The organism is Phyllobacterium ifriqiyense, from assembly GCF_030817885.1.
Classification (GTDB): Bacteria; Pseudomonadota; Alphaproteobacteria; order Rhizobiales; family Rhizobiaceae; genus Phyllobacterium; species Phyllobacterium ifriqiyense.
This window is the reverse complement of record NZ_JAUSZT010000003.1, coordinates 3,154,923-3,208,459: the sequence shown is the minus strand read 5'-3', so window position 1 is coordinate 3,208,459 and position 53,537 is coordinate 3,154,923. Positions and strand designations below refer to the sequence as shown.

The window sequence follows — 53,537 nt, the reverse complement described above, 5'->3', positions numbered from 1 at the left end:
TCAAAGACATAATCCTTTTCGATTTTTACCCAAGGCAGCGCGCGTTTTTCCGCACTCATGCGCTCTTGCGCTTTGGTAAAGGCTTTTTCTTTTTCGAGCAGTGCAGTGCGCGCTTCGAGCCATTGTTCTCGTGATACGATCTGGTGTTGCATGATCATCTCCTGTTGCTGTTGCTTCGTCGCTGCTGATTTCAGGCGAGCAGTTCTTCCAGCCTGTCGAAGGCGCTGTTCCAACCCTGCCGGTGGCCTTCACAATTTTCCACTGTGTCGAACTCGGACTGTTGAAACTGCATTTTGGTCTTGCCGGCCAAGTCTTCGAAATCGATTTTGACAAGCGTTTCCCTGCCTGCTTTTCCGTCTTCCTGATCCCATGCAAATGTGAAGACGAGCCGTTCGTCTGGTACGACCTCATGATAGATTCCGCCGTGCCAAAGTTCCTCGCCATTTGCCGCCGAGTCCAGGCATGCCCGCCATTTGCCACCGGGGCGAACATCCGCTTCCACGAAACTTGCGGGATAGTCCCGGGGCCCAAGCCATTGCAGCATTCGTTTTGGGTCGGTGAACGCCTTGAAAACTACGGAACGTGGGGCATTGAAAACCCGATTGATAGTCAGGACGCGCCCGGCAACAGTGTTTGCTATTTCGGCACTATTGTTCTGAATCATTTTTCTTGTCCTCCACCTGTAGCTCTTCCAGATATTCTTCCAACCGGTCGAAGCTGTTTTCCCAGAAGCGTTTATAATGTTCGATCCAGGTCTCGACTTCCTTTAGCGGTGCAGCATTGAGGCTGCATGGCCGCCACTGCGCTTCCCGGCCACGAATGACCAGGCCTGCGCGTTCCAAAACCTTCAGATGTTTTGAAATAGCGGGGCCTGACATTTCGAAAGGTTCTGCCAGTTCCGTTACCGAAGTTGTTCCGAGTGAAAGCCGCGCAAGAATCGCACGGCGGGTAGGGTCGGCCAGCGCAGAAAAAATATTGTCGAGGCGGTCAGTTTGCATTGCTGTAGAACCATTCGGTTATTTAACTTAATGGTTATATACGCCTGACAAACGCGATCGTCAAGCAGGACTTTGCAAGCGCAAAGGCAGCAGGAGGTCACAACGCAGAAATGCGAAGGAGTGTTTTAAAGATTTTGAAGGAGAGGAAGTGGAGGTTTCTGTTGCCAGGTACCTCCGAACCCCGCCTAGAAGTGCGAACCCCTAGGACTTGATTTGAAGCTATAGCACTGCATTAAGCAGCGATACGTGCTTCCGCATAGTTGTCGTTTGCAACTACTGAGTTAGCCCGATAACGGTGGTACAATGCCGGGCAAAAGTTCGATCTTTACACCCTTGTCGATCCTATTTCGCCCCCGCCACAAGGCAGCGTTGTTCTGCTGCATTGTGGTGGAGGCGCCGGGTACCGCCCCCGGGTCCAATGGGCTTATTTCATCGTCCGTTTATCACCATAGCTGGCCGAAGCCAGCGGAACGTATATAGGTGTGCCGCATAATTAAATCAACGCGCAAATCATTGATTTTCCGGTTGATGCAAGTGTAGCGGCGACTGCTCGGTTCCCTTATAAGCAGAGCCAACAGTCACCAGAAAGCGGTCAGATCATGCAGACGTTGAAAATATCCACGCTTACAATATGCGGTATCGATGAACTTCCCGGCCAAAGGGAGCGCGGCGTCAGCCATGTGCTTTCAATCGTTGATCCCGACTGGCCAGAGCTGGAAGCGTTTCAGTCCTATGGTGTCCATGACCGCACAATCCTGCAATTTCACGACATTATCGACCCTGCGCCAGATCGTGTTCTACCTCAGCAACATCATGTGACGGAAATACTCAACTTCGGCTCTCGCCTTCTTCAATCGGCAGAAGATCGCGTTGAGGGCCACCTGCTTGTGCATTGCCATATGGGCGTTTCACGCTCGACTGCCGCTATGCTGACGCTTATGGCGCAAGCCAGTCCGGATGAGGCTGAAGATCGGCTTTTCGAGAGACTGCGAACAATCCGGCCTCAGGCCTGGCCGAACTCATTGATGGTTGGCTATGCCGATGAACAATTGGGCCGTAAAGGCAGGCTGGTTTCCGAATTGCACCGCCACTATGCAGTCCAGCTGAAGCGCGATGCAATGTTCGAAGAGTTGATGACACGCATTGGTCGCACGCGTGAATTGGAAATGGGCAGATCGGCGGCCTGATAGCTCTGCACGCTTACTCAGGGACAAGGCCGTCAAAGACTTCCAGCATAGCATCGGCAATGGCCTTGCCCAGCGCTGCTCCGGACTCTTTCAACCCGGCCTCATCCATATCGCGCGCGGCGAGGGCAAGAGCGGACCCTTCGGATCGCACTATCTCCTGCGCGCGCTCAATCGCCCACATGGCAAAATCGCTGCGCGTCGTAATTTCCACAGTATCCATGGCGGTGCCTTCCTGTCATTTGATGCCGCTGTACTATCCTTTGGCGGACGATTTCGAAAGCGGTTTCGCGATAAAGCCTGACATCGGCCGAGCCAAAGAGTGATTGACTTGGGGGTATTGCTGAGGAATGTTCCTTTTGTCTAGCGTGGACATTGGCCAGCCTGTTTTCCGCAACGCGCCATGTCTTCATTGTCAGGGGAGGTTGCAATGCAGCGCATTGGGCCTAGCAATCAGGAGATTTTTACATGAGTGACTATCTAACCGATGTCCGTCATTACGATGCTGCGGCTGATGAAGCTGTCGTTGCAAAGATCGTCAAACATCTCGGCATTGCTCTACGCAACCGGGATTCATCACTGGTATCCTGTTCTGATCCTGAAGAATTGGCGCGCGTTCGCACCAATTGGGTGGAAAAGAAGCTTGGCTTGACAGATGTGGCCAAAGCCGATGCCGCAATCGAGTCCGTATGCGCAACAATGAAGGACGACCGCACCAAGAGCCGCGTTACATTTTACTATCTGACCGCTAAGGCTCTTGGAGCGTTGGGTAGCATCTGATCTTTCCGCCTCAAAAGAGAAAGCCTTGTGGGAATCCGCAGGGCTTTTCTGTTTGCAGTGCTGTGGATCACGTACAAGTTTTACTATTTAGTCAGTCGAATCTGCTAAAGAGAAACGATGCGCACTTATCTTGATCTTCTACAGCACGTCCTTGACAACGGTGCCGACCGTGGTGATCGCACGGGCACGGGCACGCGTTCGGTTTTCGGCTATCAAATGCGATTTGATCTGGCCGCAGGATTTCCCGTTCTCACCACGAAGAAACTGCATCTCAAGTCGATTATCCACGAGTTGTTGTGGTTCCTGAAAGGCGACACCAACATTGCCTATCTGCGTGATAATGGCGTAACGATTTGGGACGAATGGGCTGACGAAAACGGCGATCTCGGCCCCGTCTATGGCTATCAATGGCGCTCATGGCCGACACCGGATGGCGGGCATATTGACCAGATGGCCGGGCTACTGAGTGCCATACGGAACAACCCCAATTCACGGCGTCTGATCGTTTCGGCATGGAATCCCGCGCTTGTAGACGAGATGGCGCTGCCGCCATGCCACTGCCTGTTCCAGTTTTATGTGTCTGATGGCAAACTGTCCTGCCAGCTTTACCAACGATCCGCCGATATTTTTCTGGGCGTTCCGTTCAACATCGCCTCTTATGCGCTGTTGACGATGATGATTGCTCAGGTGACAGGTTTGAAACCGGGTGATTTTGTTCACACGCTTGGCGATGCGCATCTTTATGCAAACCATTTCGAGCAGGCGCGATTACAACTTGCGCGCAAGCCGGGTCCATTGCCTATTATGCAGATCAATCCTGATGTGACTGATCTCTTTGCTTTTAAATATGATGATTTCCGTCTCGTTGATTACGTCGCTGAGCCGGCCATTAAGGCGCCCATCGCCGTCTAGAGCGATTCATGACATCGTTTTAGTTGAAAATGCTCTGGACCATCTTCGCGGAGAGTGAAAATGACTGTCAGATTGTCTCTCGTCGCTCTTCAGACATTGCTGCTTCTGGTTTCATCGCCAGGTCTGGCTAATGATACAACCGCATCGGTAGGAACTGGCGGTCTGATCTACACGCGCAATTCAATCATTTCCATGGAACAGGAAGACCTGTTCATTTCGGAAAACGAGATACGCGTCGATTATGTGTTCAGAAACAATTCGGATGGCGATGTGGAGAACATTATTGCTTTCCCCATGCCTGATCTCGAACCCCGTTACGAATCCGATATTGCCATTCCGGATATGGGCTCGGACAATTTTCTGGACTTTACAGTCGCCATTGATGGCAAGCCGATCAAGCCCGAGCTGCAACAGCGTGGCTTGGCCGGCGGTCTTGATGTTACTGACGCCCTCATTTCGAGTGCAATTCCAGTGTCACCGCAAAATGCTTCGGTCCAAGCGGCGATTGACAAGTTGGATGCCCCCACAAAACAGGATTGGCTGAAACGCGGTATTCTCCAAAATAGTGATGATTCTGAATTTGCACCGGGCTGGTTGCTCAAGTCGACCTATTGGTGGGTGGGCCATTTTCCGGCAGGAAAGGATGTGCGTGTATCCCATCGCTACAAGCCCAGTGTCGGCGGAACAGTAAGCCTGAATTTTGATCCCGATGATAACAGTACCCATGGCCCCAATTTTGACCACGCGCAGAAGTATTGCCGTGACAAGAGCTTCAATCAAAGCGTTGCAAAAATCGTCAAGAAGGCTGGGCCCGAGCGAACCGTGCTCTATGAAAATTGGATATCATATATCCTTACCACAGGTGGTAATTGGGCAGGCCCCATCAAGAAGTTCAAACTTACGATCGATAAGGGCGACACGGAGAATCTGATCAGCTTTTGTGGGCAGAATGTCAGAAAAACCGGTCCCACAACCTTTGAGATGACTGCTGAAGATTTCTGGCCCGAGCGCGATTTGGAAATACTGCTTCTGAAGAGGAATAAGTCTGATTAGATCGGGCGCAACTTTCTTAACCACGATGTTGTTTTTACATTCTTGTTCTGCGTTTCATTTTCTGCGAAATAGCAGACCAGTATTGGTTTGCTGACGAAATCGCATGCAGCAGGTAGGACAATGGAAATAGTGTGAAAAAATCAAGAACTGTTAGGATGCCCTCTGCAACTTCAGTAGTTGCCCGAAGCCATCCAGATCACATCATAGGCATTGAAAACGAGCTTCCATGGCGTTTAAAAACAGACCTCCGTCGGTTCAAGCAGCTTACCGAAGGCAATGCAATAATTATGGGCAGGAAGACCTATGAGTCGATCGGTCGACCACTTCCTAACCGCATTAACATAGTGCTTTCTAGGACGCCGGTCGAGGACACTGCTTCAGTAAAATGGGCTCACAATCCTGAGACCGCTCTTCTGCTGGCCGATTACTATTCCATTCTTTTAGAGAGAAAGGAGTTCTTTCTCATCGGTGGAGAAGAAATATATAAGCTATTTCATAAGTTTATAAACGTAGTTTACCTCACTGAGGTATTCTGCGGAAATATCAATGGTGATGCGAAGTTTGATTTTGAATTCGATAGACGAGAATGGCGATATTATTCAGAAGAAGACTTTCCTAAAAGTGATGATGACGAGTTCGCATTTCGCACAACTTGTCTTGTGAGACGAAAATCTCTTCACAGATTTAGGACTAAAGAGGAATTTATGGGGCGGGATGATACTCTCGAAAAAATATGGGAGCGTTATGCGGCTATGATGGAAAAGCTGGATGACGAAAATCCTGTTAAGCAGGAGCAGTTGGATATATTCGGGAACGATGTCACTCCAGCCCATTAATTTAAATATCGGTGCCTATATTATGAAAATATCGTGATAACTGACGATAATTGTTTGGTTTTTCAGCAAAAGGCTCAGAAAAGTATCGGTGTGCGTTGAAAGCCAACCTCGCCATCCCTATAAACGGGGTATTGGACTTGCGAGGGGTAGCCACAGGGTGGTGATTTTCGTTCAAATTAAGAGGTAGGAATGCCCTGGAGTAATCAGAACGGTGGCGGCGGCCCTTGGGGCGGTGGCGGTAATAATAATGGCGGTGGTGGTGGCCCTTGGGGTCAAAAACCGCAAGGTGGCGGTGGAGGCAAGACTCCTCCGGACCTCGAAGACATTTTCCGCCGCGGTCAAGACCGTCTGCGGCAAGCAATCCCCGGTGGCACCGGCGGTAGTCCAGCTATCTGGGGCCTGATCGGACTTGCCCTTGTGGCTTTCTGGGTGTTCCAGTCTGTTTATACTGTTCAGCCAGACGAACGTGCAGTCGAACTGCGTTTTGGTAAACCGAAGACCGATATTTCCGAGCCTGGCTTGCATTTCCACTTCTGGCCAATCGAATCCTACGAAAAGGTGGAGATTGTTGAAAAGCAGAAGAATATTGGCGGACAAGGTACACGCGGCGCCAAGGAAGGCCTGATGCTTTCGGGTGACCAGAACATCGTCGATGTTCAGTTCTCGGTGCTTTATCGTGTTTCCGATCCGGTTTCCTATCTGTTCAAGGTCGAAAATCCGGAAAATCTGGTACAGCAGGTTTCTGAAAGCGCTATGCGCGAGATCGTTGGCCGCAGTCCAGCTCAGGATATTTTCCGTGATAATCGCGCAGGCATTGCCAACGACGTGCGCAACATTATCCAGAAAACGCTTGATGAATATGGCGCTGGCATTGCTATCAATGCTCTTTCAATTGAAGATGCAGCTCCACCGCGCGAAGTTGCAGACGCCTTCGACGAAGTTCAGCGTGCTGAACAGGACGAAGATCGTTTCGTTGAGGAATCCAATCAATACTCCAACCAGAAGCTTGGTCAGGCTCGCGGTGAGGGCGCGCAGATTCGTGAAGATGCTGCGGCTTATAAAAACCGTATCGTTCAGGAAGCAGCGGGTGAGGCCCAGCGCTTTACCTCAGTCTACGATGAATATGTCAAGGCGCCGGAAGTTACCCGTAAGCGTCTTTTCCTTGAAACCATGGAGCGTGTGCTGAAAGACTCTACCAAGGTCATTGTTGATCAGAACGGGCAGGGCGTTGTTCCCTATCTACCATTGCCGGAACTGAGCAAACAGGCGAAACCCGCGACCGGAGGAGCACAGTGATGAACCAGAATCGTCTCCCGATTTATGTCGGTGTAATCCTCTTCGCTGCGCTTCTTGTTTATGCGTCAATCTTTGTTGTACGCGCCGGTCAGCAGGCCATCGTCCTGCGCTTCGGTGAAATTGTCGATGTGGAATCGGAGCCCGGTATCTATTTCAAAATGCCTTTCGGCTTTCTTGAAGCAGATAATGTTCAGATGATCGAAAATCGTGCTCTCAGCTTTGAACTCGATAATATCCGTGTTCAGGTTTCGGGCGGCAAGTTCTACGAAGTCGATGCCTTCCTCGTCTATCGCATCACCGATCCTCGTAAATTCCGTCAGACCGTTTCGGGCGACGTGACTCTGGCGGAAGCCCGCCTACGCACGCGTCTTGATGCAGCCCTGCGTGGCGTTTACGGCTTGCGCGGCTTTGAAGCTGCTTTGTCGGATGAACGTGCAGGCATGATGCTTGAGGTGCGTGAACAATTGCGTCCTGACTCTGAATCGCTTGGATTGCAGATCACCGATGTACGTATTCGCCGTACGGATCTAACTCAGGAAGTATCCCAGCAGACCTTTGCCCGTATGAGCGCCGAGCGTCTTGCTGAAGCTGAACGTCTGCGTGCGCGTGGCCGTGAAGCTGCACAGCGGATTAAGGCGATTGCCGATCGTCAGGTGGTTGAGATCGTTGCCGAAGCCCGCAAGGAATCGGAAATTATCCGCGGTCAGGGTGAAGGCGAACGCAGCCGTATCTTCGCGGATGTATTCTCGAAAGATCCCGATTTCTTTGCTTTCTATAGGTCAATGTCGGCCTATGGCACTGCACTGGAAAACACCGGAACGACGATGGTACTTTCACCTAACTCCGAGTTTTTCCGTTACTTCCAGGATGCTGGTGGAGCATTGCCGCCAGTTAGCGGTTCCACACCGCCTGCGCCTGCTGCAACAACACCTGCCCCTCAATAGGGGCAGGATCGGCTGATGACTGATTTTTTGGATGCCGTCGGACTGTTCCTTGTTTTTGAAGGATTGCTCTACGGGTGTTTTCCAATCGTAGCCAAACGGGTTGCTCGCGATGTCAGCGAGCAACCCGATGGTTTCCTGCGTGTAGCTGGCGTTGCATCGATTGCAATTGGCGTGGCCGTTGTTTGGCTGGTCCGCGGTTAGAGCTGGATATTGCTGTCGATCTCAATCAGCAAATCTTGAGTTGAACTCCAACCAAATAAACGCTGAAATAGCTAGGGCAGGTTTTGTTTATAGAGAGTCATTCTGCGGGTCAGGCAGTTCGTTCGATGGAACCACATCGACCTCGCTGCCTTCCGCGTGGATTGTCTCGTTATCCGTGAAACAGAATTGGCTCTATATAAATAAAATTTGCTCTGTCCGGCCATACTTTCGACCATAGTGGTGGTTCTGCTGGCCTGAAATATTCCGACCTTATTGAAAAGGCCTGTTGTCATGGTTTCTAGCACTGCCCGCAAAGCACTCCGTTCTGCTACAGCCGCAATTGCATTGACTGCCTTGGCAGCCACCGGATTTCCACCGGCACTCGTCACGGTGGCAAATGCGCAGACGCAGGCGCCAACTGTTCCCAATAGTGCGCAGCCAAGAGCGCAGGGCCCGGCTTCTGTGGCCGATCTTGCCGAGGGTCTCCTGGGCGCTGTGGTGAATATTTCCACATCGCAGACCGTTAAGGGACAGGACGGGGATTCTGGTCCGATCCCGATGCCGAAAGTTCCCGAGGGCTCACCCTTTCAGGAATTCTTCAATGACTATTTCGGTAAGCAACAACCGGGGCAAAACAATCCATCCCGACAGGTGCAGTCATTGGGTTCAGGTTTCGTCGTTGATGCCCAAGAGGGCATTATCGTAACCAATAATCATGTGATCGCTGATGCAGACGAAATCGAGGTCAACTTTAGTGATGGCTCGAAACTGAAAGCCGAATTGGTCGGTAAAGATACCAAGACGGACCTTGCCGTTCTCAAGGTTGATCCGAAGAAGCACAAGCTTGTTGCTGTGAAATTTGGCGATTCTTCGAAAACGCGCATTGGCGATTGGGTTATGGCAATCGGTAATCCCTTTGGTTTCGGTGGCACTGTGACAGTCGGAATTGTTTCTGCACGCAACCGCGATATTAATTCTGGCCCCTATGACAATTTTATCCAGACCGATGCAGCGATCAATCGCGGTAATTCCGGCGGGCCGCTGTTTGATATGTATGGACAGGTCATCGGTATCAATACCGCGATTATCTCGCCTACCGGTGGCTCAATTGGTATCGGCTTTGCCATTCCTGCCGAATTGGCGTCCGGCGTGATTGCCCAATTGCGGGAATTTGGTGAAACTCGTCGCGGCTGGCTGGGTGTGCGTATTCAACCCGTGACGGACGATATTGCGGAAAGTCTGGGGATGACCACCAGCAAGGGTGCATTGGTTGCCGGTATCATTGATGGCGGTCCTGTCGCCAACGGCTCCATCCTTGCAGGTGATGTGATTATTCGCTTCGATGGCAAAGAAGTGGCAACTGTCAAAGATCTGCCGCGCGTTGTTGCTGAAAGCCCCGTAGGCAAGGAAGTGGATGTCGTCGTTGTTCGTAAGGGCAAGGAGCAGACAGTGAAGGTCACGCTTGGTCGTCTGGAAGACAGTGAACAAGCTCCCAAGAAACCTGTTGATTCTGATCAGGATGAAGACGGCGCCATTCAGGGCGTTGATGTCTTGGGGATGACCTTGGGCGTGCTGGACGAAGATACCCGCAAGTCATTCGGGATCTCCAAAGAAGTCGAAGGCGTGCTCGTAACAGAAGTCCAGGATGACTCGGTTGCAGGCAATAAGCGGATACAAGCGGGGGATGTAATTGTCGATATTGCACAGGAGACAGTTTCGACTCCGGAGGATGTTGCAGCACGTATCGAAAAACTGCGCGATGAGGGCCGCAAGAATGCGCTCCTCATGCTCGCATCCAAGACGGGCGAGTTGCGATTTGTAACTTTGCAAATGGACTGAGCACTGGGAAGCGCAATCTGCGAACGAAAGTGCCCTGATCGGTCGAGGTTTTTACCGATACAGGTTCATTTTGAAGCATAATTCCTGAAAGTTGCTGAAAAATGCTCGATTTTTGCTGAAATTTTTCTACCAGAGCGTGAAAAATAGTTGCGGGTAGGCGAGTGCACTTAGATAAGGAAGTCGGACTTTCGGTAGCCTTGAATATAGAGCAGAGCGGTCAAATCCCCGTGGTCGATTCGAATCTTGGCCTGTTCGGCAACTACTGGTTTAGCGTGAAGAGCGACACCAGTTCCTGCAAGTTGCAACATATCAAGATCATTAGCGCCATCGCCCACTGCGATCGCTTCTTCCGGCGCAAAGCCAAAACGCTCGCAAATGCTGCTTAATGCCGCCACCTTCGCAGCGCGGCCAAGAATGGGTTCCTGGACTTTGCCTGTTAGCGTTTCTCCATTGTCTATCAATATGTTAGCGCTATTTTCGTTAAACCCGATCATCTCGGCGATACGTTGTGTGAATACGGTAAAGCCGCCGGAAACGAGAGCGGTGTAGGCGCCGTGTTTCTTCATGGTTCTGACAAGTTCCGGTCCGCCCGGCATCAGTGTAATCCGGCTTGCGATCACTTTATCGATGACCGAATATGACAGGCCCTCCAGTAGGGCAACGCGCTCCCGCAATGCCGGTTCGAACTCGATTTCGCCATTCATGGCTCGCGCGGTGATTGCCGCTACCTCATCGCGCAACCCGGCTTCCTCGGCCAGTTCATCAATACACTCCTGCTGAATCATGGTTGAATCCATGTCTGCAATCAGAATTTTTTTGCGCCTGCTATCCTGATTTTGAATAACAATATCAATTGGTTCACCGTCCAGCGCGCGAGCAAGTAGGCCTCTGGCTTCGTCAAGGTCGCTGGTGTCTTTCAAGGTGATGTCACAGGCAATTCCATCGGCCAGCCAATAAAGACCTGTTGCATTGACTGCAGCCGAGGCTTTAATCCCCAATGATGGTGTAAGATTGGATGCGGCAGGATTTGCAATGAGCGTAGCCATTAGAGGCATGGGGCGATTTCCATTTGGGCAGTGATTTGAACAGACAGATAATCCTGATAGCCGGACCAACGGCCAGCGGCAAGTCAGCGCTCGCGCTTCGTTTAGCCGAAGAATTGAATGGCGTAATCATCAATACGGATTCCATGCAAGTTTACAATGTGCTGGAACAGCTGACCGCGCGTCCGGGCAAAGCTGAGTTGGAGCGAGTGCCTCATTATCTTTATGGACACGTCTCGCCCTCCTTAGCCTATTCGACAGGGCGCTGGTTTTCCGATGTCGAGGGACTTTTGAAGTCTCCGGAACTCTTTGAAAAGACTTTGATTTTTGCTGGCGGTACCGGGCTTTACTTTCGTGCACTCCTCGGCGGTCTTTCAACGATGCCGGCTATCCCAGAGGCTGTCCGCTCTTTTTGGCGCAAGCAGGATGGTGAACTGGGAGCGGAAAAACTCCATGAAATGCTGGTGCTGAAAGACCCTTTGGCTGCCGCATCACTTCGCCCGACGGATAGTCAGCGAATTGTTCGTGCGCTTGAAGTTTTCGATACTTCAGGCCGCTCCATCATTGAATGGCAGAAGGAAACTGGCCGGGCGTTGATTAATGCTGCAACTGCCAGAAAGATCATTATTGAACCGGATCGGCAGTGGCTAGGTTCGCGTATTGCCAAGCGTTTTGAAGCAATGATGGAAGAGGGGGCTATCGAGGAGGTCAAGTCCTTGTTATCGCTTGGACTTTCACAAGAACTGCCAGCCATGCGCGCCATTGGCGTTAAGGAAATAGCAGAAGTATTGGCCGGAAGAATAAGAGCCGAGCAAGCTGCGGAACTTGCGACAATTGCCACGCGGCAATATGCAAAACGGCAAATGACCTGGTTTCGCAATCAACTTGGCGACGATTGGGAAAGAGTGCCATATCCCTGATTTATCAGGTTTTATCGTTGCGGAATGTTCGGATCAGATCGCTTGCACGAAAGCCTTCAACAGTGGGCTGGCTTTGTTCCGTCCGCACGACCGGTTCCGTACTGCGCCATGGAATTTTTTCCGGCTGCGGTTTGGGTGCGGCCAAGGGGGACTCAAATGTTTGAAATGCCGAGTCTGTATCGTCTTTCGCCATGCCGTCAGCGGCATTGAGCTGGCGCATTCGCATTAGCACGCTATCAAGACTCAAGTGCTGACTGTCTGGTTTTGCCAATTCTTGCTTCTTCGTCATATTTGCCGCAGGAAGGTCTTCCGGGGCTATTGTCTCGAATATCATACGCATCGGCGTGGGAACTGCTTCACCAAAGGCAATGGCCTCACGATTTGCGATTGATGACAGAAAGCCGACTGTACTTTGTGAAGCGCCAGTGATTGAGCCACGAATAATTTCCTGATCGCGTTCGTTTCCCAGCCGCATGGCGAAAACAGTACTGCATTGCGATAGAATCGTGGAATCGAGTTCTCCCGGACGTTGCGTGATCACACCTAGATAAACCCCATATTTTCGGCCTTCCTTTGCTATACGGGCGATCGCTTGCCGGGTTGGCAAAAATCCGGCGTCCGGGTTTGCTGGAATGTAGCGATGCGCCTCTTCGCACACGACCAATGTCTGCAGGGTGCCATCGCTTGAAACAGCCAGATCAAAGGCCATTCGGCACAATACGGACGCAACAGAGTTCACGACTTCTGATGGCAATCCGGCCAGCTGAAAAACGCAGATAGGTTTATCATTTGCCGGTATGCGGAAAATATGACTGATGGTCTGCCGCATAGTGTCCATTGTCGTTGGGGCGGTAAACATGAACCGATAACGGGGGTCAGCGATCAATGCCTGAAGACGTTGTTTCAGAGCCTTCATGACTGGCCTATCGGTCTTGCCTTCAAGTTGGCCAATGCGTTCATCAATCAACTTGATTAGGTCAGCTATTCGATAGGGTGCCGGCGTATCAGCCGTCATTGATGTGTAATCCCGGTCTCTTTTTAGGAGTGAAGGAGCTACGGGTTGCTCTGAATTTGCAAATTGTTCCTTGGCCATGGGGATCAAATCCCTCAAGGCATCTACTTCACCGGCGATGACAGGGCGTCCCCGGAATACGGCCTCCGCAAACTCTTCGAGTTTGAACAACCAGTAGGGCATATCAAAAGTATTATGGTCTATTGAGATTGCATTTTTGGGAAATGCGCTGGCAAATTCATTATGTGGATCAAGGATCAGGATTCGAAGTTCTGGGCGCTGCTTGATGATCTTGCGCAAAAGAAGCGAAACTGCGCTCGATTTTCCGACGCCTGTGCTGCCAAGAACGGCAAAGTGGCGGGTAATCAAACTTTCGATGGAAATCAGGGCAGAGATTGATGCGTTCTGCGATAGATGTCCTATTGAAACTGCATTCTTGAGACTTGCGGTATAAATCGTGGCCAGATCAGTCGCGCGAATACGATGCGCTATCGCCCCCATATGAGGATAGTTTGCGATGCCCGACGAAAATGTCAGTTTGTCATTCGTATCCGTGTTGACCTGTCCGACAAGTTCGACGTGCACATGCACATCCTGATCCGAACCTGAAACCCATCGGGTTTCAGGCAAATCAACTTTGAATATCAGCCCGACTATCCGGGCGTTGTCGACTTGAATGGAGATAAGTTGCCCGACGGTCCAGTAATCGTCGGAAGCACCTATTGACGGACCTGTTTGGGCATAAATGACAGCTGTCCGGCCATTGCATTCAATAATGTGGCCATCAGCTCTGTTGCGAACAAATGGCCGCGGTTCTCCGGTAGGCATGGCTTCAGCGCTCATCGGCTGTTTGTCCCAATTAGATTGCCCGTCGGATGACAGAGGCCAGATGGCTATTTTGCATGCAAGGAATTGAAAATACCTTAGCGACCCAATGCTAAATCGCCGTGACCGCAATCACCTGACTTGATTTGCACTTTGCCGGTTGACGGATTGAAATCACTAAATTATCGTCCGCGACCATGAAAACAGTTCTTATTGTCGTGGGACCGCGTATGGGCAGGGTGTTGTAAGCACCCGGCGAAAGCTCCCATGCGCGAAACACAGGCTCCCTCGGGGGCCTTTTTTATTTTCTACATCTCAGTTAAACGAAAGCACCTTCTGAAAGGCTTTGCGCCGCAGAATAGACGGGAAGAGACCGATGACAGCAGATAAACAGGATAGCAGTAAAACTTCGCAACGACGTGAGATGACTGGCGCCGAAATGGTCGTGCAGGCTCTTATCGATCAGGGCGTGACCGATATTTTCGGATATCCCGGTGGTGCTGTGCTTCCGATCTATGATGAACTCTTTCAGCAGGACAAGATCAACCACATTCTCGTTCGCCATGAGCAGGGCGCTGGTCATGCGGCTGAAGGATATGCTCGTTCCACCGGCAAAGTCGGTGTCATGCTGGTTACTTCCGGTCCAGGTGCAACCAACGCCGTTACCCCACTTCAAGATGCGTTGATGGATTCAATTCCGCTTGTTTGCATCAGCGGACAGGTTCCAACCAGCTTGATCGGATCAGATGCTTTTCAAGAATGTGATACCGTTGGAATTACGCGTCCTTGCACCAAACATAACTGGCTGGTGAAGGACGTAAACGATCTCTCCCGTATATTGCACGAAGCGTTTCACATCGCTCGTACCGGACGTCCTGGTCCAGTTCTGGTTGATGTTCCCAAGGACGTTCAGTTCGCTACGGGCATTTATACACCTCCTGAAACCAGTCCGCGGACCAGTTATCGTCCCACCATCCAGGCAGACCTCGAAGCCGTAAAGCAGGCCGTAGCGCTGATGCTGACGGCAAAGCGCCCGGTGATTTATTCGGGTGGTGGCGTCATCAACTCCGGTGATGAAGCAAGCAAATTGTTGCGCGAGTTGGTACAGCTGACGAATTTCCCCATTACGTCGACATTGATGGGGCTTGGTGCTTATCCGGCTTCGGGGAAGAATTGGCTGGGAATGCTCGGCATGCATGGCACGTATGAAGCCAATATGACCATGCATGACTGTGATGTCATGGTGAACATTGGTGCACGTTTTGATGACCGCATTACAGGGCGCCTGAGCGGATTCTCACCAAATTCGAAAAAAATTCACATCGACATCGATCCATCGTCAATCAACAAAGCCGTTCGGGTCGATATTCCAGTGATAGGTGACGTTGCCTCGGTGCTTGAGGATATGATCCGCTTGTTGCGTGCTTCCTCAACCAAACCTGACGCGAAGGCGATTGACGATTGGTGGTTGCAGATTGACAAGTGGCGTAGCCGGAAATCCTTGTCTTATACCCGCAACAAGGACGTTATCATGCCGCAATACGCGCTTGAACGCCTCTATGCTCTGACCAAGGATCGCGACACCTACATTACGACGGAAGTCGGACAACATCAGATGTGGGCGGCGCAGTTCTACGGCTTTGAAAAGCCAAACCGCTGGATGACATCCGGTGGGCTTGGCACGATGGGATATGGTTTGCCGGCAGCGCTGGGGGTGCAGATCGCCCATCCTGACTCGTTGGTTATCGATATTGCTGGCGATGCGTCTGTGCAGATGACCATGCAGGAAATGAGCGCGGCAGTTCAATATGAGGCGCCGATCAAGATCTTCATCTTGAACAACCAATATATGGGTATGGTTCGTCAGTGGCAGCAATTGCTGCACGGCAATCGCTTGTCGCATTCCTACACAGAAGCATTGCCGGACTTTGTCAAATTGGCGGAAGCTTATGGTGGCCATGGTATTCGTTGTGAAAAGCCTGGCGATCTCGACGACGCTATTCAGGAAATGATTGATGTCAAAAAGCCTGTGCTTTTCGATTGCCGCGTTGCCAATCTGGCAAATTGCTTCCCGATGATACCATCAGGCAAAGCCCACAATGAGATGCTTCTGCCTGACGAAGCCACCGATGAAGCCGTTGCAAACGCTATTGATGCCAAGGGCAGACAGCTCGTTTAAGAACCCGGAGAAATAGAATGAACGCTCAAAATCTAGCCTCCGGCTCGGCATATTTCATCGCCAAGGAGACTGAACTACCTGTTACGACTGTCTTGTCCGTCCTTGTGGATAATGAACCTGGTGTACTCGCACGCGTCATCGGTCTCTTTTCCGGACGGGGCTACAATATCGAAAGCCTGACGGTTTCCGAAACGGAGCATGAGCAACATCTGTCACGCATCACCATTGTGACACGAGGGACGCCGCATATTCTTGACCAGATACGCCATCAGCTAGAGCGCATCGTGCCGGTGCACCGTGTTGTGGACCTCTCTGTCCGTGCTGATGAACTCGGCCAAGCAGGGCCAATCCAGCGCGAACTGGCACTGGTCAAGGTTGCTGGGCTTGGCGAGCACCGAAATGAAGCATTACGTCTTGCAGATGCTTTTCATGCAAAAGTTGCTGATGCCACAACCGAGCACTTCATTTTTGAAATCACCGGCAAAGGTTCGAAAATCGATCAGTTTATTGCGATCATGAAGCCGCTTGGTCTTGTTGAAATCTGCCGGACCGGTGTTGCTGCAATGAACCGTGGTCCTTTGGGAATGTGATCTGTCAGAGGATCAATTCTCTTTTTGTCAGGGGTAAATTGTATCCCTGACAAGTTGGATATTGAGCGGTGGCAGGCCAGATCCTAATGTTGGATTTTCATTGACTGGTTCTTAAATGGCGCTCGATGTTTTCCTGACACTACTTCTTTTTGCTTTCGTGACCTCGATAACGCCGGGACCGAACAATTTAATGCTGCTGACCTCAGGCGTTAATTTCGGTTTCAGGCGATCCATTCCGCATATGTTCGGCATTGGCTCTGGCTTCTTCACCCTATTGATTGGTGTCGGCTGCGGGCTTGGCGCACTAATTGAAGCCATGCCTGTGCTTTATACCGTCCTGAAATTCGCAGGCGGAGCCTATCTTCTTTATCTTGCTTATAAAATTGCGATGTCTCGCTCCATAAGCAATGTTGATAGCAGGGCTCGGCCAATGACGTTTGTGGAAGCGGCAGCCTTTCAATGGATCAACCCCAAGGCGTGGGTGATGGCCGTTACAGCCATGGCGACCTATACCTCGCCGGATGCCTATTTCACGACGATGATGATAGTCGGCATAGCCTTTGCTGTCGTCAATATACCATCGGTATCGAGCTGGGCCGCATTTGGCCAGATCATGCGCGGATGGCTTGCCGATCCAGTAAGACTCAAATGGTTCAATATCATTATGGCCGTTCTCTTGGTGGCAAGTCTTTGGCCTATGTTGAAGTGATCTTGCATCTAAGGCTTTAGGTGCATAGGATTTTGCCATGCCACATGATCACGACGACCATCACCATGATAATGAGCTTGACCCCATGGCTGCGCGAGTGCGTGCGCTGGAAACGATCCTGACCGAAAAGGGTTTGATCGATCCCTTGGCGATAGATGCCATAGTCGAGACTTATGAAACCAAGATCGGCCCAAGAAATGGCGCCAAGGTAGTAGCAAAAGCGTGGAGCGATCCTGAATTTTCAGACTGGCTCCAGCGGGACGCTACGGCGGCTATCGCTTCACTTGGATTCACCGGTCGGCAAGGCGAGCATATGCAGGCTGTATTCAATACGGCCGATACACATAATCTTGTCGTTTGCACACTTTGCTCTTGTTATCCGTGGTCAGTGCTTGGATTACCTCCAGTCTGGTACAAATCGCCACCTTATCGATCACAAGCCGTGATCGACCCTCGCGGTGTTCTCGCCGAATTTGATCTGGTTCTGCCTCAAACCACCCAGATACGGGTGTGGGATTCAACCGCTGAGCTGCGCTACTTGGTGGTGCCACTGCGCCCTGAAGGTTCCGATGACCTGAATGATGAGCAGCTGGCCGCCCTCGTTACACGGGATTCAATGATCGGGACCGGACTGCCTTTGACGCCGGGGCATACATGAACGGGCCGCACGATCTTGGCGGGCAGATGGGATTTGGTCCCGTTGCCCCTGAAGTCAACGAGCCATTGTTTCATGCAGAATGGGAAAAAAGGGCGTTAGGCATCACGCTTGCTGCGGGTGGCATGGGGCATTGGAACATTGATGAAAGCCGTCATGCTCGAGAATGCCTGCATCCAGCCGATTATTATTCGTCATCCTACTATGAAATTTGGATCAAGGCTTTGGAAGTTCTCCTGGAGCGACATGGGTTCGTTTCAGATGACGAATTGAGAATGGCGCGGTTTTTAACAAAGGGCGCGACTCCAAAACGTGTCTTATTAGCAGAAAGCGTACCCTCCGTGCTCGCTAAAGGTGGTCCATGCGACAGGGAGATGAAGTCCGAGCCTCGTTTCCAAGCGGGTGATCGAGTGCGAACCCGTAATCTAAATCCTAAGACTCATACGCGCCTACCACGCTATGCGCGGGGCAAGACCGGTATCATCGAAGCTGTTCGCGATGGTTTCGTGTTTCCTGACACGAACGCGCATGGCCAAGGGGAAAACCCTCAATATGTCTATACCGTCGTGTTTCAAGCTTCAGAAATTTGGGGTGTTGCCGCAGATCCTTTGTTGACCATCAGTATTGACGCTTGGGAGGATTATATTGAGCTTGCATGATCTGATCGGTAATTCCGCCGCCCCTGGAGGAGAAACAACGGTTTTTGCGCAACCTTGGCAGGCAGAAGCATTTGCAATGGTGGTCGCGCTACATGAGCGTGGATTATTCAGCTGGGCCGAGTGGGCACAGGCTTTATCGTCCCAACTAAAACAGTCGGACGAGCTGGAAGACCCTAGCGACTATTATCAATGCTGGCTTGCTGCGTTGGAATCGCTCATAACGGAAAAGAAGGTTGCGCCAAAAGCGGATATAGATTTGCTGACGCGTGCCTGGCAACGCGCTGCCTTGGCAACGCCTCATGGGCAGCCTATCAGGCTGGAAAATGATCCTGATCGGGTATGAAAACTATGCTGACAGTATTGCGACGTATTTCTGTTCTTGCTGCCCTTGTTGGAGGACTTGTGGTAACGCAGGCCCTTGCACAGGCAGATATTTGGCCTACGCCTAATGAGGAAGAGCTCCGTAAGATCGTCACAGGGGCAACGCTTACCGGCGAAGTCAAAGCGCAGCCGCCCTTTAATTTCAGCGAATATCTTGGCGCTGACGGCACATCACGCGGCAAGATGATCGAATGCTGCAAGCCCGACGAGCTCGCAACAAAGGGCATGTCATATTCGGGGGAGTGGGCGCTGGACCAAGGTAGCCTATGTTTCACTTATGAAGGTGAGGAAAAGAAAATTTGCTGGAAGTTGCAGGTCAAGGGCGACCGTTTTCGTATGTTAGACCAGCAATTTGGCCTTGCCGGCGAAGGACAGATCCGCTCCGGGAATCCTGATAATCTATAGTTTAATGGCCTTTATCAGCATTTTCCTTGCCCTTTGATTACGAATCCTGTCTCTCAGGATCATGCAACTGTCACCACAACAGGATGAGGCCTTACAGGCCGTCTCAAAATGGCTGAAGGGCGGACGGAGTCCGATTTTCAGGCTGTTTGGCTATGCCGGCACCGGCAAAACAACACTTGCGCGTTATTTTGCGGAACATATCGAAGGCGATGTTCAATTTGCTGCGTTTACGGGCAAAGCTGCGCAGGTTTTGCGTTCCAAGGGCGCCAAGAACGCGCGCACGCTGCATTCGCTTATCTATAGGCCGCGCGGTGAAGAGGCTGTCGAAAACGAAACGACAGGCAAAACCAGCATTGCGCCAACCTTTTCTCTTAACAGGCAAAGTCCCGTAGCAAAGGCAAAATTGATTGTTGTCGACGAATGCTCGATGGTTGATGAGCAGTTGGGACGGGATCTGATGAGTTTCGGAACGCCAATTCTTGTTTTGGGTGATCCGGGACAGTTGCCGCCCATATCCGGCGGTGGCTTTTTCACCGAACATGAGCCTGACTTTCTATTGAGTGAAATTCACCGGCAAGCGCGTGACAATCCAATTTTGCGGTTGGCGCTGGATGTTCGTGAGGGGCGCGAATTTGAATTTGGCGATTATGGTGCCGCCAAGGTGATCTCCAAATCTGAAGTGACGCAGGAATTGGTGTTGGGGGCTGACCAGGTTCTGGTCGGAACTAATCGGACTCGCAAACGATATAATCAGCGCTTGCGAGAGCTCAAGGGATTTTCGGCTGCCTTTCCGCAGGCAGGCGATAAGCTGGTCTGCTTGCGTAACGATCCAGCCAAGGGGCTTCTCAATGGTTCGCTTTGGAAGGTGATGACCTCTTCACGCGAGACAGTAAAACCTGGCATCAACTTGCTGATAGCACCGGAAGATGAAGAGCCTGGACGGGGTGTCGCGAAAATAAAATTGCTGAAAGCGCAGTTTGACGATCCCGATGTGGAGATACCGTGGCAAACAAAGAAGCGTTTCGATGATTTCGATTATGGCTACGCGTTGACTACTCATAAGGCACAGGGTTCACAGTGGAACGAAGTTGTGCTGTTTGACGAGAGCTATGCATTTCGAGACACGCGGGATCGCTGGCTTTATACGGCCATCACCCGTGCAGCCGAGCGCTTGACTGTTGTCCGATAAAATTCAGGCCGTTAAGTCGGGTGCTTGAGGTCTGAGCTGCTGTCGTAAAATAAGCATGTTTAGCGTCTCCAAACTCATGTACAACAAAACCCAAATACACTGCTCCGGATATTTTCATGACCGCATCTTTGTCTGTTAATCTGAACGCAATTGCTATGTTGCGGAACCGCCGTGATCTGCCTTGGCCAAATGTCATCGGTATCGGTCGTATAGCATTGGCTGCGGGGGCTTCCGGATTAACGGTGCATCCCCGGCCCGATGAACGGCATATCCGGTTTGCCGACCTTCCGGAAATTCGTGCCCTCATTGATGATGAGTTTCCTGAAGCAGAGTTCAATATTGAGGGTTATCCAACCAGTGAATTTCTCGAACTGGTTACCAGGAATGAACCAGAACAGGTGACGCTGGTGCCGGATGATCCAGCCCAATCGACGTCCGATCATGGTTGGGACTTGGAGCGCAACGCAGAATTTCTGACGCCTATTATTCGGGATTTGAAAAACCGCGGCATGCGAGTCTCCCTTTTTGTTGATCCGGATCCGGAGACGCCGCTGGCCGCAAAAGAACTTGGCGCTGATCGAATTGAACTTTACACTGGCCCTTATGGCTCAATGTATGATGATCCAAACGGCGCGCTAATTGAACTTGAGAAGCTGGGCGTTACGGCATCTGCAGCAGCGAAAGCGGGTATTGCGGTGAATGCCGGACATGATCTGACGGTAGCAAATTTACCTGCGCTGGTGAAGAAAGTGCCAAAACTTGCCGAAGTTTCCATTGGTCACGGCCTCACAGCGGATGCTTTAATACATGGGATGGCGGGCTCTGTGGAAAGATTTCTCAATGCGCTCAAGGTATAATGCTTTGATTTAGCATGCTAATCTGCTGTCATGCATTTTTGCATAACGCAAAGGATGAGATATGTTAAAATGGCGATTGATATTGCGGTGCAACACGACTAACTCGTCCGCCCACGCTGTAGGAGCGAGGGAAAACTTTTATGAATGACCAGCAAGCGGTCGGCGATGATTGCGATAACGGTTCGGTAAGTTACGAGCCAGAACCGCATCACAAGGAAGCCTTTCCAGTTCTCGTTCTGGGCGCGCTTGGTGTTGTCTATGGCGATATCGGAACCAGCCCGATCTATGCTTTTCGCGAAGCGTTGCATGCTGCCTCCCTTGATGGCAGCTTGAGCCGTACTGACGTGCTCGGCGTCGTATCCATGATTTTTTGGGCATTGACGGTCATTGTTACCATCAAGTACGTCACCTTCGTATTGCGCGCAGATAATGACGGCGAAGGCGGTATCCTATCCTTGATGGCCCTAGCCCGGTCCAGCTTTAAATCACGGCCGCAACTTATCTTGGGGCTTGGTATCATTGGCGCTTCCCTGTTTTACGGGGATGCCGTGATAACGCCTGCGATCTCTGTCCTCTCGGCCGTCGAGGGACTTGAGATAGTAACGCCAACCTTAAAACCATTTATCGTCCCGATAACGATTGTCATCCTCCTGACCTTGTTCTCCATCCAAAGGTTTGGGACAGCGAGCGTAGCAAAGATATTTGGACCGATTACGTTGATCTGGTTTCTTGCGATCGGTTTTTTCGGGCTGCTGCACATTGCCGATGATCTCAGCATTTTTGCGGCTGTTAACCCATACTATGCGTTCGAATATATCATGGATAATCCGGGTACCGCTTTCCCCACGATTGGAACTGTGTTCCTTGCCGTGACGGGTGCGGAAGCGCTTTATGCCGATCTTGGCCACTTTGGACGCAAGCCGATTGCTACCGCGTGGATGTGGGTTGTTTTCCCGTGTTTGCTGCTCAATTACTTTGGGCAGGGCGCCTTCATCCTCGCTTATCCGGATGAAGCAAAAAATCCATTCTTCGAGATGTTCCCGCATTGGGCACTCTTACCGATGGTTGTGTTGGCGACTATGGCCACTGTTATCGCCAGCCAGGCCGTTATTTCGGGCGCATACTCATTGTCCCGTCAGGCTGTGCAGTTGAACCTTCTGCCGCGCCTGAATATCGAGCACACGTCAGAGAAGCAGTCAGGCCAAGTCTACCTGCCAAAGGTCAACGCACTTCTCGGTATTGTTGTTATACTGCTTGTTTTGGGCTTCGAGCGCTCTTCAAATCTGGCATCCGCATACGGTATTGCCGTTACTGGAAATATGCTAGTAACGACAATCCTGCTTTTCATTGTCATGACCCGCATCTGGAAATGGAGTTTGTGGTTGGCAACCAGTCTGACCGCGTGTTTCCTCATCATCGACCTTGTTTTTGTAAGCGCCAATTTGATTAAGGTCGTAGATGGAGGCTGGGCGTCTTTGGTCGTTGCTTTCCTGGTTGTTCTTATCATGTTTACCTGGGTTCGCGGCAGCCGGAAGCTCTTCGAGAAAACTCGCAAGGGCGAAGTTCCGCTGGCTTTGATCTCAAAGAAAATGGCTGAAAATCCGCCTACCCTGGTCCCGGGCACTGCGGTTTTCCTGACTGGCGATCCGAAAAGCACGCCAACAGCGCTCATGCACAGTCTTAAGCACTACAAGGTTTTGCATCAGAACAATGTGATCCTGACCGTAATCACCGCTCCATCGCCTTTGGTGAAAAAGAGTGAGCGGGTGCGGATAGAACCTATCAACGACCTGTTCATGCGGGTAACCTTGACGTTCGGCTATATGGAGCGACCAAACATTCCCAGGACGCTCGCGATTTGTCGTAAGCAAGGATGGAAGTTCGATATTATGACGACTTCATTCTTCCTGTCCCGGCGGTCCTTGAAGGCTTCGGCGCGCTCTGAAATGCCACGCTGGCAGGACCGTCTTTTCATTGCTCTGGCAAGAAGCGCCAGCGATGCGACTGAATATTTTCAGATACCAACAGGACGCGTCGTCGAGATTGGAACGCAGGTCAATATTTAGCCCGCATTAGCAAACTGGTCCGCATGAAAAAATTACAGATCGCTATTGTTGGCGCAGGACCGGCTGGATTGGCCGCCGCGCTCTACCTTAAGCGTTCGGACAATCATGTTACATTGTTTGAACGGTTTGAATCGGCTTCTGCGGTTGGTTCAGGTCTTATCCTTCAACCCACGGGACTGACGGTTCTTGACGATCTCGGGTTGTTTGAGATGATCCGGGGTTTGGGTAGTCGCATCGACAGACTTTATGGTGCGGATGCACATTCTGGCCGCACTGTTCTTGACGTGAGATACTCTGCGCTTAAGGGTGGGCGTTATGGCATTGCGGTTCACCGGGCGGCTTTGTTTGGTGTGCTTTACGATGCAGTGCTACGCGAAGCTATCGATATTGAGACGAATATTGATGTTGTTTCAATGGAAGTCGGAGCTGGTTCCGCTTGGCTCATAACGGATACTGGCCGCCGCGTCGGGGCCTTTGATCTGATTGTTGATGCCAGCGGATCGAGATCGAAAATAAATAAATTTGCATACAAGAGCCGGGACCCGAAGCCGCTGGCTTATGGGGCTTATTGGGCCTCGCTCAAATGGCATCCGGATGCTTTTGATGAGCGTTCGCTGCAACAGCGTTATCGCAAAGCAGGAATAATGATTGGCGTGCTGCCGATAGGCAAAGCAAGCGTTGCTGACGAGAAGAGCGCTGCCTTCTTCTGGAGTACCAAGCCAGACGAAAACGTAAAATTGCGTAGTGCCGGAATGACGCAATGGAAAGACAATATATTGTCACTTTGGCCGGAATGTTCGGTTTATCTCGACCAGATCGGCAGCTTCGATGATATGGCATTGGCGCGTTATGGCCATCATACACTCCCTTTCCCAATCGGGCGTCACCTTTCGGTTATTGGCGATGCAGCACATTCGACGAGTCCCCAATTGGGGCAGGGTGCAAATATGGCTTTGCTGGATGCCAAGGCTCTCGCTCATGCGCTGCATTCTTCATCTGACCTTGCAACAGCATTGTCGCTATATGCATCGTCGCGACGTGGGCATATACGGAGTTTCCAAGCATTGTCGCGCGCATTCACGCCATTTTATCAATCAGACTCCAGAATATTGCCCTTCATCCGTGACCGCTTGGTACCAATAATTTCTGGCATTCCGCCAGCGCCGCAATTATTGGCAGCAATGGTTTCAGGCACGCTGATAGATCCATTTGGACCGATCGGATTGCGTGAGAAAGTCTGGAGCTGAATTTTCGGCCTAACGCTTGTCAAACCCTGGGACATGTATTAAAAGCCAAGCCGTAACGTACGGTACGGTACGGTTGGAGGATGTGTTGAAAGCAGAACTGGAAATCAGCGAAACGGCATTAACGGAACGTCAGAAAGACGTCCTTGATGCTGCGCTCGCGCTTCTGGTTGAAGCTGGTGACAAACTCACAATGACAAGCGTGGCGCGCCGTGCAAGCTGTTCGAAAGAAAGCTTATACAAATGGTTTGGCGACCGCGATGGCTTGCTGACGGCTACGGTCCAGTGGCAAGCCTCCAAGGTCAGGGGAGTCCCCGTCAGCCGCAATGCATTTGATCGCGATGCGCTGGTAGCTGGTTTGGAGCGTTTCGCGGCAGATTGGCTGCGGGTTTTGTCGGGTAAAATCTCAGTTGCATTGAACCGCGTTGCTGTCACGCATGCCGGCACAGACAAGCACGGACTTGGTCGCGATCTTGGCGGTATCGTTCTGGAGAATGGCCCATTTGCCATGGCTCGCAGGCTCGAGCCCGTTCTGCTGCTTGGCCGGGAAGCGGGGTTGCTTAAGTTCGAACAGACCGATGAGGCATTCCGTACATTTTTTGGTCTGGTGGTTCGCGATTTGCAAATTCGTCTGCTGCTAGGAGATCGCTTCGAGTTGGGCGAGGCAGCTATTGAGCGTGACGCAAAACGGGCCACTGAACAATTTCTGGTTCTATACAAACCTTGAGAAAAACCGGTCAAGCGACTGGAAAACAATACTGATTGAAACATAGGAAGGAATAACAAAATGCGCGTATATTATGATCGTGATGCGGACATCAATCTGATCAAGTCGAAGAAGGTCGCCATCATCGGCTACGGTTCGCAGGGGCGTGCGCATGCGCTCAATCTGAAGGATTCCGGTGCAAAGGATGTGCGCATTGCTCTGCGTCCCGGTTCAGCAACAGCGAAAAAGGCTGAAGCGGACGGATTTCAGGTCGTCAGCGTTGCCGAGGCAGCCAAATGGGCCGACCTTATGATGATGGCAACGCCTGATGAATTGCAGGCCGATATCTACAAGGACCATATCGCCGATAACATCCGCGATGGTGCTGCGATCGCTTTTGCTCATGGTCTTAACGTTCACTTCGGTCTCATTGAGCCGAAGAAGACTGTTGACGTTGTTATGATCGCGCCAAAGGGCCCCGGCCACACGGTTCGTGGTGAGTATCAGAAGGGCGGTGGCGTACCATGCCTCATCGCTATTCATCAGGATGCATCCGGCAACGCACATGATCTTGCTCTATCCTACGCTTGTGGCGTTGGTGGCGGTCGTTCGGGCGTTATCGAAACCAATTTCCGTGAAGAATGCGAAACCGATCTGTTCGGTGAACAGGTTGTTCTGTGCGGCGGTCTCGTTGAGCTGATCCGCGCCGGTTTCGAAACATTGGTTGAAGGTGGCTATGCGCCTGAAATGGCCTATTTTGAGTGCCTGCACGAAGTAAAGCTCATCGTTGATTTGATCTATGAAGGCGGTATCGCCAACATGAATTATTCGATCTCGAACACTGCAGAGTGGGGTGAGTATGTATCCGGCCCACGCATCATCACGGCTGAGACAAAAGCAGAGATGAAGCGCGTTCTGACCGACATTCAGACCGGCAAGTTCACTTCCGATTGGATGCAGGAGTATAAGGCCGGCGCATCGCGCTTCAAGGCCATCCGTCGCAACAATGACAAACACCAGATCGAAGAAGTTGGTGAGAAGCTGCGCGGCATGATGCCTTGGATCGGTAGCAACAAGCTGGTCGATAAGGCAAAGAACTAAGAAGATCAGAACACAATTTTAAAGGCCACCGGCGAAACCCGGTGGCTTTTTTGTGCCTTTAGATCCGGCGAAGCCACTGAATTTACATTACAAATTGCATCGTTCTCGCGGACGGTTATATGGCTTATAGGTATTGTCGAAAGCTCGATAGGACTGATAGGCCGCGCGACATTTCTCAGCCTGCGTAGGACCGTTATTTCCGGTCGGTCGGTTAGCTCGTCCATTGTAGCAGTTTCCTGTCGAACAATCCCGCAGACTATCCCGATACGGACTATTATTGCGCAGGATCGTTGGGGATCGCGGCACCACATCAAGCCCTCGCGGAGCCGGTCGATATGTCTGGATTTCTCGCGCGAAAGCAGTCGGCATCTGGCCGACCATTTCTAAAACCAGAAGAGCCAGCGCCATCTTAAGAAATTTCATTGTTTCAAGCTTCCGGTTATTCATAGGGTTGATATAGGCGCTTGTGATGCCAATCGCTACTGGCAGCAACGGGGTAATGCGGGTAGGCTATGAGCACATAGAGCGTCATTGATCTTAATCCAGAGTATTTGCATGTCAGTTCGCATTGCTACCTTCAACGTTGAAAATCTGATGAATCGCTTCGACTTTTCCGGTTTCAAAAATAATCTTAACAAAGACAGAGCCTTGCAGCTCTTTCAGATAGATGATGAGGCGCAATACCGGCAACTCGAACAGGCTCGAGCTATTGCTTATGCCGATGACACACGCCAGCTGACCGCATTGGCGATCGCCGAAACTCACGCGGATATTCTTTGCCTCCAGGAGGTGGACAATATCGGCGCGCTGAATGCTTTCGAATTCGGCTATTTGTTCAAGATGGTGGGTGAGGGCTATCGCCACAAATATATGGTCGAAGGAAATGACAGCCGTGGCATCGACGTTGCTGTCCTGATGCGAGATCAGACACGTGACGGTTTACCGATCGAATTTGTTGCGATGACGAGTCATGCCCATCTCACATATAATGATTTTGGTATTTATAGCTCTGACCTGGCGTTATTGGGTATCGAATCCTACCAGCGAATATTCAAGCGTGACTGCCTAGAGATCGACGTGCGCATCGGTGGAAAGCCGTTGACGCTTTTTGTCAGTCATTTCAAATCCATGGGCACGCCTCGCAACGGCATGGATGGGCGGGCTGCTTCCATGCCCGTCCGAGTTGCGGAGGCAAAGGCCGTGCGCCGTATCATCGAAGACAAATTTGCCAGCAGTGGGGGATCAGCTGATAAGAGTTGGGTCATCTGTGGTGATTTCAATGATTATCGAGAGCGTGTTCTTATCAAGGGGGACACGCTGGTTGGGTACATGTTCGAGCCGGTTAAAGAGATAGAGAGCAGTCTTAACATCCTGCTTGAGGGTGGCTTTTGTGAAAATCTGGTAGAAAGACGCCCCGAAATGGATCGCTGGACGCTTTATCACACGCGAGGACCCAATGAACGGCACTTGTGCCAGCTTGATTATATCTTGGCGTCACCGTCCTTGGCGCAGAATAACATGCAAGCTGTTCCCGACATCATCAGACAAGGACAGCCATTCCGGGCAGTATTCCCACCTGATCAAAAGTTTGAACGTTTTCCTCGTATTGGCTGGGATCGCCCCAAGGCCAGCGATCATTGTCCTGTCGTAGTTACGTTTGACATGGTTTGAACAATGAAAGCCTCTCCCGAGAAGACGGTGATTGAGCTCAAACATGCCGCGATACGGATAGAAAGTGGCTCGCTAACCTATGAATTAGAAAACAAGTCTGAAATTGGGGCAAATTGGGAAGAGGAAATTAGAGCCAATCCTACTCTTTTCAATGGCGATTTCTTTATGGCTGAGCAGGCTCACGTCAACGGTGATGCCTTCGAAGCGGTCTATAAACGCACGCGTTTCAAAACGATGATGCACTGGAAGAAGAATCGGACATCACTGAAGCCTTGGCACGTTTATGCAGTAGGCGTGATCGTCTCTAACGACAATAAGCTGATCGCCGGTCGAATGGCCAGTTCAACGGCGGCGGCAGGGCGTGTCTATTTTCCGGCCGGTTCCTTTGATGAAGGTGATGTGCGCAACGAAATTATTGATATTGAAGGGAATATGAGGCGTGAGGTTTTGGAGGAGACTGCTATTGATTTAGCGGATGCTCAGGGCTTTGACAGCAATATTTATCTCGTTACCGCGGATCGCAGCATTGCATTGTTTCGTCGCTATTATTTTGATTTGTGTTCCCAAGAATTGTTGACGCGCATACGTCGCCATATCGCTGCAGAACTCATTTCGGAGCTCGACGATGTTGTTGCAGTGGCTTCATCGGCTGATATGACCGATACAACACCTGTTACATTCCGCGCGTTCGGCGACTGGCATTTCAGCCAAATGTAACCGTTACAAGGTTTGACTTGCGCCCCTTTAGGGTTGGTCTATTTTTCATCAAATTGAAAAAGGGGCAACGCCCATGACCTTCCGCCGTTATGAAATATATGATGTCTTTACTTCCGAGGTCCTGAAAGGGAATCCATTGGCAATCGTTCACGATTCGCAGGGCCTTGATGATGAGGCGATGCAGCGTATCGCCCGTGAGTTCAACCTGTCGGAAACAGTTTTCGTGCTGCCGGCGAAAAACGCCGCTCATACAGCATGGGTTCGCATTTTTACGCCGGATTATGAGATGCCGTTCGCCGGGCATCCTACGGTTGGGACAGCTGTGTCACTTGCGCAAAATCGTTTTGGTGAAGTTGAAAACGATCAAGATGCGCTTATTATTTTGGAAGAGCAGGTTGGACCTGTTCGGTGCGGCGTAAGACTGGGAAAACACGGGGCTTTTGCGGAATTTGACCTCCCTAAATTGCCGCAACGGGTAGACTACAACTACGACAAGGTTGCCATAGCGCGGGCACTGCGGTTAGAGCGCGACGAGATTGGTTTTGAAAACCATGTTCCCAGCATTTGGGATGCCGGTGTACCATTTTTACTTGTGCCGATACGTGGTCTTGCATCAGCTGCTCGAATACGGATCGATCAGGCTGCAATGCAGCGGATAGCACCCCGAATTGGCCATAGGCAATTGCCGGTTTATGCTTACTGCCGTGAAACCGTAGGGCATGAGAACGATTTTCATTCGCGTATGTTTGTCAGTGACGAAGGAACTTATGAAGACCCTGCAACCGGCTCAGCGACAGCTGCGTTTGCCGGTGCAATTCACTTGTTCGATGAACCGCTTGATGGCGTACAGCGATTTTCTATTGAACAAGGCTATGAGATGGGCCGGCTGTCGAAACTTGAGCTAGAACTCGATATTAAGGATAAGGCAATCATAAGCGCACGAATCGGCGGCGCGGCGATCAAGGTGGCAGAGGGCAAGTTGTTTGTCTGAGAGCGAAAATTTCATCTTCTTGCCGATCAGCGCGATAAAGTTTGGTGAAGGGCTGGACAGGCAAGATTTGCCCCGTTATAGAGCGCTCACTGTCGTCGCGGAAGCGGCTGACGGGCACATAGCTCAGTTGGTAGAGCAGCTGACTCTTAATCAGCGGGTCGTAGGTTCGATCCCTACTGTGCCCACCATTTTTCTGAAACGAGGGCCGTATGGCCCTTTTTTCTTGCACCAAGCAAGCCTCGGCTTGTCCGAAACCTTCCACAGGAGATTTTCATGAGCGTTCGTCGTATTGAAGCAGGCCCTCGCATGAGCCAGGCCGTGATCCATGGTAATACAGTCTATCTGGCCGGTCAGGTAGGTGGTCCGGGCAAGAGCGTAACAGAACAGACTAAAGACGTCCTGGCCTCGGTTGATCGTTTGCTCAAAGAGGCAGGTACAGATAAGTCGAAGTTGTTGCAGGCCATCATCTGGCTTGATGACATGAAGGACTTTGGCGAAATGAATGCAATATGGGATGCATGGGTTGATCCGGCCAATGCTCCAGCACGCGCGACAGGTGAAGCCAAGCTTGCAACACCGGAATATAAGGTTGAAATCATCATCACGGCTGCAATCTAAAGATTGCGTATCCAAGTTTAATTGCTTGGGTGCACTGGATTTTTGGCGCGGGAATGAATAAAGTCCGCGCTTCTCCGGATTGCCGTTGTGGCAATTCTTCAAACGCTTGTCTGATTGTGGCCAGTTTTGGTACTGCAAGACGAGGCAAGCATGGGTAAGGAAAACGATTGCAAGTTCTCGTCCGTGATAACAATGTTGAACAAGCCCTACGGGTCTTGAAGAAAAAGATGCAGCGCGAAGGTCTATTTCGCGAAATGAAGGCCCGTCAGGCTTTCGAAAAGCCTTCTGAACGTCGTGTTCGCGAAAAAGCAGAAGCCGTTAGCCGCGCCCGCAAGGCCGCCCGCAAGCAGGCTCAACGCGAAGGCTTGTTGCCTGGACCAAAGAAAAAAGAACGTGTTGCACGCCCTGGCGCGCCAGCAGGTAACGACTATAATAATAATCGCTGATATCTGACGGGCTTTAACGCCCTTCATTGTGACGACAAACCCGCATGGCCAAAACGCTATAGCGGGTTTCGTTTTTGTGGGACTGCGCAGACATTCCGGGCAGTTTCAAAAAAGTGCCTTCTTGTGCGATGGGTCAATGTCTTTACTTATCGATTATCGCAGTTTTGGAGATATGATCCTATGGCACTCAAGCTCAATATTATAATCGCAAGCACGCGGCCCGGGCGTGGTGGTCCTGCTGTAGCAAAGTGGTTCAACGAATTCGCCAAGCAGGATGGCAAGTTCGACCCTGTGCTTATCGATTTGGCTGATTTCAAGTTGCCGGTCTACGACGAACCGAATCATCCCCGCATGAAGAAATACGAACATCTGCATACAAAGAAGTGGAGTGAGGCGATTGAGCCGGCCGACGCTTACATCTTTGTCATGCCTGAATATGACTACAACGCGCCACCTTCGCTCATCAATGCCTTGGTCTATTTATGGAATGAGTGGAACTACAAACCTGTAAGCTTTGTAAGTTATGGCGGTGTTTCCGGTGGTTTGCGTGCTACCGAATCGGTCAAAGGGTTGATCTCGGCACTCCGTATGGTTTCGCTTGCAGAAAGCGTTCCCATTCCTTCGTACCAGCAGTTTATCAACGATGATGGCGTGTTCACGCCAAATGAACTGATAACTACCAGCGCCAGCACGGTTTTGACTGAACTTGCAAAATGGGCAGGTGCTCTGAAACCGCTTCGCGCTTCGTAATTTTATGAAGCGCTTGACAGCAATACGTCAGGCGGTTCACTTTAGGCCATTCACCAGGGGAGTCCCGACAAGGGGCTGAGATACTGCTTCAGGCATAGCCAAGCGCAGTGACCCGTTGAACCTGATCCAGTTCACACTGGCGTAGGGACGGTGCAAAGGTTATCGCGCATAGTGCATTCGCACTGAATCCATGATTGGATTCGCGAGGCTTCTTTCATCCTTCCGGCTCAGAACTGGGTTTCCTGCAATAACGCAAAGGAACCTGACGATGACTGCTGTAACAAAAATTACCGAGGCCCCGAAAGTTTCAACCGGGCCGCTTCCCGCCTCAATCAAGATTTATAAACCAGGGCAGATACATGCTGATATTCGCGTTCCCTTGCGCGAAATTGCGGTTCATCCCACCGCTGGTGAGCCAAACCTTGCGGTTTACGATTCATCCGGTCCCTACACTGACGCAACTGTAAGCATCGATATCAATAAAGGGATCGAACGTGTTCGTGAGGCATGGAAAATCGGTCAACAGGCCGATAGCTATTCCTATAAGGGGCGAATAATCCAGTCAGCTGACAATGGCTTCGCCACGGGCGAGCGGCTTACAAGAGAATTTCCTGTTCAATATCAGCCACGCCGCGCTTACGACGGAAAAGCGATAACGCAGCTTGCTTACGCCCGTGCGGGAATTATTACGCCTGAAATGGAATATGTCGCCATAAGGGAGAATCTCGGTCGGGAAGCCGCACGGAACCAGGTTCGGGATGGCGAGTCATTCGGTGCATCGTTACCGGATCATGTGACACCGGAATTCGTACGGGAGGAAATCGCCAGGGGGCGGGCCATCATACCTGCCAATATCAATCATCCTGAGCTTGAGCCTATGATCATAGGTCGGAATTTCCTCGTGAAGATCAATGCCAATATCGGTAATTCCGCCGTCACATCGTCGATGGAGGAGGAAGTCGAAAAGATGGTTTGGGCTATCCGCTGGGGTGGCGATACGGTGATGGACTTGTCGACCGGGCGCAACATCCACAATATTCGCGAGTGGATTATCCGTAATTCGCCGGTTCCCATCGGAACTGTCCCGCTATATCAGGCGCTGGAGAAGGTTGGCGGTATCGCTGAAGATCTGACTTGGGAAGTTTACAGAGATACGCTGATCGAACAGGCAGAGCAGGGCGTCGACTACTTTACTATTCATGCCGGTGTCCGACTGCATTATATTCCACTGACGGTTAATCGTGTCACGGGCATCGTCTCGCGAGGCGGTTCAATCATGGCAAAGTGGTGCCTGCATCATCACCGGGAAAGCTTTCTTTATGAGCATTTCGAGGAAATCTGCGATATTTGCCGTGCTTATGATGTCAGTTTTTCACTCGGTGACGGATTGCGTCCCGGTTCAATAGCCGATGCAAACGACGCGGCGCAGTTTGCTGAGCTTGAAACATTGGGTGAACTGACTCAGATCGCTTGGGCCAGAGATTGCCAGGTTATGATCGAAGGTCCCGGTCATGTGCCGATGCACAAGATCAAAGAGAATATGGACAAGCAGCTTGCTGTTTGCGGAGAGGCACCATTCTACACGCTTGGACCGCTGACGACAGACATTGCTCCCGGCTACGATCATATTACCTCTGGCATCGGTGCTGCAATGATCGGCTGGTTTGGCACGGCGATGCTTTGTTATGTTACGCCTAAAGAACATCTGGGATTGCCCAATCGAGACGACGTAAAGGTCGGCGTTATTACCTACAAGATTGCTGCACATGCGGCGGATTTGGCCAAGGGGCATCCGGCGGCGAAGCTTCGAGATGATGCTCTATCCCGTGCGCGCTTTGAGTTTCGCTGGGAGGACCAGTTTAATCTCTCTCTTGATCCTGAGACGGCGAGACTCTACCACGATGAGACCTTGCCGAAAGAAGCGCATAAGGTTGCGCATTTTTGCTCAATGTGCGGGCCGAAGTTTTGCTCAATGCGCATTTCACACGACATTCGTGCGGAGGCTCAAAAAGAAGGCATGGCAGCGATGGCGGAGAAATTCCGCACAGGCGGCGAGCTCTATATGCCGCTCAATGCCGGGGAATGAGGTGAATATTCTGGTGAAAGGGGCCGGCGTTGCCGGCCTCACAGTTGCTTATGAGCTTCGAGCACGTGGAGCCGAAGTGACGATACTAGACCCCTTTGGCGGCGAAAATTCTGCAGCCTCCTGGTATGCCGGTGGCATGCTCGCACCTTGGTGTGAGCGCGAAAGCGCTGAACAGGCTGTCATTGATCTTGGAATGAACGCGGCCAATTGGTGGGAGTCTGTAATTCCCGGATCCGTGAGTCGCAAGGGAACGCTGGTGGTGGCCACACCGCGGGATGTAAAAGAACTGGAGCGCTTTGGCGCGCGGACGTCGGGCTTTGTGCGCATTGGTGAGGAAGCAATTTCGCTCTTGGAACCCGATCTTGGCGCAGCGGCTTTCCGCAAGGGATTGTTCTTTGAAAGTGAGGCGCATCTGGCGCCACGTCAAGTTCTAACGGAATTAAAGGCAAAACTCGTTGGGTTAGGCGCCCGCTGCGAAACTGGGACGAGCGCCGCTGAAATTTCCAGCTTTGAATGGGTTATCGATTGTACTGGAATCGCGTCTCCAGATATTGATTTGCGGGGCGTGCGTGGCGAAATGCTCATCTTGCGCAGCAAAGACATATCACTGTCACGACCCATACGGCTTATTCACCCGCGGTTCCCGCTTTATATTGTGCCCCGACCGGACCACACTTTCATGGTGGGCGCGACGATGATTGAGAGCGATGCAAATGGACCGGTAACGGCGCGCTCAATGATGGAATTGTTGAACGCTGCCTACACTGTTCACCCGGCATTTGGTGAAGCCGAAATTATCGAAACCGGAACAGGCGTTCGCCCAGCCTACCCAAATAATCTGCCGCGCGTGGTTAAAACGGGCAATTGCATCAGCATTAATGGACTTTATCGACACGGTTTTCTGCTTGCGCCAGCGATGGCAAAGCAGGCTGCCGACATGATCCTGAAAGAAAGGAGTATACGCCATGAAACTCACCGTGAACGGACAAGCGCATGATGTCTCGGCGCAAACTCTTGAAGCGCTGTTGTTAGAGCTTGAATTTGAGGGTGAGTGGCTCGCAACAGCAGTCAATAGTGAGCTTGTACGAGCAAACGAGCGGCAGAATCACACTCTAAAGAATGGTGATCGCATCGAAATTTTGACCCCGAAGCAGGGTGGGTGAAATGTTAAAACTTTATGGCGCCGAAATATCGTCTCGCCTTTTGCTTGGTACGGCGCAGTATCCATCTCCTGCAATTCTTATAGATGCGATTAAAGCTTCAGGAACAGAGATCATAACCGTGTCGTTGCGCCGCGAAATGGCTGGCACGAAAACTAGCGACGGATTTTGGTCCTTGCTTCGTTCCTTGAAATTGCGTGTGTTGCCTAATACAGCCGGGTGTCACACAGTGAAAGAAGCTGTGCTGACTGCGCATATGGCGCGTGACGTTTTTTCTACAGACTGGATCAAGCTTGAAGTCATTGGTAATCACGACACTCTACAACCCGATGTTTTCGCTTTGGTAGAAGCCGCAAGGATTTTGAGCGAAGATGGCTTCAAGGTGTTTCCCTATACAACCGATGACCTGGTCATCGCTGAACGGTTGCTGGAAGCGGGCTGCGATGTCCTCATGCCGTGGTGCGCGCCTATTGGTTCAGCCATGGGACCGCTCAATTTGCATGCATTGCGCTCGATACGCGGGCATTTCCCTGAGGTTCCGATTATTATCGATGCTGGCTTGGGTCGGCCGTCGCATGCAGCGGCTGTGATGGAATTGGGATTTGATGCGGTCCTTCTCAATACAGCGGTAGCCAAGGCAGGCAATCCGCCAGCAATGGCACAGGCTTTTGCCAAAGCTGTTGAGGCTGGCCATCAAGCTTATCAAGCGGTCGTGCTGGAGCCGCGCGATATGGCTGTGCCGTCAACGCCTGTAATAGGCAAGGCTGTATTTACATAGGCAGATTACCTGGCCTTTGTAGCAATAACATCGAGCCATTCCGTCGGCTCATTATCGTAACCACTCCCCATATAATTCTTGATCTCGACCAAAGACCAGCTTGAGCCATAAGCCTGCCTAAGCCATTCAGGAGAGGGGTAGTTATAATAACGCCCAAACTTGTCGCGCCCTTCCTGCTTTCCAGCCTTGTAACTGGCATAAAACAAACCGCCTGATTTAAGCGCTCGCTCGATACGCTGAAGAATAGCGGCAAGGTTTGGTCGCGGAACATGTAAAAGACAGGCGTTGGCCCACACAGCATCAAATTTGCTGCGATCCTTGATTTGATCGAACTTCAATACTTTTGCAGGAACGCCCAGACGTTTCTCAGCTTGATAGGCAAGTTCTGGGCTGCCATCGGTAGGTGTAACGTCAAAGCCTAGAGCGAGCATGCGGGCACTGTCATCGCCGCCGCCGCAACCAAGTTCTAGAATGGAGCAATTGCGAGTAAGACGAATAAGAAAGGAATCCAATCGTTCGTATGATCTATGTTCAATGCGATTGGCATAGGTCTCAGCTTCTTCTGAATAAAATCGAAGAGTATCTTGATCTTCAGCGACCACCACATCGTCCTTTTACATATCAAGAATGGCGGGTATTTTCCCCTTTTCGCCATAGATCAGACAATCGGCAATGGTCGTTTTGTCGAGTACCCCGCGTGTTACATTCGCAACTTCGTTGAAAACATGGCGGATTTCACAGGTATCTTCATCGCTGCAGTCCTCGCAGCGCCGGTAGGCAATTTTACTCAAACACGGAAGGGACGCTATGGGACCGTCTATCAGGCGCAGAATTTCGCCGAAAGTAATGTCGTCCGCACCTTTCAGAAGAAGATAGCCACCCATCTTGCCTCTTCGGCTCATGACAATGCCTTCACGCTTTAGGTCTAGCAAAATCTGTTCGAGAAATTTCTTTGGAATATTTTGCTCTTCTGCAATATCCGAAATGAATAAAGCTTTTTCAGAGTCGGCGCGTGCGAGGACGACAAGCGCGCGGAGAGCATATTTGGCTTTTTGCGATATCATTCTTCTTAGCCTACAACCTTCTGGGTGCAGTCATAGCCCTTCGATAAACATTTCCTAGTATAAAAACGTAAAAAATGTGAGTTTTTTTGCGGCGCCCGAATGTCTCAATAATGGCACGTAATGCTCTGAAAAATAATAATTCATTAAGGTTTTTGCTTTGGAAAATACCTTTGTGAAGCCATTTTGATACACGATTAAATCAGTCGTGATTATTGACAAACAATTTCAAGGCGTCATCATTGTCGTTCTATTGCCCGTCAATGGTAAGCCACTTTACAGCCGAGTTATTTTTGGAGGTCGCAATGTATAGTGAAGTCTCAAACATCTTCAATCGAGCGGAGCGTTTATGGCGTGAGGTATTCACGACTGATAACATCAAATTCGATGCTCGCAATTCTGAGAATTGCGCAGATGATAAAGCTCCTGTGAAGAAGCGACGCAACTCGGGCGAGGAAGATTTTCTGTGGTGCTGGCAGCATCGTGGTTTTTGGTAAACCGACAGCCTGAGACCCGAAGTATATCAATTAATGCGGGCGGCCTGGAGCATCGCCGTCGTTTGCCCTGATTTTCCCAGTTCATAGTATTTTGTTTCTATTCTTTGCGGTTCCTTGGAAAGGTAACCCTTCCTTCCGCCCGTTTTTACCGACAGTCTTAGAATAATTGTCCGTGAAGCCGGAGAGCAGGCGGATTGGGTGTGGCTTGAAAAGTAGATTGGGCGATTATCGCCTTCGACTGGGAGAATTTCATGAAAAAATTGGTTGCTTTTGCGGCTTTGGCGCTGGGCTTTGCTTTAACTCCTGCACAAGCAGCAGAAGAGCCTACGGAAATTCTCAATGTCTCTTACGATATCTCCCGTGAACTTTACGAGCAGATCAACAAAGCTTTTAGCGCTGCTTACAAGGTACAGGTCGGTAAGGACATTACGGTAAACCAGTCGCATGCGGGCTCATCGAAGCAGGCGCGCTCCATTCTTGAAGGCCTTGAGGCTGACGTTGTAACGTTCAATCAGGTGACCGACGTGCAAGTGTTGCACGATAAGGGAAATTTGATCCCAGCCGATTGGCAATCACGCCTTCCCAACAATTCATCGCCATATTATTCCCTTCCTGCTTTTCTCGTGCGGGCGGGTAATCCAAAGAATATCAAGAACTGGGATGATCTTGTTCGTGATGATGTAAAGGTTGTTTTCCCCAACCCGAAAACATCCGGTAATGGTCGGTATACTTACTTGGCCGCCTATGCCTATGCGCTTGAGGCAAACAATAAGGATCAAGCAAAGGCTCAAGAATTCGCGAAAAAGTTGCTTGCCAATGTTCCGGTGTTTGACACTGGCGGTCGCGCTGCCACCACAACTTTCGCTGAACGCGGGATTGGCGACGTGCTCATCACGTTCGAGGCAGAGGTGCTGGGCACTCGAAAGCAGCTTGGCGAAGACAAGTACGAAGCGGTCATTCCACCGGTAAGCTTGTTAGCTGAGTTTCCAGTATCTGTAGTCGATAAAGTTGCGGATAAGCGCGGATCACGTGCAATTGCTGAAAGCTATCTGAAATTCCTTTACACCTCGGAAGGCCAGGACATCCTCGCGCAGAATTATAACCGTGTGCATGATGAAGCAGTCAAAGCCAAATACGCCTCGCAGTTTCCAGAAACCCGTCTTTTGACTGTCGAGGATGTGTTCGGAGGCTGGAAGAAGGTCACCACAGATCATCTGGCTGAAGGTGGTATTCTTGATAAGGTATTCACCAAGCGCTGAATCAAAGGTAAATCTCTATACAGACGGCGCGGCAGCCAATCCGCGTCGTTTTTCGTTGCAACAGATCACTTGCGTTAAAGTCTGGATGAATTAAGAACCTCGCATGTCATTGTTTTCCAAGTCCAGTCAGCGCGGAATTTTGCCCGGTTTCGGTCTCACTCTTGGAGTGACGTTATTTTATTTTACGTTGATTGTGGCTCTGCCATTGCTGGCAATGCTGTACAAATCCTTCAATCTGGGTTGGGCGGATTTCTGGAGTATCATCTCTTCTGAACGGGCCGTCGCAACCTATCGCATAACAGTCAGTGCAGCTTTGTTGGCCACCTTGCTGAATGCGCTTTTTGGGATGCTCCTAGCGTGGGTATTGGTGCGTTACGAGTTTCCCGGAAAACGACTTCTTGATGCGGTGGTCGATTTGCCTTTCGCTTTGCCCACGGCCGTTGCTGGGTTGGCATTGGTCACCGTATTTTCCGCCAATGGCTGGTTCGGACGGTATCTGGAGCCGCTGGGTATCAAAATCGCATATGCACCTTTGGGAATTGCGCTCGCGATGATGTTTACCAGCATTCCCTTCGTTGTCCGGACGGTTCAGCCCGTTTTGGAAGATGTGGCAACAGATGTAGAAGAGGCTGCCCGCTCTTTGGGTGCCACAAACTGGCAGATATTCGCAAACATTATCTGGCCCGCCATTTTTCCGGCATTTGTCGCTGGTTGCAGCCTTTCATTTGCAAGAAGCTTGGGAGAGTTTGGTGCCATCGTCTTTATTTCGGGCAATTTGCCGTTTGAAACAGAAGTAATGTCTCTTCTCGTCTTTATCCGGCTTGATGAATATGACTATCCCGCAGCTGCAGCCATAGCGACAGTTATGTTGGTCATAGCGTTCGTCATGCTTTTCGTAACAAACTCAATACAGGCCTGGCAGCTGAAATATGCAGAACGTAACTAATCTTGCTGCGCCCGTCGGGAGCCTGAAGCCGTCATCGCGACACGGCAAAAAGCCCGTGCGATTGTCCCAGCGGCTTTTGGTAATTTCCGCGATTTTGCTGTCTATATTGCTTATCGGCGTACCGCTGCTCGTTATTTTCACCTACGCATTTCGGGAGGGTATGACGGTTTATTTGACTCAGATAAGCCAACCCGCAACTCTGCACGCGATTTGGCTAACTGTCTTGACCGCGATCGTCGTAGTGCCGATCAACATGGTGTTCGGGATTTGCGTGGCATGGTTGGTTACGCGCTTTAGATTTCCCGGACGAGGGTTGTTGATTACATTTATCGAGATACCTTTTTCGGTCTCGCCAATCGTTGCGGGTGTGACCTATCTCTTCCTATATGGGAGTCAGGGCCTGCTTGGACCGTTGTTGGAGAACTACGACATAAAAATTATGTTTACGGTTCCCGCCATCTTTTTGGTCAGCCTTTTCGTTACAAGCCCATTCGTTGCACGCGAGCTTATTCCCCTGATGCAGGCTCAAGGTAGCGAAGATGAGGAGGCAGCAATCACCCTTGGCGCCAATGGCTTGCAAACATTCTTTTACGTTACATTGCCGAATATTCGTTGGGCTCTTCTTTACGGTGCGGTGCTATGCAATGCTCGCGTGATGGGCGAGTTTGGTGCCGTTTCAGTTGTTTCCGGCGCCATTCGGGGGCAAACCAACACTCTGCCTTTGCAAATTGAGCTGCTATTCAATGACTATAATGTCACTGGTGCATTTGCAGCCTCATCTACATTGGCGCTGATTGCTGTCGTGACATTAGTTCTCAAATATCTGCTTGAACGCAAGCAATTGGCTTAGGCAGCGCGTTGTGCGCGAAAACTCTGGTGAGGCCTGCGCATTGAATCTGCCAGGACATGTCCTTCTGGCCACGAGCCGAAACCGCTTTCAACATTAATGTGCCCTGAATTACCCATATCGACGAAACCGGAACCCCAGATATTCGCTAGTGCCTGTGCTTTATTGAAAGACATATAAGGATCGTCACGGCTTGCCACGACCACAGAAGGGAAGCTCAGTTTATGGCGCGGCAAGGGCGCGAAACTTGCAAACTTTTTATCCCAAGCGGCCATACGCTCTGCGTCTGCAGGTGCCACGAGCACAGCGCCCGCTACATGCGCAGCTGAAGGCCTGCTCGCAAGGTGAGCCACCAAAATAGATCCTAGACTATGGGCCACAAGAATGGCACCGGGCGTTTCGGCAAGAGCGGCCTCCAATACATGAAGCCATTGGGATAGATCCGGATTGTCCCAGTCATCCTGTTCAAGGAGCTGCGATGTCTCATCCTCAAGCAACCACTGGCGTTGCCAATGGCCATTTTCGGAGCCGCGGTATCCCGGAATAATCAATGTTGTCATTGTGGCACTCCACGTTGAAGTCTGCCTTCAAAATAGAGTGGGGCGCTGTGCTCTTGAAGAAACTGCGCACCAATTTGTGGCTTATCTGGAAAATATTTCCTACGTGAAATCGCTCAACCTGAAAATGGTCCGATGTTCATTCTTCTTTCTTATACCAGCGCAGGAGCAATTGCGAACGTTCGAAGACGAGCACAACCACCAGCGAAAGAGCAAATGGAATCAACAAGTAGAACAGACGGAATATGATGAGAGCGGCAAGCACGTCGGCTTGATTCATGTCCGGGAGGCCCGTCAGAAAGACGAGTTCAAGCACGCCTAATCCGCCCGGTGCATGCGAGATCAGTGCGGCAGAAAAGGATACAAGAAATATGCCAAGGATAATCATAAATCCGGGATTTCCGGCTTCTGGCAATGTGAAATAAATAATTGCAGCCGCGCCGATGAGCTCCAGTGGTCCTACGATTAATTGTTGCGCGACAACAGTCAGCCGGGGATATTCAAGGGTAAACTGGCGAATGCGTAGCGGCTTAAAGTGCAGCCAGCTGCCGAAAGCGTAAAGCAAGATAAGTGACAGCGAACCAAGACCGAGAATATAGCTTAGTGAAAGCGGTAATTCCGAATTGAACCGCTGTAGAATTTCCGGCTCAATCAGAAGCACGATGGCGCTCAAACTCATAACGCCAACTAGAAAAGTGAATGAGCAAAAGGCAATCAGGAGCGCTATTTCCGGCCCGCTCATCCCTTGCGAGGAATAAGCGCGGTACCGGACGACCGCGCCCGAAAGCACGGAAGCACCTATATTATGGGATAGGGCGTAGGTCGTGAACGAACAAAGGGCTATAAACACCCATGAAATCTTGCGGCGAAGGTGCAAAAGCGCGATGCGGTCGTAACCAGCAAGGGCGGCATAGGCCACTAGCGACGCTAGAGCAGCCAGTACCCAACGATGCATCGATATAGCTTTAAGGCTGTCGACCACATCATCCAGCGAAATACTACGCAACTCCTTGTAAAGAAGCCATGCAGATATGCCGACTGCGGCCAACCCTACGACCGGCCAAATGTAATCTTTAAGTTTCATTGTCTTTCCTGCCCGGCCTTCGTAATCATCATTCTTTTAGTTTTAGGTTTCGGTCAGTGGTCCCTCTGGCTTTGGCTCATCCAAACTCAGTATATGCGAAACAATTCCTCGCGCTATCTCGCGTTCTCCCATGATCACGGCGTCAGCACCCAGATCCTGCAAATGCTGAACCTCCGCATCGGAATGAGCGCGGGCAAGTATGCTGATAACTGGATTGGCGGCGCGGGCTTTGACTACGATTTGTCCTGCCTCGAACGCATTCGGGATAGCGAGAATAAGCTGCCGTGCACCGGCTAGATTGGCAGCAGCGAGAATATCACCATTTGCAGCATTCCCGACGATTGTTTCAATGTTATCGTCCCGCAATTTGGCAACTGTCTTGTCGGCGTCTTCTATAACAAGGAATGGCTTTCCGACCTCTTTCAGCGCATCTCCGACCAGACTGCCAACTCGCCCATAACCAACCAGCACAGCGTGGTCGGTAAGCAATGTGGGACGAATTTCCTCTACATCCGTTTCGTCTGCTTTCGGAGTATCCGCCTCCGCCGCCGGTTCTGTAGCTGCGGGCGCTCGCTTTTCTAACCAAGGTTTTACATAGGTTACCCCTGCAAAAACCAACGGATTCACGAGAATTGAAAGAATGGCGCCGCCAAGAATGAGGTCGCGCCCTTCCTCTGGAAGCATGCCCAGACCGACACCGAGTTCCGCCAGAATAAAGGAGAATTCGCCAATCTGGGCGAGACTGGCAGAGATGATAAGCGCAGTTCCGGTTGGATAGCCAAATGCAAGCACGATGAAGAAGGCAGCCAGCGATTTGCCTATGACAATGATCGCCAGCGTTGCAAGAAGCGGCAGGGGGTCGTTTATAATTGTCATCGGATCGAACAGCATACCGACCGAAACAAAGAACAAAACCGCGAAAGCATCGCGTAACGGCAGCGATTCTTCAGCGGCCCGGTGGCTCAATTCAGACTCGCTCATGATCATGCCGGCGAAGAACGCACCCAGTGCAAACGATACGCCAAAGAGTTTTGCTGCGCCAAAAGCCACGCCAAGCGCAATTGCTAAAACTGCAAGCCGGAAAAGTTCGCGTGAGCCGGTGTGGGCAATGGCATGGAGGGTCCATGGAATAACGCGACGGCCCACAATCAGCATAACGGCAACGAACGCCGCAACTTTACCGAGTGTCAGGGCGATCACGCCGCCAATACCGAGATTGAAATAGGCTGCTATGGGATCACTATTGGCGTGAATTGGCCCGCTGGGCGTGTCGCCGCCATTAAGTGCACCAGCAATTGCAGGCAGCAGAACAAGCGCCAACACCATGGCGAGATCTTCAACGATAAGCCAGCCGACAGCAATGCGACCGCGTTCTGTCTCAATGAGCCGGCGCTCTTGCATTGCGCGAAGGAGAACAACAGTACTGGCAACAGATAGGGCCAGACCAAAAACAAATCCGGCTTGAAGGCTCCATCCGAGAATCCAGGCAAGTCCCAGTCCGAGAAGCGTTGCGGCCAGAATTTGGACAATGGCACCGGGAATGGCGATCGCTCGCACGGAAAGAAGATCTTTAAGAGAGAAGTGCAGCCCGACACCGAACATCAAAAGAATAACGCCGATTTCGGCGAGTTCGGCTGCCAAATCTTGATCGGCAACAAAACCGGGAGTGTGGGAACCAGCGAGAACACCGGCAACAAGGTAACCGACAAGGGGAGGGATACGCAGACGGTTGGCAATCGCACCGAAAATAAAGGCTAGCACAAGGCCTATGACGATGGTCGCAATCAGCGGCGTTTCATGAGGCATATGTCGGCTTCTCCCCCTTGAGGTTTGTTAATGGAAGACACTCGTATCAATTGATTGATCGTTGTTTGTAACAGTATTGCCTACCGGGTCCGGCTTGCAAACCGTTTTCGTTGTTTTGCAGCGCAGGAAAGACGATTTTTTCCATGCGCCGCAAATATTTAGCGACAAATATTAAATTGCGCGCTTTCAGCCTTGGGTGACTGCCTTGTCAGTAGAACCGATGCGATGGGCGTGGTTCTTTTCCCACCATGTCCCGAGAAGGAGCAAGATTGGCGCCGCGATAAACAGCGATGAACTCGTTGCGATAACGACGCCAAACAACATAGGGAGCGCGAAGTTCTCTACTGCTTTTCCGCCCCAGATTGCCATTGGCAGCATGGCGAGGAAGACGGTCAAGGACGTGTAGATACAACGGGCCAAGGTCTGGTTGATCGACAGATCGATGATCTGGCGTAGAGGCATCTTTTTGTGGATGCGCAAATTTTCGCGCATTCGATCATAGACGACCACCTTATCGTTCACGGAATAACCGATAATCGTCAACAATGCCGCGATGGCTGTTAGGTTGAAATCGAGACCCAGCAGGGCAAAGAAGCCGACTGTTTTCGTTGTGTCGAGGATCAGGGTCGCAATGGCGCCCAAGGCAAAGTGCCATTCAAAACGCCACCAAATGTAAAGCAGCATTGCAAGGCTGGCGAGAACAACCGCGATAATACCTGAACGCGCCAGTTCTCCACTGACTTTCGGTCCAACAACTTCGGAACGCTCAATCTTTACACCCGGATCAAGCTCTTCAACAGCAGCTTTGACCTTTGTTACAGCTGCAGTCTGCGCCTCTTCGCCACCTTCCTGACGCTGCACGCGGATCAGGACCTGGCTATCGCCGCCAGCTTGCTGCAATGCGACTTCACCGAGTCCCAATCCTTCCAGCTTTTCGCGCATCGAAGCGAGTTCCGCTGGTTTGGATGTGGTGACTTCGACCTGGATACCACCCTTGAAATCGATACCATAATTGAGGCCGGGATGGATAAACAGAATGATGGATGCGATGGAGAGAAAGATAGAAACACCAATGCCGAAGAATCGAGCATTCATGAAAGAGATATTGGTGTTTTCTGGCACAAGCTTAAACAGATGCTCGATGTGAATTGTCTTCATCTTGCGGCGGCGAACGATAGCCATCGTGATGATGCGAACCACCGTAACCGCTGTGAACATGGACACGAGCGCGCCAATGATCATTGTAATTGCAAAACCGCGTACAGGCCCGGTGCCGAAAAGGAACAGGAGGAAGGTTGCGATAAGATGCGTGGCATTGGCATCAATAATGGTCGAATAGGCAAGCTTAAAGCCACGATCCACTGCGGCCATCGCGCCTATGCCTTTGCGCGCCTCCTCACGGATACGCTCGTTGATAAGGATGTTTGCGTCGACCGCAAAGCCGATACCAAGAATGATAGCGGCGATACCGGGGAGTGTAAGCGTTGCGCCGATCAAGCTCAGAATTCCGAATGTCAGAATAACATTCAGTGCAAGAGCAAAATTGGCGATCAGACCCCAGCCACTGTAAAGAATGAAGATAAAGCCGACGACAAGCGCAAAGCCAATCAAACCGGTCAAAAGGCCCATTTTGATCACGTCGCCGCCAAGATCCGGACCAACAGTTCGTTCTTCAATGACGGTCAGAGGTGCAGGCAGAGCGCCTGCGCGAAGAAGAGCGGCAGTAGTAACAGTGTCCTGAACGGTGAAATTGCCGGTTATTTGGCCTGAACCGCCGGTGATCGGTACCTGAATGACAGGCGCTGTCAGGACTTTCCCGTCAAGTACAATCGCGAAGGGGCGGCCGACATTCTGGCTTGTTATCTCGGCAAATTGACGGGCGCCAATATTGTCAAACCGAAAGGATATGATCGGCTGGTTGGTCTGCTGATCAAAAGCGGCGCGTGCGTCCGTGAGGCGTTCACCGCTAAGTGCAACGCGATCTTCGACGGGATAAGTCACGCCCGGCTCTTTAGCGTCAGGAAGAATGGAAACGCCCGGGGGAGGTGCTTCCCCTGTGTTGCGGTCGGCAACCATATGGAACGTCATTTTGGCAGTGCTGCCGAGCAGCGCGCGCGCAATTGGCTTGGATCCTGTAGCCCTGGAAGCTGGACAACGATACGGTCTGAACCGACGCGCTGGATGGATGGTTCGGCAACGCCGACCTGGTCAACACGTCGACGAACGATCTCCAAGCTCTGGGTCAGCGCATTGTCGAGCTTATCCTTCATGCCCGCATCAGTAAGCGTGAGGCGGATCTGGTTGTCATTGGTTGCGATATCAATGTCGCTAACCGGCGCTGCAAATCCGATCTGCGCAACCTGTGTCGTCAGCTCGCGAAGTGCTGTCGTCGCGGCATCACGCTGTGCAGGATCGGTGATTGTAACGACAACGCTGTCGCCAGCGATCCGAACAGATTGTGGTTGAATTTTTGCTGTACGCAAACGACCGCGGGCATCATCCAGGATGGAACGAATGCGATCCTTTTTCAGCGCGGCAGCGTCGACTTCCAGGACAAGATAGGAGCCGCCGCGAAGATCGAGACCGAGCGCAACCTGTTTTTTAGGAAGCCAGTTCGGCATCGCATCAAGCTGTGCCTTGGTGAACATATTAGGGAAGGCAAGAACAATGCCCGCAAGGATAATAAAAATATAGGTCCAAAGAACCCATCTAGAAGTGCGCATATCTGTGTTCCATTACGAAAAGCGGGGCACGCTGCCTTGACTGACGGCTGCCGGAATTTGGTTCATCATTTCCCTGATGAGAAACGGAGATATCAAGCGGTGAGCGGCGGCGCTCTAGCGCTGAAAAATGAATGATAATCCAGTATTCGACTGGACCCAAGCTGTTCTGGCTCTGCCACAACTTTTTGAACTATAACGAGTTGCGATTCTCCGGGCAAAAGTCCGTCTTGTGATCCGGCGTCAGCGTGCAATCCGCTTTTTATCTTCAGATGCAGCGTTTCGAGAGCAACGACCCGCAATGGTCGCTGGGCTGGCACGGATGAGCTATCAACTTCACGAGCGATTCGTGTCGTGTTCTTTATGGGGGTGCGAATATCCGTTGATGAGATATTTGCATCGCGATCGACCACACAGCCAGCACCAAATGTCGCGCTAAGAGTGGAGAGAATCCAGAAAATAGAAATCAGGAGCGGAGCAGTGCCGCGTGTTCCCGTCTTCCTATTTCCAAACAAATTCATGGTTTATCCCGTAAAAACAAAGCGGGGTGCGAAGCACCTCGCTGCGTTCTTCTTTATGAAGTCTGACTCCCCGAGTCACTTAAAATCGTCGTGTAATGTGTAAATGCCAGCAAAATATGGCGTTCAGCAGGAAACGGGTGGAAGAATATCCACAATGCGGCACGCTGCTCCCGGATAAGAACTGAGGAGATTTACGTGTTACATAAATTGGATACTTCCAAAATAAACTGGGTCGCGGCCGAAACTGAACTCGATGATTTCGGCTGCGCGCTGCTGCCCGGTCTGCTGTCTCAAGCAGAAACTCGACAGATCGCAATCGCATATAAAGATGATAACCAGTTCCGGAAGCGCATTGTCATGGCGCGACATGGCTTTGGGCGTGGCGAGTATAAATATTACAACTACCCGCTACCGGATGTCATCCAGGAACTGCGCTCCACGCTTTATCCACCGTTGGCAAAAATCGCAAATCGTTGGAACGAATGGATGGGCATCGACATTCGCTATCCCGATCAGCACAAGGCCTTTGTTGAAAGATGCCATGCGGCTGGGCAAGACCGCCCCACGCCACTTCTTCTGCAATATCGCGAAGGTGACTATAATTGCATGCATCAGGATATTTATGGTGAACACATTTTTCCGCTACAGGTTGCGATTCTATTGTCACAACCTTGGGATGATTTCAGCGGAGGCGAGTTCGTTCTGACCGAGCAGCGCCCACGGATGCAATCGCGTGCTGAAGTCGTTTCTCTTAAACAGGGCGATGCGGTGATCTTTCCGGTCAGTCAACGACCGGTGAAAGGCTCGCGAGGATATTACCGCGTGAATATGCGTCACGGCGTAAGCCGTTTGCGTTGGGGACAGCGGAATACGTTAGGGATTATTTTCCACGATTCCCGATAGCCGGACCAGTTGCATCGGCTCGCGAACGACCGCATTGTAGCGCGGTATGGGACGTGTGGGGTGTCGATGGATTATCTGATTTTCTGGGAATGGCTCAGTTTTGCTGCCCGTTGGCTACATGTGATCACAGCCATTGCGTGGATAGGGTCGTCATTCTATTTCATTGCTCTTGATCTTGGTCTGCGACGCCACGTCAATCTGCCCCAAGGGGTAAATGGTGAAGAGTGGCAGGTCCATGGCGGTGGCTTCTATCACATTCAAAAGTACATGGTCGCGCCGCCCAATATGCCTGAGCATCTGATCTGGTTCAAATGGGAATCCTATGCCACTTGGCTCTCCGGATTTACATTGCTTTGCATCGTTTATTATGCGGGTGCCGATCTTTATTTGATAGATCCCAATGTCTTGGATGTGTCGACGCCCGTCGCGATTTTAATATCCCTTGTTTCGCTTTTTATCGGCTGGCTGATTTATGATCTGCTGTGCCGTTCTCCGCTTGCCTCCAACGATACCGCACTGATGATCGTTCTTTATGGGGTGATCGTTTTTATGGCTTGGGGTTACACGCATCTCTTTACCGGACGGGCTGCTTTTCTGCATCTCGGCGCTTTCACCGCGACAATTATGTCAGGCAATGTTTTCCTGTTGATTATCCCTAATCAGAAAATCGTTGTTGCTGATCTCATCGCTGGAAAGACACCTGATCCAAAGCTTGGGAAACAAGCAAAACAGCGATCAACACACAATAATTATCTGACGCTCCCAGTCATTTTCCTGATGCTGTCCAATCACTACCCCCTTGCGCATTCCACGCAGTTTAATTGGGTTATTGCCGCGCTGATCTTCATCATGGGTGTTCTTATCAGGCACTATTTCAATTCCAAACATGCGGGAAAGGGCAATCCGCATTGGACGTGGCTTGCAACAACCATTCTTTTCATAATTGTCATCTGGCTGTCGACTGTGCCCAAAGTGCTGACTGGAGGGGAAAAGGTTTCTCGCGCTGCTCAACCATTTCTTGCAGCACGTAATTTCGAGCACGTGCGGGATACTGTCATGGGACGTTGTTCAATGTGCCATGCCGCAGAGCCGTCTTGGGAAGGTATTACGCTGCCCCCAAAGGGCGTCCGCCTCGACACAGCCGAACTGATCGCGACCCATGCCAACGAGATTTACATTCAGGCCGGGGTGAGTCATGCAATGCCTCCCGGTAATCTGACCCGGATAACCGATGATGAACGTGCGCAAATCGTTGCGTGGTATCGTGATGGAACATTGAGAAAACCGGCAAATGACTGAAATATTGCTCCGCGGACGGGTCCTGACTTTCCACGACGAACCTTTGGAAGGCGAAGCCAGCACGGATACGTACGCATATATAGAAGACGGTGGTCTGCTGATACGAAATGGCAAAATAGTTGCACTGGACGACTATTCAGCTTTGCGGGCAGGCGAGGGACGAAATGTCGAAGTCGTAGACCATCACCCGCATCTTATCGTGCCAGGTTTTATTGATTGCCATATTCATTATCCCCAGATGCAGGTGATAGGATCCTATGCCGGGGCATTATTAGAATGGCTCGATAAATATACCTTTGTCGAGGAGCAAAAATTTGCAAATCAAGGACATCCGGAACGAATAGCCTCCGCTTTTTTTGATGAGCTAATCCGGCATGGGACGACGACTGCCGCCGCCTATTGTTCTGTGCATAAAGCGTCCGTCCAAGCCTTCTTTACTGAGGCGCATAAGCGCAATATGCGTATGGTCGCGGGCAAGGTGATGATGGATCGCAATGCGCCATCAGGTCTGCTGGATACGCCGCAGTCGGGTTATGACGAGACCAAGGCTCTGATCAATGAGTGGCATGGAAAGGGTCGTCAGCTTTACGTTATAACGCCACGGTTCGCACCGACATCGACACCCGAACAGCTCGAGATGAGTGGCGCGCTGGTGCGTGAATTTCCTCAACTGCACGTGCAGACGCATCTGTGCGAAAATATGGCTGAGATCGCTTTCGTTGCAGAACTCTTCCCCTGGAGCCGTGATTATACCAATGTTTACGAACATTACGGGTTGCTTGGTCCCAAGACATTGCTTGGTCACTGCATTCACCTGACCGATGCCGAGATTGGTGCCATCGCCAATAGCAAATCAGTTGCAGTCTTCTGTCCAACCTCAAATCTCTTTATTGGTAGCGGGCTTTTCGATCTTGGCCGATTGAAAAAATCAAATGTCCGGAATGCACTCGCCACGGACGTTGGAGGAGGTACATCCTATTCGATGCTACGCACAATGGATGAGGGCTATAAGATACTAAACATCCAAGGGCAGCGGTATCATCCGCTCAGATCCTTCTATCAGGCGACGCTTGGCAACGCTCGTGCTTTATCTTTGGACGGTGTTATCGGATCATTCAAACCTGGTGTGGAGGCTGATTGCGTTGTTCTTGACGCACGCGCCACATCCGCCATGCGCGTGCGGATGGAGACGATCGAGACGTTGGTCGAAGAGCTGATGTTGTTGCAAACGATGGGTGACGACAGAAGTGTTGCAGAAGTCTACGTAACAGGAAAAGCATCCAAAAGCACGTTGACCTAGGAACGAAGCTTGGTGTCGGACGTTTCGAACGAGCACTGCATCGTTCGGGAATTTTCATGACAACACAGCATCGGCGTTTGAGAACCGGCCAGCCAATCTGGTTGGGTAAACCCGCAACAGGCGTGAAATTTGATGCTTTAATGGATGATATCAGTATCGATATCGCCGTTATCGGTGCGGGGATAAGCGGTGCACTTATAGCCGAGAATCTTACGGAGGCTGGCTATAGTGTGGCAATTTTCGATCGTCGCAAACCAGTGATGGGTTCGACACCGGCGAGCACAGCCTTGTTACAATTCGAGATTGATATGCCGTTGCATAAATTGGCAAAGCGCATCGGCCTAAACAACGCCGAACGCGCATGGCGATGCTCGAAACTGGCGGTCGATGCGATGCGAGAGCGAACTCGAAATTTGGGCATTTCGTGTGAAATGAAGAATAGGGATTCGCTTTACATCGCTGGTGATGTGCTGGATGCGAAGGGGCTGCATCGGGAATTTCTTGCCCGCCAGCGAGCAGGTATTGAGACGACATTCCTCTCCCAAGCTGACCTTCAGACAAGATTTGGAATAGACCGTGAGGCAGCACTTATGAGCTTTGATAATATCGAGGCTAACCCCCGTAAGCTTGCCCTTGGCTACTTGAAAAAGGCAATTGATAGGGGAGCTCACATTTATGCTCCTGTTGAAGTGGCAAATGTTGAGCCAAGATCGCGCGATGTTCTGGCGACAACCGTTGAAGGTCGGAAAATCCGCTGCAAATATCTTGTATCAGCGACCGGCTATGAACTACCCGCGCACATACCAAAAAAAGGACACCGTATTATTTCGACATGGGCACTTGCGACTGTGCCGCAACCTGAAAGGCTATGGCCAGAACGCTGCCTCATTTGGGAGGCTTCCGATCCCTATCTTTACATGCGGACGACGCAGGACGGACGAATTATAGTTGGGGGTGAAGATGAGGAATTCGAAGACGAGAGAAAACGTGATGCCAAGCTCTCATCCAAAACTCATACTCTATTGACTAAACTCAAAAAGATGTTCCCCAAATCAATAGCCGAAGCCGATTACGCTTGGACAGGAAGTTTTGGCTCAAGCACTACCGGATTGCCCTTTATTGGCGCAATTCCCGGAATGGATCGATGCTATGCAGTTCTCGGATATGGCGGTAACGGCATCACATTTTCCATGGTTGCATCACAGGTCATCCGCGGGCTGATAAGCGGAGATGGTCACCCCGACGAAGATGTCTTTGCATTCAAATAAGACTATTCCACACGATAGCCGACCTCTTCGGCTGCGTGCCCAAGGGTTAACCAGAAGGAACGCGCAAAAGAGCGGAAAACGTAAAGATCAAAACTATTTTCGTCTATACGTTGGATCAGAGTATGAATGTCGTGATGTAATGTTGCCCGGCCGGTTCCGACAGGAAAAGCATGTTCGGAGAAATCCAGTGCAAACAGCTTGGCTAGCACCCATTCCACGCGCGATCCGCTTATACGAATAACCGTACGCCCATGCGTTAACGCAACGATTGTTCCAAGATCGGTCGAAATGGCAGCGCGCAAGCGCTGCTCGAGATCTGGAGTTGCTCCCGTAACCATGAAACGTCCTGGCGCAAAACCAAAAACAGATTTTTCGCCAGCAACCCAGCCATGCCCGGGCTTATTTTGAACGATAACACCGGTCGCACTGCCAATTGCCGTTAAAACCGTTGGAATGGTGTTGTTCCAGGCGGTCACCTGAATGAGAGAAATGTTGGTCCGCTCATGCAATGTTATGCCAACGCCGCCAGCAGCATTGCCATGATCTCCCGGGATAAACGTGACCCCAAGCGGTGATTGAAGATCAACCATGCATCCGGCTCCCATCCTTGTCGAACATGTGGTGGCTCACGATCTCGACCGCGCCGTGCTTGTCGCGCAGGAGATCGGTAGCGAAGGCTCGTTTTCCGATCATCGATGTTCCATGTTTGACCAGTGCTAATGCGATGTATTTGCCCAATGCCGGCGAATAACACGCAGCCGTTACGTGACCGAAGCTGTCGGCGGGTTCGCGGGGTGTCTTATCTGACACAATGTGACTACCCCCGTTGATTGATTGATTATCGAGCGAAATAAGACCGACAAGTGATAAACGATGCTCGTCTTTCAGGCCGGGTCGATTAATCATGGCCGAGCCAATATAGGTTTTTTTCTTTGAGAGCATCCAGCCAAGATGAAGATCATGTGCTGTGGTTCGCCCATCGATCTCCGCGCCCGTCACGTGACCCTTTTCGATACGCAATGTTCCAAGTGCTTCCAATCCATAGGGGACAATGTCGAATTGTTTACCCGCAGCTATAAGCGCCTCCCAAATACGCGTTCCATGCCCAGCGCCAGAATAGACTTCGTAAGCCAGTTCCCCAGAGAACGACAGACGGCAGATCATCACCGGAATATCGGCAATGCGACCATGAACAATACCCATAAATGGCAAGGCCGTATTGTCCACTTTGGTTCCGGTAACGCATGTTTCGAGCACGGAACGCGATTTGGGGCCTGAAATAGCGGCTCCAGCCCAAACGTCGGTTACGGATGTGAGATGGACACGTAGTTCCGGCCATACGCAGTCGAGATAATATTCCAGATGTTGCATGACCGGGCCGGCATTGGCCGTCGTGGTTGTCATCAAAAATTGGGTTTCGCCAAGACGCCATGTGGTGCCGTCATCAAAAACGATACCATCCTCACGCAGCATGAGACCGTAGCGCGCCTTTCCGACAGGAAGCGTCGAGAACATATTGGTATAAACACGGTCGAGAAATTCCGCCGCGTCGGGCCCCTGAATATCGATCTTGCCCAATGTAGATACATCGACAATGCCAACGCCCTCACGCACGGCGCGGGCTTCGCGCGTATATGCCTGCTCAATGGTTTCGCCGTGGCTACCATA

General features: G+C 51.1%; 54 protein-coding genes, 1 tRNA gene, 1 other RNA gene, 1 pseudogene and 1 riboswitch (1 of these 58 only partly in view). Of the genes and pseudogenes, 41 read left to right on the top strand and 16 right to left on the bottom strand.

Translation table 11 applies throughout. The annotated features are described in order from the left end of the window. The 4 genes from QFZ34_RS23270 to ssrA all read right to left on the bottom strand — a co-directional run. On the bottom strand, window positions 1–152 hold a 152-nt coding region (locus QFZ34_RS23270; RefSeq protein WP_307286629.1), incomplete at its 3' end, for a DUF899 family protein. A 38-nt stretch (window positions 153–190) separates the two neighbouring features. Beyond that, complete coding sequence (locus QFZ34_RS23265) at window positions 191–664, bottom strand: SRPBCC family protein (RefSeq protein WP_115052590.1); 474 nt, start codon at window positions 662–664, stop codon at window positions 191–193. Continuing rightward, the gene (locus QFZ34_RS23260; protein ID WP_115052591.1) at window positions 648–998 is read right to left on the bottom strand and encodes an ArsR/SmtB family transcription factor; all 351 of its coding nucleotides are present in this window, start codon (window positions 996–998) and stop codon (window positions 648–650) included. Before QFZ34_RS23260 ends, QFZ34_RS23265 begins: the two co-directional genes overlap by 17 nt. A 147-nt stretch (window positions 999–1,145) precedes the next feature. Further along, window positions 1,146–1,504, bottom strand: a transfer-messenger RNA (tmRNA) gene (gene ssrA / locus QFZ34_RS23255). A gap of 93 nt (window positions 1,505–1,597) precedes the next feature. Between ssrA and QFZ34_RS23250 the strand changes: the two genes are divergently transcribed. Beyond that, window positions 1,598–2,185 (top strand): tyrosine phosphatase family protein, encoded by a 588-nt coding sequence (locus tag QFZ34_RS23250; RefSeq protein WP_115053249.1) that lies wholly within the window; start codon window positions 1,598–1,600, stop codon window positions 2,183–2,185. A 13-nt stretch (window positions 2,186–2,198) separates the two neighbouring features. Here QFZ34_RS23250 and QFZ34_RS23245 read toward each other — a convergent pair whose 3' ends face one another. Next, window positions 2,199–2,405, bottom strand: a complete 207-nt coding sequence (locus QFZ34_RS23245) for a hypothetical protein (protein ID WP_115052592.1) — start codon at window positions 2,403–2,405, stop codon at window positions 2,199–2,201. 245 nt (window positions 2,406–2,650) lie between these two features. On the opposite strand from QFZ34_RS23245, the gene QFZ34_RS23240 reads away from it, so the two are divergent. From QFZ34_RS23240 to QFZ34_RS23205, 8 genes are all read left to right on the top strand, one after another. Further along, complete coding sequence (locus QFZ34_RS23240; RefSeq protein WP_115052593.1) at window positions 2,651–2,962, top strand: DUF2853 family protein; 312 nt, start codon at window positions 2,651–2,653, stop codon at window positions 2,960–2,962. 117 nt (window positions 2,963–3,079) lie between these two features. Beyond that, entirely contained in the window at window positions 3,080–3,874 is a 795-nt protein-coding gene (locus QFZ34_RS23235; RefSeq protein WP_307286133.1) for a thymidylate synthase, read from the top strand. Between the two features lie 60 nt (window positions 3,875–3,934). Beyond that, window positions 3,935–4,927, top strand: coding sequence for a DUF4424 domain-containing protein (locus tag QFZ34_RS23230; protein ID WP_307286130.1), 993 nt, complete (start codon window positions 3,935–3,937; stop codon window positions 4,925–4,927). Between the two features lie 155 nt (window positions 4,928–5,082). Next, window positions 5,083–5,763: a dihydrofolate reductase gene (locus tag QFZ34_RS23225; RefSeq protein WP_370878873.1), complete on the top strand. Its 681-nt coding sequence runs from the start codon at window positions 5,083–5,085 to the stop codon at window positions 5,761–5,763. A 189-nt stretch (window positions 5,764–5,952) separates the two neighbouring features. After that, complete coding sequence (gene hflK, locus QFZ34_RS23220; protein ID WP_115052597.1) at window positions 5,953–7,059, top strand: FtsH protease activity modulator HflK; 1,107 nt, start codon at window positions 5,953–5,955, stop codon at window positions 7,057–7,059. Further along, complete coding sequence (gene hflC, locus QFZ34_RS23215; RefSeq protein ID WP_115052598.1) at window positions 7,059–8,003, top strand: protease modulator HflC; 945 nt, start codon at window positions 7,059–7,061, stop codon at window positions 8,001–8,003. Before hflK ends, hflC begins: the two co-directional genes overlap by 1 nt. A 15-nt stretch (window positions 8,004–8,018) precedes the next feature. After that, on the top strand, window positions 8,019–8,204 hold the full coding sequence (locus QFZ34_RS23210; RefSeq protein ID WP_115052599.1) for a DUF2065 domain-containing protein: 186 nt from the start codon (window positions 8,019–8,021) through the stop codon (window positions 8,202–8,204). Between the two features lie 345 nt (window positions 8,205–8,549). Continuing rightward, window positions 8,550–10,043: a DegQ family serine endoprotease gene (locus QFZ34_RS23205; protein ID WP_370878872.1), complete on the top strand. Its 1,494-nt coding sequence runs from the start codon at window positions 8,550–8,552 to the stop codon at window positions 10,041–10,043. A 167-nt stretch (window positions 10,044–10,210) separates the two neighbouring features. Here the strand turns inward: QFZ34_RS23205 and serB are convergent, their stop codons facing one another. Further along, window positions 10,211–11,098 (bottom strand): phosphoserine phosphatase SerB, encoded by an 888-nt coding sequence (gene serB, locus QFZ34_RS23200; RefSeq protein ID WP_307286116.1) that lies wholly within the window; start codon window positions 11,096–11,098, stop codon window positions 10,211–10,213. Window positions 11,099–11,112: 14 nt separating this feature from the next. Between serB and miaA the strand changes: the two genes are divergently transcribed. Beyond that, a complete protein-coding gene (miaA, locus tag QFZ34_RS23195; protein WP_370878831.1) occupies window positions 11,113–12,006 on the top strand; it encodes a tRNA (adenosine(37)-N6)-dimethylallyltransferase MiaA in 894 nt (297 codons plus the stop codon). Between the two features lie 4 nt (window positions 12,007–12,010). On the opposite strand, the gene QFZ34_RS23190 is transcribed toward miaA, so the two are convergent. Then, the gene (locus tag QFZ34_RS23190) at window positions 12,011–13,861 is read right to left on the bottom strand and encodes an ATP-binding protein (RefSeq protein ID WP_307286109.1); all 1,851 of its coding nucleotides are present in this window, start codon (window positions 13,859–13,861) and stop codon (window positions 12,011–12,013) included. 358 nt (window positions 13,862–14,219) lie between these two features. On the opposite strand from QFZ34_RS23190, the gene QFZ34_RS23185 reads away from it, so the two are divergent. The 24 genes from QFZ34_RS23185 to QFZ34_RS23070 all read left to right on the top strand — a co-directional run bounded on the left by QFZ34_RS23185 (window position 14,220) and on the right by QFZ34_RS23070 (window position 35,801). Continuing rightward, window positions 14,220–16,022 carry an acetolactate synthase 3 large subunit gene (locus tag QFZ34_RS23185; protein ID WP_307286106.1) on the top strand — a complete coding sequence of 601 codons (1,803 nt, stop codon included), beginning with the start codon at window positions 14,220–14,222 and terminating at the stop codon, window positions 16,020–16,022. A gap of 17 nt (window positions 16,023–16,039) precedes the next feature. Then, window positions 16,040–16,612: an acetolactate synthase small subunit gene (gene ilvN, locus QFZ34_RS23180; RefSeq protein ID WP_115052604.1), complete on the top strand. Its 573-nt coding sequence runs from the start codon at window positions 16,040–16,042 to the stop codon at window positions 16,610–16,612. A gap of 115 nt (window positions 16,613–16,727) precedes the next feature. Further along, window positions 16,728–17,321, top strand: a complete 594-nt coding sequence (locus QFZ34_RS23175) for a LysE family translocator (protein ID WP_115052605.1) — start codon at window positions 16,728–16,730, stop codon at window positions 17,319–17,321. Window positions 17,322–17,358: 37 nt separating this feature from the next. Beyond that, window positions 17,359–17,979: a nitrile hydratase subunit alpha gene (gene nthA / locus QFZ34_RS23170; protein ID WP_115052606.1), complete on the top strand. Its 621-nt coding sequence runs from the start codon at window positions 17,359–17,361 to the stop codon at window positions 17,977–17,979. Next, the gene (gene nthB / locus QFZ34_RS23165; protein ID WP_307286097.1) at window positions 17,976–18,635 is read left to right on the top strand and encodes a nitrile hydratase subunit beta; all 660 of its coding nucleotides are present in this window, start codon (window positions 17,976–17,978) and stop codon (window positions 18,633–18,635) included. The genes nthA and nthB overlap by 4 nt, the downstream gene beginning before the upstream one ends. After that, window positions 18,622–18,978, top strand: coding sequence for a nitrile hydratase accessory protein (locus QFZ34_RS23160; RefSeq protein WP_307286094.1), 357 nt, complete (start codon window positions 18,622–18,624; stop codon window positions 18,976–18,978). Before nthB ends, QFZ34_RS23160 begins: the two co-directional genes overlap by 14 nt. Then, window positions 18,975–19,421, top strand: coding sequence for a hypothetical protein (locus QFZ34_RS23155; RefSeq protein ID WP_307286091.1), 447 nt, complete (start codon window positions 18,975–18,977; stop codon window positions 19,419–19,421). The genes QFZ34_RS23160 and QFZ34_RS23155 overlap by 4 nt, the downstream gene beginning before the upstream one ends. Window positions 19,422–19,482: 61 nt before the next feature. Further along, the gene (locus QFZ34_RS23150; protein ID WP_122083390.1) at window positions 19,483–20,610 is read left to right on the top strand and encodes an ATP-dependent DNA helicase; all 1,128 of its coding nucleotides are present in this window, start codon (window positions 19,483–19,485) and stop codon (window positions 20,608–20,610) included. 116 nt (window positions 20,611–20,726) lie between these two features. Next, window positions 20,727–21,467 carry a pyridoxine 5'-phosphate synthase gene (locus QFZ34_RS23145; RefSeq protein ID WP_115052610.1) on the top strand — a complete coding sequence of 247 codons (741 nt, stop codon included), beginning with the start codon at window positions 20,727–20,729 and terminating at the stop codon, window positions 21,465–21,467. Window positions 21,468–21,607: 140 nt separating this feature from the next. Then, a complete protein-coding gene (locus QFZ34_RS23140) occupies window positions 21,608–23,533 on the top strand; it encodes a potassium transporter Kup (protein WP_115052611.1) in 1,926 nt (641 codons plus the stop codon). A gap of 23 nt (window positions 23,534–23,556) precedes the next feature. Next, a complete protein-coding gene (locus QFZ34_RS23135) occupies window positions 23,557–24,780 on the top strand; it encodes an FAD-dependent oxidoreductase (RefSeq protein ID WP_115052612.1) in 1,224 nt (407 codons plus the stop codon). 85 nt (window positions 24,781–24,865) lie between these two features. Next, a complete protein-coding gene (locus QFZ34_RS23130; RefSeq protein ID WP_307286079.1) occupies window positions 24,866–25,504 on the top strand; it encodes a TetR/AcrR family transcriptional regulator in 639 nt (212 codons plus the stop codon). A 60-nt stretch (window positions 25,505–25,564) separates the two neighbouring features. Next, window positions 25,565–26,584 carry a ketol-acid reductoisomerase gene (gene ilvC / locus QFZ34_RS23125; protein ID WP_113097408.1) on the top strand — a complete coding sequence of 340 codons (1,020 nt, stop codon included), beginning with the start codon at window positions 25,565–25,567 and terminating at the stop codon, window positions 26,582–26,584. 555 nt (window positions 26,585–27,139) lie between these two features. Further along, window positions 27,140–28,255, top strand: coding sequence for an endonuclease/exonuclease/phosphatase family protein (locus tag QFZ34_RS23120; protein ID WP_307286070.1), 1,116 nt, complete (start codon window positions 27,140–27,142; stop codon window positions 28,253–28,255). Window positions 28,256–28,258: 3 nt separating this feature from the next. Further along, on the top strand, window positions 28,259–28,972 hold the full coding sequence (locus QFZ34_RS23115) for an NUDIX hydrolase (protein ID WP_307286067.1): 714 nt from the start codon (window positions 28,259–28,261) through the stop codon (window positions 28,970–28,972). Window positions 28,973–29,024: 52 nt separating this feature from the next. Then, a complete protein-coding gene (locus QFZ34_RS23110; RefSeq protein WP_307286626.1) occupies window positions 29,025–29,963 on the top strand; it encodes a PhzF family phenazine biosynthesis protein in 939 nt (312 codons plus the stop codon). Window positions 29,964–30,075: 112 nt separating this feature from the next. After that, a tRNA-Lys gene (locus tag QFZ34_RS23105) sits at window positions 30,076–30,151 on the top strand. An 85-nt stretch (window positions 30,152–30,236) separates the two neighbouring features. Next, the gene (locus QFZ34_RS23100) at window positions 30,237–30,581 is read left to right on the top strand and encodes a RidA family protein (protein ID WP_307286063.1); all 345 of its coding nucleotides are present in this window, start codon (window positions 30,237–30,239) and stop codon (window positions 30,579–30,581) included. A 167-nt stretch (window positions 30,582–30,748) separates the two neighbouring features. Next, on the top strand, window positions 30,749–31,027 hold the full coding sequence (gene rpsU / locus QFZ34_RS23095) for a 30S ribosomal protein S21 (RefSeq protein WP_115052617.1): 279 nt from the start codon (window positions 30,749–30,751) through the stop codon (window positions 31,025–31,027). Between the two features lie 180 nt (window positions 31,028–31,207). Continuing rightward, entirely contained in the window at window positions 31,208–31,777 is a 570-nt protein-coding gene (locus QFZ34_RS23090) for an NADPH-dependent FMN reductase (protein ID WP_307286060.1), read from the top strand. A gap of 45 nt (window positions 31,778–31,822) precedes the next feature. Then, window positions 31,823–31,943: riboswitch (TPP riboswitch) on the top strand. A gap of 102 nt (window positions 31,944–32,045) precedes the next feature. Then, window positions 32,046–33,863 (top strand): phosphomethylpyrimidine synthase ThiC, encoded by a 1,818-nt coding sequence (gene thiC, locus QFZ34_RS23085; RefSeq protein WP_307286057.1) that lies wholly within the window; start codon window positions 32,046–32,048, stop codon window positions 33,861–33,863. Window position 33,864: 1 nt separating this feature from the next. Next, the gene (gene thiO, locus QFZ34_RS23080; protein WP_307286054.1) at window positions 33,865–34,860 is read left to right on the top strand and encodes a glycine oxidase ThiO; all 996 of its coding nucleotides are present in this window, start codon (window positions 33,865–33,867) and stop codon (window positions 34,858–34,860) included. Beyond that, window positions 34,829–35,026 carry a sulfur carrier protein ThiS gene (gene thiS / locus QFZ34_RS23075; protein ID WP_115052620.1) on the top strand — a complete coding sequence of 66 codons (198 nt, stop codon included), beginning with the start codon at window positions 34,829–34,831 and terminating at the stop codon, window positions 35,024–35,026. Before thiO ends, thiS begins: the two co-directional genes overlap by 32 nt. 1 nt (window position 35,027) lies before the next feature. Next, complete coding sequence (locus tag QFZ34_RS23070; RefSeq protein WP_307286050.1) at window positions 35,028–35,801, top strand: thiazole synthase; 774 nt, start codon at window positions 35,028–35,030, stop codon at window positions 35,799–35,801. Between the two features lie 5 nt (window positions 35,802–35,806). Here the strand turns inward: QFZ34_RS23070 and QFZ34_RS23065 are convergent, their stop codons facing one another. Then, window positions 35,807–36,403, bottom strand: coding sequence for a class I SAM-dependent methyltransferase (locus QFZ34_RS23065; RefSeq protein ID WP_115053253.1), 597 nt, complete (start codon window positions 36,401–36,403; stop codon window positions 35,807–35,809). 12 nt (window positions 36,404–36,415) lie between these two features. Then, a complete protein-coding gene (locus QFZ34_RS23060; protein WP_115052622.1) occupies window positions 36,416–36,865 on the bottom strand; it encodes an RrF2 family transcriptional regulator in 450 nt (149 codons plus the stop codon). Window positions 36,866–37,610: 745 nt separating this feature from the next. Between QFZ34_RS23060 and QFZ34_RS23055 the strand changes: the two genes are divergently transcribed. The 3 genes from QFZ34_RS23055 (at window position 37,611) to cysW (ending at window position 40,414) form a co-directional block, all read left to right on the top strand. Further along, window positions 37,611–38,618: a sulfate ABC transporter substrate-binding protein gene (locus tag QFZ34_RS23055; protein ID WP_307286044.1), complete on the top strand. Its 1,008-nt coding sequence runs from the start codon at window positions 37,611–37,613 to the stop codon at window positions 38,616–38,618. 103 nt (window positions 38,619–38,721) lie between these two features. Continuing rightward, window positions 38,722–39,564: a sulfate ABC transporter permease subunit CysT gene (gene cysT, locus QFZ34_RS23050; RefSeq protein WP_307286041.1), complete on the top strand. Its 843-nt coding sequence runs from the start codon at window positions 38,722–38,724 to the stop codon at window positions 39,562–39,564. Next, a complete protein-coding gene (cysW, locus tag QFZ34_RS23045; protein ID WP_307286039.1) occupies window positions 39,548–40,414 on the top strand; it encodes a sulfate ABC transporter permease subunit CysW in 867 nt (288 codons plus the stop codon). The genes cysT and cysW overlap by 17 nt, the downstream gene beginning before the upstream one ends. Here the strand turns inward: cysW and QFZ34_RS23040 are convergent. The 5 genes and pseudogenes from QFZ34_RS23040 to QFZ34_RS23020 form a co-directional block, all read right to left on the bottom strand. Next, window positions 40,411–40,971, bottom strand: a complete 561-nt coding sequence (locus QFZ34_RS23040) for an RBBP9/YdeN family alpha/beta hydrolase (RefSeq protein ID WP_115052626.1) — start codon at window positions 40,969–40,971, stop codon at window positions 40,411–40,413. The genes cysW and QFZ34_RS23040 overlap by 4 nt on opposite strands. Window positions 40,972–41,107: 136 nt before the next feature. After that, complete coding sequence (locus QFZ34_RS23035) at window positions 41,108–42,052, bottom strand: lysylphosphatidylglycerol synthase domain-containing protein (RefSeq protein ID WP_115052627.1); 945 nt, start codon at window positions 42,050–42,052, stop codon at window positions 41,108–41,110. Between the two features lie 42 nt (window positions 42,053–42,094). After that, window positions 42,095–43,858 (bottom strand): YbaL family putative K(+) efflux transporter, encoded by a 1,764-nt coding sequence (gene ybaL, locus QFZ34_RS23030; RefSeq protein ID WP_115052628.1) that lies wholly within the window; start codon window positions 43,856–43,858, stop codon window positions 42,095–42,097. A 186-nt stretch (window positions 43,859–44,044) separates the two neighbouring features. Beyond that, window positions 44,045–46,581: pseudogene (secD, locus tag QFZ34_RS23025) on the bottom strand (protein translocase subunit SecD). 92 nt (window positions 46,582–46,673) lie between these two features. Beyond that, window positions 46,674–47,099, bottom strand: a complete 426-nt coding sequence (locus tag QFZ34_RS23020) for a hypothetical protein (protein WP_307286033.1) — start codon at window positions 47,097–47,099, stop codon at window positions 46,674–46,676. A 207-nt stretch (window positions 47,100–47,306) separates the two neighbouring features. Between QFZ34_RS23020 and QFZ34_RS23015 the strand changes: the two genes are divergently transcribed. The 4 genes from QFZ34_RS23015 (at window position 47,307) to QFZ34_RS23000 (ending at window position 51,869) form a co-directional block, all read left to right on the top strand. Further along, the gene (locus QFZ34_RS23015) at window positions 47,307–48,002 is read left to right on the top strand and encodes a 2OG-Fe(II) oxygenase (RefSeq protein WP_307286029.1); all 696 of its coding nucleotides are present in this window, start codon (window positions 47,307–47,309) and stop codon (window positions 48,000–48,002) included. Window positions 48,003–48,068: 66 nt separating this feature from the next. Further along, window positions 48,069–49,301: a urate hydroxylase PuuD gene (locus QFZ34_RS23010; protein ID WP_307286026.1), complete on the top strand. Its 1,233-nt coding sequence runs from the start codon at window positions 48,069–48,071 to the stop codon at window positions 49,299–49,301. Continuing rightward, window positions 49,294–50,601, top strand: coding sequence for a guanine deaminase (gene guaD, locus QFZ34_RS23005; RefSeq protein ID WP_307286024.1), 1,308 nt, complete (start codon window positions 49,294–49,296; stop codon window positions 50,599–50,601). The genes QFZ34_RS23010 and guaD overlap by 8 nt, the downstream gene beginning before the upstream one ends. Window positions 50,602–50,657: 56 nt before the next feature. Beyond that, on the top strand, window positions 50,658–51,869 hold the full coding sequence (locus QFZ34_RS23000) for an NAD(P)/FAD-dependent oxidoreductase (RefSeq protein ID WP_307286020.1): 1,212 nt from the start codon (window positions 50,658–50,660) through the stop codon (window positions 51,867–51,869). 2 nt (window positions 51,870–51,871) lie between these two features. Here the strand turns inward: QFZ34_RS23000 and QFZ34_RS22995 are convergent, their stop codons facing one another. Both QFZ34_RS22995 and QFZ34_RS22990 read right to left on the bottom strand, forming a co-directional pair. Next, window positions 51,872–52,459, bottom strand: a complete 588-nt coding sequence (locus QFZ34_RS22995) for a sarcosine oxidase subunit gamma (protein ID WP_307286016.1) — start codon at window positions 52,457–52,459, stop codon at window positions 51,872–51,874. Continuing rightward, window positions 52,452–53,537 carry the end of a sarcosine oxidase subunit alpha family protein gene (locus tag QFZ34_RS22990; RefSeq protein WP_307286013.1) on the bottom strand. It continues 1,902 nt past the right edge of the window, so only the last 1,086 of its 2,988 coding nucleotides appear in the window; the start codon falls outside the window, past its right edge; its stop codon occupies window positions 52,452–52,454. The genes QFZ34_RS22995 and QFZ34_RS22990 overlap by 8 nt, the downstream gene beginning before the upstream one ends.

Bases quoted from the DNA above. Each gene is read 5' to 3' on its own strand.
- QFZ34_RS23265 (WP_115052590.1), bottom strand. From the start codon at position 664: ATGATTCAGAACAATAGTGCCGAAATAGCAAACACTGTTGCCGGGCGC.
- QFZ34_RS23260 (WP_115052591.1), bottom strand. From the start codon at position 998: ATGCAAACTGACCGCCTCGACAATATTTTTTCTGCGCTGGCCGACCCT.
- QFZ34_RS23250 (WP_115053249.1), top strand. From the start codon at position 1,598: ATGCAGACGTTGAAAATATCCACGCTTACAATATGCGGTATCGATGAA.
- QFZ34_RS23245 (WP_115052592.1), bottom strand. From the start codon at position 2,405: ATGGATACTGTGGAAATTACGACGCGCAGCGATTTTGCCATGTGGGCG.
- QFZ34_RS23240 (WP_115052593.1), top strand. From the start codon at position 2,651: ATGAGTGACTATCTAACCGATGTCCGTCATTACGATGCTGCGGCTGAT.
- QFZ34_RS23235 (WP_307286133.1), top strand. From the start codon at position 3,080: ATGCGCACTTATCTTGATCTTCTACAGCACGTCCTTGACAACGGTGCC.
- QFZ34_RS23230 (WP_307286130.1), top strand. From the start codon at position 3,935: ATGACTGTCAGATTGTCTCTCGTCGCTCTTCAGACATTGCTGCTTCTG.
- QFZ34_RS23225 (WP_370878873.1), top strand. From the start codon at position 5,083: ATGCCCTCTGCAACTTCAGTAGTTGCCCGAAGCCATCCAGATCACATC.
- hflK (WP_115052597.1), top strand. From the start codon at position 5,953: ATGCCCTGGAGTAATCAGAACGGTGGCGGCGGCCCTTGGGGCGGTGGC.
- hflC (WP_115052598.1), top strand. From the start codon at position 7,059: ATGAACCAGAATCGTCTCCCGATTTATGTCGGTGTAATCCTCTTCGCT.
- QFZ34_RS23210 (WP_115052599.1), top strand. From the start codon at position 8,019: ATGACTGATTTTTTGGATGCCGTCGGACTGTTCCTTGTTTTTGAAGGA.
- serB (WP_307286116.1), bottom strand. From the start codon at position 11,098: ATGCCTCTAATGGCTACGCTCATTGCAAATCCTGCCGCATCCAATCTT.
- QFZ34_RS23190 (WP_307286109.1), bottom strand. From the start codon at position 13,861: ATGAGCGCTGAAGCCATGCCTACCGGAGAACCGCGGCCATTTGTTCGC.
- QFZ34_RS23185 (WP_307286106.1), top strand. From the start codon at position 14,220: ATGACAGCAGATAAACAGGATAGCAGTAAAACTTCGCAACGACGTGAG.
- ilvN (WP_115052604.1), top strand. From the start codon at position 16,040: ATGAACGCTCAAAATCTAGCCTCCGGCTCGGCATATTTCATCGCCAAG.
- QFZ34_RS23175 (WP_115052605.1), top strand. From the start codon at position 16,728: ATGGCGCTCGATGTTTTCCTGACACTACTTCTTTTTGCTTTCGTGACC.
- nthA (WP_115052606.1), top strand. From the start codon at position 17,359: ATGCCACATGATCACGACGACCATCACCATGATAATGAGCTTGACCCC.
- nthB (WP_307286097.1), top strand. From the start codon at position 17,976: ATGAACGGGCCGCACGATCTTGGCGGGCAGATGGGATTTGGTCCCGTT.
- QFZ34_RS23155 (WP_307286091.1), top strand. From the start codon at position 18,975: ATGAAAACTATGCTGACAGTATTGCGACGTATTTCTGTTCTTGCTGCC.
- QFZ34_RS23150 (WP_122083390.1), top strand. From the start codon at position 19,483: ATGCAACTGTCACCACAACAGGATGAGGCCTTACAGGCCGTCTCAAAA.
- QFZ34_RS23145 (WP_115052610.1), top strand. From the start codon at position 20,727: ATGACCGCATCTTTGTCTGTTAATCTGAACGCAATTGCTATGTTGCGG.
- QFZ34_RS23140 (WP_115052611.1), top strand. From the start codon at position 21,608: ATGAATGACCAGCAAGCGGTCGGCGATGATTGCGATAACGGTTCGGTA.
- QFZ34_RS23135 (WP_115052612.1), top strand. From the start codon at position 23,557: ATGAAAAAATTACAGATCGCTATTGTTGGCGCAGGACCGGCTGGATTG.
- ilvC (WP_113097408.1), top strand. From the start codon at position 25,565: ATGCGCGTATATTATGATCGTGATGCGGACATCAATCTGATCAAGTCG.
- QFZ34_RS23120 (WP_307286070.1), top strand. From the start codon at position 27,140: ATGTCAGTTCGCATTGCTACCTTCAACGTTGAAAATCTGATGAATCGC.
- QFZ34_RS23115 (WP_307286067.1), top strand. From the start codon at position 28,259: ATGAAAGCCTCTCCCGAGAAGACGGTGATTGAGCTCAAACATGCCGCG.
- QFZ34_RS23100 (WP_307286063.1), top strand. From the start codon at position 30,237: ATGAGCGTTCGTCGTATTGAAGCAGGCCCTCGCATGAGCCAGGCCGTG.
- QFZ34_RS23090 (WP_307286060.1), top strand. From the start codon at position 31,208: ATGGCACTCAAGCTCAATATTATAATCGCAAGCACGCGGCCCGGGCGT.
- thiC (WP_307286057.1), top strand. From the start codon at position 32,046: ATGACTGCTGTAACAAAAATTACCGAGGCCCCGAAAGTTTCAACCGGG.
- thiS (WP_115052620.1), top strand. From the start codon at position 34,829: ATGAAACTCACCGTGAACGGACAAGCGCATGATGTCTCGGCGCAAACT.
- QFZ34_RS23070 (WP_307286050.1), top strand. From the start codon at position 35,028: ATGTTAAAACTTTATGGCGCCGAAATATCGTCTCGCCTTTTGCTTGGT.
- QFZ34_RS23060 (WP_115052622.1), bottom strand. From the start codon at position 36,865: ATGATATCGCAAAAAGCCAAATATGCTCTCCGCGCGCTTGTCGTCCTC.
- QFZ34_RS23055 (WP_307286044.1), top strand. From the start codon at position 37,611: ATGAAAAAATTGGTTGCTTTTGCGGCTTTGGCGCTGGGCTTTGCTTTA.
- cysT (WP_307286041.1), top strand. From the start codon at position 38,722: ATGTCATTGTTTTCCAAGTCCAGTCAGCGCGGAATTTTGCCCGGTTTC.
- cysW (WP_307286039.1), top strand. From the start codon at position 39,548: ATGCAGAACGTAACTAATCTTGCTGCGCCCGTCGGGAGCCTGAAGCCG.
- QFZ34_RS23040 (WP_115052626.1), bottom strand. From the start codon at position 40,971: ATGACAACATTGATTATTCCGGGATACCGCGGCTCCGAAAATGGCCAT.
- QFZ34_RS23035 (WP_115052627.1), bottom strand. From the start codon at position 42,052: ATGAAACTTAAAGATTACATTTGGCCGGTCGTAGGGTTGGCCGCAGTC.
- ybaL (WP_115052628.1), bottom strand. From the start codon at position 43,858: ATGCCTCATGAAACGCCGCTGATTGCGACCATCGTCATAGGCCTTGTG.
- QFZ34_RS23020 (WP_307286033.1), bottom strand. From the start codon at position 47,099: ATGAATTTGTTTGGAAATAGGAAGACGGGAACACGCGGCACTGCTCCG.
- QFZ34_RS23010 (WP_307286026.1), top strand. From the start codon at position 48,069: ATGGATTATCTGATTTTCTGGGAATGGCTCAGTTTTGCTGCCCGTTGG.
- guaD (WP_307286024.1), top strand. From the start codon at position 49,294: ATGACTGAAATATTGCTCCGCGGACGGGTCCTGACTTTCCACGACGAA.
- QFZ34_RS23000 (WP_307286020.1), top strand. From the start codon at position 50,658: ATGACAACACAGCATCGGCGTTTGAGAACCGGCCAGCCAATCTGGTTG.
- QFZ34_RS22995 (WP_307286016.1), bottom strand. From the start codon at position 52,459: ATGGTTGATCTTCAATCACCGCTTGGGGTCACGTTTATCCCGGGAGAT.